The sequence below is a fragment of the Bradyrhizobium sp. 18BD genome, assembly GCF_054185225.1.
Map to the genome: position 1 here is coordinate 1 of NZ_JAVAYL010000011.1, position 55,156 is coordinate 55,156.

58 protein-coding genes, 1 tRNA gene and 2 riboswitches (1 of these 61 cut by a window edge) are annotated in these 55,156 nt (G+C 64.6%); of the genes, 22 read left to right on the forward strand and 37 right to left on the reverse strand.

What is annotated here, in order from left to right:
* Positions 1–251: 251 nt before the first annotated feature.
* From RAD16_RS20240 to RAD16_RS20275, 8 genes are all read right to left on the reverse strand, one after another.
* A complete protein-coding gene (locus RAD16_RS20240; RefSeq protein WP_458159666.1) occupies positions 252–1,010 on the reverse strand; it encodes an SDR family oxidoreductase in 759 nt (252 codons plus the stop codon).
* Positions 1,011–1,036: 26 nt separating this feature from the next.
* Positions 1,037–1,795, reverse strand: a complete 759-nt coding sequence (locus RAD16_RS20245; RefSeq protein WP_011088363.1) for a proteasome-type protease — start codon at positions 1,793–1,795, stop codon at positions 1,037–1,039.
* A gap of 235 nt (positions 1,796–2,030) precedes the next feature.
* Positions 2,031–2,438 carry a carboxymuconolactone decarboxylase family protein gene (locus tag RAD16_RS20250; RefSeq protein ID WP_458159667.1) on the reverse strand — a complete coding sequence of 136 codons (408 nt, stop codon included), beginning with the start codon at positions 2,436–2,438 and terminating at the stop codon, positions 2,031–2,033.
* A gap of 57 nt (positions 2,439–2,495) precedes the next feature.
* The gene (locus tag RAD16_RS20255) at positions 2,496–2,933 is read right to left on the reverse strand and encodes a hypothetical protein (RefSeq protein ID WP_458159668.1); all 438 of its coding nucleotides are present in this window, start codon (positions 2,931–2,933) and stop codon (positions 2,496–2,498) included.
* Positions 2,911–3,696, reverse strand: a complete 786-nt coding sequence (locus RAD16_RS20260; protein ID WP_458159669.1) for an acyl-CoA dehydrogenase family protein — start codon at positions 3,694–3,696, stop codon at positions 2,911–2,913. The genes RAD16_RS20255 and RAD16_RS20260 overlap by 23 nt, the downstream gene beginning before the upstream one ends.
* 125 nt (positions 3,697–3,821) lie before the next feature.
* Positions 3,822–4,670, reverse strand: coding sequence for a transglutaminase family protein (locus RAD16_RS20265; RefSeq protein ID WP_458159670.1), 849 nt, complete (start codon positions 4,668–4,670; stop codon positions 3,822–3,824).
* A gap of 60 nt (positions 4,671–4,730) precedes the next feature.
* A complete protein-coding gene (locus RAD16_RS20270; protein WP_326898998.1) occupies positions 4,731–5,675 on the reverse strand; it encodes an alpha-E domain-containing protein in 945 nt (314 codons plus the stop codon).
* Between the two features lie 4 nt (positions 5,676–5,679).
* On the reverse strand, positions 5,680–7,098 hold the full coding sequence (locus RAD16_RS20275; protein WP_458159671.1) for a circularly permuted type 2 ATP-grasp protein: 1,419 nt from the start codon (positions 7,096–7,098) through the stop codon (positions 5,680–5,682).
* 222 nt (positions 7,099–7,320) lie between these two features.
* Between RAD16_RS20275 and RAD16_RS20280 the strand changes: the two genes are divergently transcribed.
* From RAD16_RS20280 to RAD16_RS20290, 3 genes are all read left to right on the forward strand, one after another.
* Complete coding sequence (locus RAD16_RS20280) at positions 7,321–8,058, forward strand: competence/damage-inducible protein A (RefSeq protein WP_458159672.1); 738 nt, start codon at positions 7,321–7,323, stop codon at positions 8,056–8,058.
* Between the two features lie 36 nt (positions 8,059–8,094).
* The gene (gene gpt / locus RAD16_RS20285; protein WP_458159673.1) at positions 8,095–8,622 is read left to right on the forward strand and encodes a xanthine phosphoribosyltransferase; all 528 of its coding nucleotides are present in this window, start codon (positions 8,095–8,097) and stop codon (positions 8,620–8,622) included.
* Positions 8,623–8,778: 156 nt separating this feature from the next.
* On the forward strand, positions 8,779–9,423 hold the full coding sequence (locus RAD16_RS20290) for a hypothetical protein (protein WP_458159674.1): 645 nt from the start codon (positions 8,779–8,781) through the stop codon (positions 9,421–9,423).
* A gap of 12 nt (positions 9,424–9,435) precedes the next feature.
* Here the strand turns inward: RAD16_RS20290 and RAD16_RS20295 are convergent, their stop codons facing one another.
* Positions 9,436–9,666, reverse strand: a complete 231-nt coding sequence (locus tag RAD16_RS20295) for a hypothetical protein (protein WP_458159884.1) — start codon at positions 9,664–9,666, stop codon at positions 9,436–9,438.
* The gene (locus tag RAD16_RS20300; protein ID WP_458159675.1) at positions 9,666–10,688 is read right to left on the reverse strand and encodes a methionine synthase; all 1,023 of its coding nucleotides are present in this window, start codon (positions 10,686–10,688) and stop codon (positions 9,666–9,668) included. Before RAD16_RS20300 ends, RAD16_RS20295 begins: the two co-directional genes overlap by 1 nt.
* A gap of 144 nt (positions 10,689–10,832) precedes the next feature.
* On the opposite strand from RAD16_RS20300, the gene RAD16_RS20305 reads away from it, so the two are divergent.
* The 4 genes from RAD16_RS20305 to RAD16_RS20320 all read left to right on the forward strand — a co-directional run bounded on the left by RAD16_RS20305 (position 10,833) and on the right by RAD16_RS20320 (position 13,560).
* Positions 10,833–11,534, forward strand: coding sequence for a glutathione S-transferase N-terminal domain-containing protein (locus RAD16_RS20305; protein WP_458159676.1), 702 nt, complete (start codon positions 10,833–10,835; stop codon positions 11,532–11,534).
* A gap of 143 nt (positions 11,535–11,677) precedes the next feature.
* Positions 11,678–12,286: a DsbA family protein gene (locus RAD16_RS20310; protein ID WP_458159677.1), complete on the forward strand. Its 609-nt coding sequence runs from the start codon at positions 11,678–11,680 to the stop codon at positions 12,284–12,286.
* The gene (locus RAD16_RS20315; RefSeq protein WP_458159678.1) at positions 12,286–13,263 is read left to right on the forward strand and encodes an NADPH:quinone oxidoreductase family protein; all 978 of its coding nucleotides are present in this window, start codon (positions 12,286–12,288) and stop codon (positions 13,261–13,263) included. The genes RAD16_RS20310 and RAD16_RS20315 overlap by 1 nt, the downstream gene beginning before the upstream one ends.
* A gap of 81 nt (positions 13,264–13,344) precedes the next feature.
* Entirely contained in the window at positions 13,345–13,560 is a 216-nt protein-coding gene (locus RAD16_RS20320; protein WP_458159679.1) for a hypothetical protein, read from the forward strand.
* A 35-nt stretch (positions 13,561–13,595) separates the two neighbouring features.
* Here the strand turns inward: RAD16_RS20320 and RAD16_RS20325 are convergent, their stop codons facing one another.
* From RAD16_RS20325 to RAD16_RS20365, 9 genes are all read right to left on the reverse strand, one after another.
* A complete protein-coding gene (locus tag RAD16_RS20325; RefSeq protein WP_458159680.1) occupies positions 13,596–14,486 on the reverse strand; it encodes a crotonase/enoyl-CoA hydratase family protein in 891 nt (296 codons plus the stop codon).
* A gap of 161 nt (positions 14,487–14,647) precedes the next feature.
* A complete protein-coding gene (locus RAD16_RS20330; protein ID WP_458159681.1) occupies positions 14,648–16,069 on the reverse strand; it encodes an amidase in 1,422 nt (473 codons plus the stop codon).
* 2 nt (positions 16,070–16,071) lie between these two features.
* Entirely contained in the window at positions 16,072–17,235 is a 1,164-nt protein-coding gene (locus tag RAD16_RS20335) for a M20 aminoacylase family protein (protein ID WP_458159682.1), read from the reverse strand.
* Positions 17,236–17,248: 13 nt separating this feature from the next.
* Positions 17,249–18,754: a M81 family metallopeptidase gene (locus RAD16_RS20340; RefSeq protein ID WP_458159683.1), complete on the reverse strand. Its 1,506-nt coding sequence runs from the start codon at positions 18,752–18,754 to the stop codon at positions 17,249–17,251.
* 211 nt (positions 18,755–18,965) lie between these two features.
* A complete protein-coding gene (locus tag RAD16_RS20345; RefSeq protein WP_458159684.1) occupies positions 18,966–20,615 on the reverse strand; it encodes an ABC transporter ATP-binding protein in 1,650 nt (549 codons plus the stop codon).
* 161 nt (positions 20,616–20,776) lie between these two features.
* Positions 20,777–21,664: an ABC transporter permease gene (locus tag RAD16_RS20350; protein WP_458159685.1), complete on the reverse strand. Its 888-nt coding sequence runs from the start codon at positions 21,662–21,664 to the stop codon at positions 20,777–20,779.
* Between the two features lie 20 nt (positions 21,665–21,684).
* A complete protein-coding gene (locus RAD16_RS20355; RefSeq protein WP_326899015.1) occupies positions 21,685–22,626 on the reverse strand; it encodes an ABC transporter permease in 942 nt (313 codons plus the stop codon).
* Positions 22,627–22,807: 181 nt separating this feature from the next.
* A complete protein-coding gene (locus RAD16_RS20360; RefSeq protein WP_458159686.1) occupies positions 22,808–24,109 on the reverse strand; it encodes a D-amino acid dehydrogenase in 1,302 nt (433 codons plus the stop codon).
* A 67-nt stretch (positions 24,110–24,176) separates the two neighbouring features.
* A riboswitch (glycine riboswitch) is annotated at positions 24,177–24,290 on the reverse strand.
* Positions 24,291–24,293: 3 nt separating this feature from the next.
* Positions 24,294–24,397, reverse strand: a riboswitch (glycine riboswitch).
* Positions 24,398–24,491: 94 nt separating this feature from the next.
* Positions 24,492–25,622: a M20/M25/M40 family metallo-hydrolase gene (locus RAD16_RS20365; protein ID WP_458159687.1), complete on the reverse strand. Its 1,131-nt coding sequence runs from the start codon at positions 25,620–25,622 to the stop codon at positions 24,492–24,494.
* A 268-nt stretch (positions 25,623–25,890) separates the two neighbouring features.
* On the opposite strand from RAD16_RS20365, the gene RAD16_RS20370 reads away from it, so the two are divergent.
* From RAD16_RS20370 to RAD16_RS20380, 3 genes are all read left to right on the forward strand, one after another.
* On the forward strand, positions 25,891–27,498 hold the full coding sequence (locus tag RAD16_RS20370; RefSeq protein ID WP_458159688.1) for an ABC transporter substrate-binding protein: 1,608 nt from the start codon (positions 25,891–25,893) through the stop codon (positions 27,496–27,498).
* Between the two features lie 147 nt (positions 27,499–27,645).
* Positions 27,646–29,253 carry an ABC transporter substrate-binding protein gene (locus tag RAD16_RS20375; RefSeq protein ID WP_458159689.1) on the forward strand — a complete coding sequence of 536 codons (1,608 nt, stop codon included), beginning with the start codon at positions 27,646–27,648 and terminating at the stop codon, positions 29,251–29,253.
* Positions 29,254–29,460: 207 nt separating this feature from the next.
* Positions 29,461–31,083 (forward strand): glycosyltransferase family 39 protein, encoded by a 1,623-nt coding sequence (locus tag RAD16_RS20380; protein WP_458159690.1) that lies wholly within the window; start codon positions 29,461–29,463, stop codon positions 31,081–31,083.
* A 9-nt stretch (positions 31,084–31,092) separates the two neighbouring features.
* On the opposite strand, the gene RAD16_RS20385 is transcribed toward RAD16_RS20380, so the two are convergent.
* The 3 genes from RAD16_RS20385 to RAD16_RS20395 all read right to left on the reverse strand — a co-directional run bounded on the left by RAD16_RS20385 (position 31,093) and on the right by RAD16_RS20395 (position 33,267).
* Positions 31,093–31,233: a hypothetical protein gene (locus RAD16_RS20385; RefSeq protein WP_458159691.1), complete on the reverse strand. Its 141-nt coding sequence runs from the start codon at positions 31,231–31,233 to the stop codon at positions 31,093–31,095.
* Positions 31,234–31,286: 53 nt separating this feature from the next.
* Positions 31,287–32,489, reverse strand: a complete 1,203-nt coding sequence (locus tag RAD16_RS20390; protein ID WP_458159692.1) for a multidrug effflux MFS transporter — start codon at positions 32,487–32,489, stop codon at positions 31,287–31,289.
* 190 nt (positions 32,490–32,679) lie between these two features.
* The gene (locus tag RAD16_RS20395; protein ID WP_458159693.1) at positions 32,680–33,267 is read right to left on the reverse strand and encodes a TetR/AcrR family transcriptional regulator; all 588 of its coding nucleotides are present in this window, start codon (positions 33,265–33,267) and stop codon (positions 32,680–32,682) included.
* An 88-nt stretch (positions 33,268–33,355) separates the two neighbouring features.
* On the opposite strand from RAD16_RS20395, the gene RAD16_RS20400 reads away from it, so the two are divergent.
* From RAD16_RS20400 to RAD16_RS20410, 3 genes are all read left to right on the forward strand, one after another.
* On the forward strand, positions 33,356–34,135 hold the full coding sequence (locus tag RAD16_RS20400; protein WP_458159694.1) for a crotonase/enoyl-CoA hydratase family protein: 780 nt from the start codon (positions 33,356–33,358) through the stop codon (positions 34,133–34,135).
* A gap of 252 nt (positions 34,136–34,387) precedes the next feature.
* On the forward strand, positions 34,388–35,671 hold the full coding sequence (locus tag RAD16_RS20405; RefSeq protein WP_458159695.1) for a hypothetical protein: 1,284 nt from the start codon (positions 34,388–34,390) through the stop codon (positions 35,669–35,671).
* A 71-nt stretch (positions 35,672–35,742) separates the two neighbouring features.
* Complete coding sequence (locus RAD16_RS20410; RefSeq protein ID WP_458159696.1) at positions 35,743–36,984, forward strand: hypothetical protein; 1,242 nt, start codon at positions 35,743–35,745, stop codon at positions 36,982–36,984.
* Position 36,985: 1 nt separating this feature from the next.
* Here RAD16_RS20410 and RAD16_RS20415 read toward each other — a convergent pair whose 3' ends face one another.
* From RAD16_RS20415 to RAD16_RS20425, 3 genes are all read right to left on the reverse strand, one after another.
* Positions 36,986–38,491 (reverse strand): hypothetical protein, encoded by a 1,506-nt coding sequence (locus tag RAD16_RS20415; RefSeq protein WP_458159697.1) that lies wholly within the window; start codon positions 38,489–38,491, stop codon positions 36,986–36,988.
* A gap of 347 nt (positions 38,492–38,838) precedes the next feature.
* Positions 38,839–39,333: a hypothetical protein gene (locus RAD16_RS20420; protein WP_458159698.1), complete on the reverse strand. Its 495-nt coding sequence runs from the start codon at positions 39,331–39,333 to the stop codon at positions 38,839–38,841.
* A 302-nt stretch (positions 39,334–39,635) separates the two neighbouring features.
* Positions 39,636–39,724: transfer RNA gene (locus RAD16_RS20425), tRNA-Leu, on the reverse strand.
* Between the two features lie 173 nt (positions 39,725–39,897).
* Between RAD16_RS20425 and RAD16_RS20430 the strand changes: the two genes are divergently transcribed.
* Positions 39,898–40,305: a twin-arginine translocation pathway signal gene (locus tag RAD16_RS20430; protein WP_458159699.1), complete on the forward strand. Its 408-nt coding sequence runs from the start codon at positions 39,898–39,900 to the stop codon at positions 40,303–40,305.
* Positions 40,306–40,322: 17 nt separating this feature from the next.
* Here the strand turns inward: RAD16_RS20430 and RAD16_RS20435 are convergent, their stop codons facing one another.
* The gene (locus tag RAD16_RS20435) at positions 40,323–41,525 is read right to left on the reverse strand and encodes an FAD-dependent monooxygenase (RefSeq protein ID WP_458159700.1); all 1,203 of its coding nucleotides are present in this window, start codon (positions 41,523–41,525) and stop codon (positions 40,323–40,325) included.
* Between the two features lie 19 nt (positions 41,526–41,544).
* Positions 41,545–41,790, reverse strand: a complete 246-nt coding sequence (locus RAD16_RS20440) for a zinc-finger domain-containing protein (RefSeq protein ID WP_007602543.1) — start codon at positions 41,788–41,790, stop codon at positions 41,545–41,547.
* A gap of 304 nt (positions 41,791–42,094) precedes the next feature.
* On the opposite strand from RAD16_RS20440, the gene RAD16_RS20445 reads away from it, so the two are divergent.
* On the forward strand, positions 42,095–43,231 hold the full coding sequence (locus RAD16_RS20445; RefSeq protein WP_458159701.1) for a hypothetical protein: 1,137 nt from the start codon (positions 42,095–42,097) through the stop codon (positions 43,229–43,231).
* A 114-nt stretch (positions 43,232–43,345) separates the two neighbouring features.
* A complete protein-coding gene (locus RAD16_RS20450) occupies positions 43,346–44,101 on the forward strand; it encodes an alpha/beta fold hydrolase (protein WP_458159702.1) in 756 nt (251 codons plus the stop codon).
* On the opposite strand, the gene RAD16_RS20455 is transcribed toward RAD16_RS20450, so the two are convergent.
* Positions 44,087–45,463: a hypothetical protein gene (locus RAD16_RS20455; RefSeq protein WP_458159703.1), complete on the reverse strand. Its 1,377-nt coding sequence runs from the start codon at positions 45,461–45,463 to the stop codon at positions 44,087–44,089. The two genes, RAD16_RS20450 and RAD16_RS20455, sit on opposite strands and share 15 nt — an antisense overlap.
* Positions 45,464–45,739: 276 nt before the next feature.
* Here RAD16_RS20455 and cysE point away from each other — a divergent pair, with 276 nt between their 5' ends.
* Positions 45,740–46,564, forward strand: a complete 825-nt coding sequence (cysE, locus tag RAD16_RS20460; protein ID WP_018647046.1) for a serine O-acetyltransferase — start codon at positions 45,740–45,742, stop codon at positions 46,562–46,564.
* A 122-nt stretch (positions 46,565–46,686) separates the two neighbouring features.
* The gene (locus RAD16_RS20465) at positions 46,687–46,905 is read left to right on the forward strand and encodes a DUF3126 family protein (RefSeq protein WP_007602550.1); all 219 of its coding nucleotides are present in this window, start codon (positions 46,687–46,689) and stop codon (positions 46,903–46,905) included.
* Positions 46,906–47,031: 126 nt separating this feature from the next.
* On the opposite strand, the gene RAD16_RS20470 is transcribed toward RAD16_RS20465, so the two are convergent.
* Together RAD16_RS20470 and RAD16_RS20475 are read right to left on the reverse strand one after the other, a co-directional pair.
* Entirely contained in the window at positions 47,032–47,391 is a 360-nt protein-coding gene (locus RAD16_RS20470; protein ID WP_458159885.1) for a PaaI family thioesterase, read from the reverse strand.
* A 196-nt stretch (positions 47,392–47,587) separates the two neighbouring features.
* The gene (locus RAD16_RS20475) at positions 47,588–48,292 is read right to left on the reverse strand and encodes a hypothetical protein (protein ID WP_458159704.1); all 705 of its coding nucleotides are present in this window, start codon (positions 48,290–48,292) and stop codon (positions 47,588–47,590) included.
* A gap of 230 nt (positions 48,293–48,522) precedes the next feature.
* On the opposite strand from RAD16_RS20475, the gene RAD16_RS20480 reads away from it, so the two are divergent.
* Together RAD16_RS20480 and RAD16_RS20485 are read left to right on the forward strand one after the other, a co-directional pair.
* Positions 48,523–48,852 (forward strand): DUF6949 family protein, encoded by a 330-nt coding sequence (locus RAD16_RS20480; protein WP_458159705.1) that lies wholly within the window; start codon positions 48,523–48,525, stop codon positions 48,850–48,852.
* Between the two features lie 87 nt (positions 48,853–48,939).
* Positions 48,940–49,470 (forward strand): gamma carbonic anhydrase family protein, encoded by a 531-nt coding sequence (locus tag RAD16_RS20485; RefSeq protein WP_458159706.1) that lies wholly within the window; start codon positions 48,940–48,942, stop codon positions 49,468–49,470.
* Here RAD16_RS20485 and RAD16_RS20490 read toward each other — a convergent pair.
* Together RAD16_RS20490 and RAD16_RS20495 are read right to left on the reverse strand one after the other, a co-directional pair.
* Complete coding sequence (locus RAD16_RS20490; protein WP_458159707.1) at positions 49,467–49,631, reverse strand: hypothetical protein; 165 nt, start codon at positions 49,629–49,631, stop codon at positions 49,467–49,469. The two genes, RAD16_RS20485 and RAD16_RS20490, sit on opposite strands and share 4 nt — an antisense overlap.
* A complete protein-coding gene (locus RAD16_RS20495) occupies positions 49,628–49,858 on the reverse strand; it encodes a hypothetical protein (RefSeq protein ID WP_458159708.1) in 231 nt (76 codons plus the stop codon). The genes RAD16_RS20490 and RAD16_RS20495 overlap by 4 nt, the downstream gene beginning before the upstream one ends.
* Positions 49,859–49,954: 96 nt before the next feature.
* Here RAD16_RS20495 and RAD16_RS20500 point away from each other — a divergent pair, with 96 nt between their 5' ends.
* Together RAD16_RS20500 and RAD16_RS20505 are read left to right on the forward strand one after the other, a co-directional pair.
* Complete coding sequence (locus RAD16_RS20500) at positions 49,955–50,266, forward strand: hypothetical protein (RefSeq protein ID WP_458159709.1); 312 nt, start codon at positions 49,955–49,957, stop codon at positions 50,264–50,266.
* A 103-nt stretch (positions 50,267–50,369) separates the two neighbouring features.
* Positions 50,370–50,765 carry a hypothetical protein gene (locus RAD16_RS20505; RefSeq protein WP_458159710.1) on the forward strand — a complete coding sequence of 132 codons (396 nt, stop codon included), beginning with the start codon at positions 50,370–50,372 and terminating at the stop codon, positions 50,763–50,765.
* Positions 50,766–50,949: 184 nt separating this feature from the next.
* Here RAD16_RS20505 and RAD16_RS20510 read toward each other — a convergent pair whose 3' ends face one another.
* The 5 genes from RAD16_RS20510 to RAD16_RS20530 form a co-directional block, all read right to left on the reverse strand.
* A complete protein-coding gene (locus tag RAD16_RS20510) occupies positions 50,950–51,444 on the reverse strand; it encodes a hypothetical protein (protein ID WP_458159711.1) in 495 nt (164 codons plus the stop codon).
* Positions 51,445–51,613: 169 nt separating this feature from the next.
* The gene (locus RAD16_RS20515) at positions 51,614–52,345 is read right to left on the reverse strand and encodes an aspartate/glutamate racemase family protein (RefSeq protein WP_458159712.1); all 732 of its coding nucleotides are present in this window, start codon (positions 52,343–52,345) and stop codon (positions 51,614–51,616) included.
* A gap of 5 nt (positions 52,346–52,350) precedes the next feature.
* Positions 52,351–53,229: an ABC transporter permease gene (locus RAD16_RS20520; protein WP_458159713.1), complete on the reverse strand. Its 879-nt coding sequence runs from the start codon at positions 53,227–53,229 to the stop codon at positions 52,351–52,353.
* Between the two features lie 3 nt (positions 53,230–53,232).
* A complete protein-coding gene (locus RAD16_RS20525; RefSeq protein ID WP_458159886.1) occupies positions 53,233–54,192 on the reverse strand; it encodes an ABC transporter permease in 960 nt (319 codons plus the stop codon).
* 4 nt (positions 54,193–54,196) lie between these two features.
* A protein-coding gene (locus RAD16_RS20530; protein ID WP_326899109.1) for an ABC transporter substrate-binding protein crosses the window boundary here: on the reverse strand, positions 54,197–55,156 show its 3' portion. The gene runs 330 nt beyond the window's last position; 960 of the gene's 1,290 nt are visible here — the last part of the coding sequence; the start codon falls outside the window, past its right edge; the stop codon is at positions 54,197–54,199.

The window sequence follows — 55,156 nt, forward strand, 5'->3', positions numbered from 1 at the left end:
TGCGTGCGGATAGCGGCCGGTCCGTCGGAAAGATGATCGAACAACATCGTTGTCTCCAGGTTGAGTGCTTCAGCAACCTCAGTCTGGCCTCAGACCCGGTCGCTATCCACTCCCCATGGAATCTTCGCTGCGCTCGCAATGACGATTGTGGAGGCAGTGCGGGGACTTAACTCGCGTCACGCGCGCAGCCCCGCAGCAGCAGGCGCCTCTTGACGCCTACTGTGCATGGGGTTGTTTTCGCACTTTTTAGTTCAGCCCCGTCCGACGAACGGCATCTTGGTGGCCATGACGGTCATGGTCAGCACGTTGGCATCCAGCGGCAGGCCGGCCATGTAGGCGACGGCATCGCCGACCGCCTTGGCGTCCATGCGCGGCTCGTGCTTGGTGGTACCGTCGGGCTGCAGCACGCCGGGGCCGTTGACCATGCGGTCGGTCATCGGCGTGGCGGCATTGCCGATGTCGACCTGGCCGACCGCGATGTCGTACATGCGGCCGTCGAGGTTCGAGGCCTTGGTGAGGCCGGTGATGGCGTGCTTGGTCGAGGTGTAGGCCGCTGAGAACGGACGCGGAGCATGCGCCGAGATCGAGCCGTTGTTGATGATGCGGCCGCCGCGCGGGGTCTGGTCCTTCATGATGCGGAAGGCGTGCTGGGTGCACAGGAACGGGCCGGTGAGGTTGGTGTTCACCACCGCCTGCCACTGCTCGAGGCTGAGGTCCTCGAAGTTCACGGCGGGCGCGCCCATGCCGGCATTGTTGAACAGCACGTCGAGGCGGCCATAGGTCGCCTTCACCTTGTCGAACAGCGCGGCAATGGCGTCCGGCTTGGTCATGTCGGCGGTGACGCACAGGCTCTTGCCCGCGGGGCCGAGCTTGGCGGTCTCCTCGAGCATCTCCATACGGCGTCCGACCAGCACCACGGTGAAGCCGGTGTTCATCAGCGCCAAGGACGCGGCGCGCCCGACACCGGTGCCGGCGCCCGTCACCACTGCGATCTTTTTCGCTTCACTCATCGTTTCCTGCCTTTTCTCTCAAGCTGTCAGGTTTTGGGTTCTTTTTCGTTCTTGTAGGGCGGCCGCGGAATGTTCTGATGCGCCGCGCGCAAGGCCGCCGACCAGCGCGAGCGCAGATCGTGGAAATAGGGCTCGCCCGCCTCGATGCGGTGGTTGAGGTCGGCATCGCAGGCATCCGCGCGCACCACCAGCACGTCGATCGGCAGGCCGACGCCGAGATTGGAGCGCATGGTCGAGTCCATCGAGATCAGGCCGGTCTTCAGCGCCTCGTAGAGCTCGACGTCGTAATGCATGGCGCGGTCGAGCACCGGCTTGCCGTATTTGTGCTCGCCGATCTGCAGGTAGGGCGTGTCGGTGGTGCACTCGATGAAATTGCCGGCGGTGTAGACCATGAACAGGCGCATCCGCGCGCCCTTGATCTGGCCGCCGAACAGGAAGGAGACGTCGAAGGAGACATCCTCGGACTTCAGCGCCGGGCCTTCGGTGGCGTGCACCGCCCGGATCGCCCGGCCGATGCGCTGGGCCGCCTGGAACATGGTCGGCGCGTTCATCAGCGTCTCGATCTCGCCCGTATTGGGGTCTTCCAGACCCTCGGTCAGGGTCGAGAGCACCGACTGGCTGATGGCGAGGTTGCCGGCGCTGGCGATCGCCATGATGCGGTCGCCGGGCTTGGAGAAGATGTGCAGCTTGCGGAAGGTCGAGACATTGTCGAGGCCGGCATTGGTGCGGGTATCGGCGATCATCACCAGACCGTCCCGAACCAGGATTCCGCAACAATAGGTCATTTCCAGTCCCCGAACGCGTTTGCGCGAAATTACTAGCCAATTTCGCCGGCTACTCCAACCCCCGATTCCCGGGGGGCGAGGCTGTCATTCCGGGGCGCGCGTCAGCGCGAGCCCGGAATCCATTGGGCCGCAGAGTTGGTGGAGGAATGGATTCTCAGGTGCGCAAGTGCGCACCGTAGCTCGCGACTTCGTCGCGCCCCGGAATGACAGGTGAGCTCTGCGAACGCGATCGACCTTAGTCAGCCGTATCGGCCAGAAACGCTGCGTCGACGGGAACGCCGAGTGCGGTGACCAGCCGGTTCGTCGCCGCGGCCATGCCGACGATGGCGAGCAGCTCGGCATATTCAGCCTCGGTCATGCCCTTGGCCCGGGCGGCGGCCGTGTGGGAATGGATGCAGTAGCTGCAGCCATGCGCGATCGACACCGCGACATAGAGCATTTCCTTGACCTTGGGATCGAGCGTGCCCGGACCCATCACCTCCTTGAGGCTCTCCCAGGTCCGCCGCAGCGTCTTCGGATCATGCGCCAGCGCGCGCCAGAAATTGTTGATGAAGTCCGACTTCCGCACCTTGCGGATGTCGTCGAAAACGGCGCGCGCCTCGCTGGAGAGTTCACCGTCCGAAAGCAGCTTCACGGTCGCCATGATGGGGTTCCTCGCAGGGCCTGGTCTGACCCTGCGATTGTAGCACGGCCGATGCGGTCAGCCGGCATGGTCAGCCGAACGGCGCAAGGCCAGCTTGCCGACATCGACATATTGCCGCTGCTGCGCGTGGGCGTGCTGGGCGGCGACGTGAAGATCGCGCAGGCGCCGCTGCAGGGGCGAGCTGTCGTAGACCGCGCTGCTGCCGGCCAGCGCAAAGCAGGCATCCGCGATACCGACGCAGGTGGTGGCGAGCCAGGCCGCGGACCTCGCCCCCTCGATCATGAGGTCTTCATCGTTCAGCGTTCCCGCCAGCGCGTGACGCCAGTGGCTCGCGGCCTGCGCCTCTTGAAACGCCTGCGCGGCCGCAAGGTCGGCGGAAATCCGGCCGAGATCGTACTGGAAGGTCTCGGACTCCCGCATCGGCGTGGCCGCATATAATTGCTGCCGACCCGTGTGGGCCAGCGCGAGCAGCTCATCGACGGTGCCTTCGGCCATGCCCACCGCGAGTGCGCCGTGCACCAGGGGCAGCCATTGCCGCAGCGCTTGATAGAGCGGACCCGGCTGCTGCGGGGGGCGTATCGAGATCGAAGAAATCAGCCTCGGGAACCAGCCTCTCCTGCAGCGTGACGTGGTGGCTGCCGGTGCCCTTGAGACCGGCCGCGTGCCAGGTGTCCTCGATGTCACAGTCGTAGGCCGGCAGCGCCACGACGCGAACCAGCGGTTTGCCTTGCGCACCCGGGATCGGCTTGCCGTTTTCGGTGACGATGCAGAACCCGCCGATCCAGTCGGCATGTGTGCAACCGCTGGCGAAGGGCCAGCGGCCCTTGACGCGATAGCCGCCGGCGACGCGCTCCGCGGTGCCGCCCGGCTGGGATGAGCCGCAGATCGCCGTATCAGGCCCGTTCTTGTAAATGCGCTTGTACAATTCCGGGGGCGATGCGGCGACGAAGAGGCTGCTGGATCCGGCAACGCACGTGATCCAGCCGATCGAGCCGTCGAGACGGGCCAGTGCCTTGATGACCTCGAGACCGTGAGGAAAATCCAGTTCCAGTCCGCCATGGCTCCGCGGCACGAACATCCGGAAGATCCCGATCGACCGCAGCCGCTCCACGATGTCGCGCGGGACGCGACGCCCGACTTCGATCTCGGCGGCGCGTGCCGTGATCTCGGGTGCCAGATCCCGGATGCCTGCAAGCATCTCCCGGAGGGGATCGCGCAGTGGCACGGAATGCTTTTTGGTTTTCTCTTGAAGCCGCATCTGTCTCAACCTCTGTTGCGGAAACGGATCGCAACGGAAATTGGACGGCGCGTGCTACCGCGCGGTTTCAGCGCGGCGGCTGTCGATTACGGCTGTAACGATTGCGCCTCGAGATATCGACGGGACTAGCCCTGCCGCTGTGATTGCGACTGCGATTGCCCGCCGCGATTGGCCTGCTCGACCTTGACCGCGACCGTCAGCGTCTCGGCGCCGCCGCCGTAGCGGGTGCCGCGCACCGGGGCCGCGCCGAGATAGTCGAGCCCGATCGCGACGCGGACATGGGCGTCGGTGGTGCAGATGGAGTTGGCGGGATCGAAGCCGACCCAGCCGAGATCGGGAACATAGGCCTCCGCCCAGGCGTGGCCGGCATCCTGATGCACGGTGCCGTCCGAGCGCAGGAAATGGCCGGAGACGAAGCGCGCCGGCACGCCGCCGCTGCGCGCGCAGGCGATGAAGATATGCGCGTAGTCCTGGCACACGCCGCGCTTGAGCGTGAACGCCTCGGCCGCCGACGTGCCGCTGTTGGTCGGGTCCTCGTCGAAGGTCATGTGATCGCTGATCTCAGTCATCAGCGTGTGCAGGAAGCCGAGCGTGTCGCTCTCGGCCTCGCTGCGCAGCTGGCGCGCGACGGCCATCATGGCAGGGTTCACGGTGGTGAGGTCAGTGGGGCGCAAAAACATCTCGGCCGGAAAGCGCTCGTCGGCGCCGCGCAGCACGCCGCCGGTGTCGTGGGTCTCGATCAGGCCCTCGGCGGTGATCTTGATGTCGCCGACGGGTCCGCAGGAGAGCACATGGGTGACGTTGCCGAACGCGTCCTCATGGGTGTCGAGCTTGGTGTCCGTGGAGACGTCGATCTGCCACTCCGCCACATACTGCCCGTCATGGCTGCACGGCGTCATGCGCAGAATCTGGATCACGCTGGTCGCCGCCGGCTCGTAGCGATAGGTCGTGGTGTGCTGGATTCGCAGGCGCATGGTGTTTTGGTTCCGTCATTCCGGGTTCGCCCGTCGGGCATCCCGGAACGACCGCGTGTATCAGATCAAATACTGCTTCGTGATGATTTCGCCCAGCCTGGAATTGTCCGCGATGAATTCCTGAATGAATTCATGCACGCCATGCTGGAAGATGTCGTTCATATTGCTGTGTTCGAGCCGGTTGCGGATGCCGCGGGCGTGGCGCTGGGCCGGGCCCTGGCGGCCATAGGCGACGCCGATCTGGTCGAGATTGCGCACGAGATTGTCGTAGCAGCTGGCGAGCGAGCGCGGCAGCGTGCCGTTGAGGATGAGCAGATCCGCGACCAGCCACGGTTTCAGTGTCTCGCGATAGACCCAGTGATAGGCCGTCAACGCCGACACCGAGCGCAGGATCGAGCTCCACTGATAGAAGTCGAGCGGGCCGCCGACGTGCTCCTCTTCCGGCAGCAGCACGTGATACTTCACGTCGAGAATACGGGCGGTGTTGTCGGCGCGCTCCAGATGCAGGCCGAGTCGCGAGAACCAGTAGGCGTCGTTGCGCAGCATGGTCCGGTAGGCCGAGCCGTCGAAGCGCAGCGAGGTCTCCTGCACGAAGCGCAGGAACTTTGCCAAATCCTCGCGCGTCGAGGTGCCCTTGCTCCAGACCTCCTGCAACTCGATCCAGGCCGAGTTGATGGTGTCCCACATCTCGCTCGTCAGCGCGGTGCGCACCGAGCGCGAGTTCAGCCGCGCCGCCTCGATGCAGTTCCGGATCGAGGAGGGGTTGTCCGCGGAGAACGAGAGGTAGTCGACGACGTTGTGCTCGTTGGCTTCCTCATATTGTTGATAGAAGCTGGCGGCGACGCCGGCGGTGAGCAGCGCCGAGTCCCATTCGTTGGTCTTGCCGATATAGGCGGCGGGCAAGGCGGTGACGCGCAGCGTCGCATCGATGGTGCGCGCGAGATACTCGGCCCGTTCGACGTAGCGGGCGAGCCAGTAGAGGTTTTCGGCGGTACGCGACAGCATCTCTCTACTCGTCCAGGATCCAGGTGTCTTTGGTGCCGCCGCCCTGGCTCGAATTCACCACGAGCGAGCCTTCCTTCAGCGCGACGCGTGTCAGCCCGCCCGGCACGATGGTCGTGCTCTTGCTGCCGGTCAGCACGAACGGCCGCAGGTCGACGTGGCGCGGCGCGAGGCCGGACGCGGTGCAGGTCGGGCAGGTCGAGAGCGCCAGCGTCGGCTGCGCAATAAAACCTTCCGGCTCGCGCTTGAGCTTTTCGCGGAACGCCTCGATGGTCGCTTTCGTCGCGGCCGGGCCGATCAGCATGCCGTAGCCGCCGGAGCCGTGAACCTCCTTGACGACGAGATCGCCGAGATTGTCCAGCACGTAAGCCAGATCCTTCGGCTCGCGACAGCGCCAGGTCTGCACGTTCTTCAGGATCGGCTCCTCGCCGAGGTAGAACTTCACGATGTCAGGCATGTAGGAGTAGATCGCCTTGTCGTCGGCGATGCCGGTGCCGACCGCGTTGGCGAGCGTGATGTTGCCGGCCGCATAGGCCGACATCAGACCGGGCACGCCCAGCACGGAGTCGGGGCGAAAGGTGAGGGGATCGATGAAATCGTCGTCGACGCGGCGATAGATCACGTCGACCCGTTTCAGCCCCTCGGTCGTCCGCATGAACACTTCGTTGTTCTTGATGACGAGGTCGCGGCCTTCGACCAGCTCGATGCCGAGCTTGTCGGCGAGGAAGGAGTGCTCGTAATAGGCGGAGTTGTAGACGCCCGGCGTGAGCAGCGCGACCGTCGGCTCGCCGGACGCGCCGTGCGGCGCGACCGAGCGCAGCGCCGAAAGCAACTCGTCCGGATAGCGCTCGACCGGCGCCACCCTGTGGCGGGCGAACAGGTCCGGAAACAACCGCATCATGATCTCGCGGTTTTCCAGCATGTAGGACACGCCCGACGGCGTCCGCGCATTGTCCTCCAGCACGATGAAGTCCTCGGCATCGACCCGGACGATGTCGATGCCGGCGATGTGCACGTAGACGTCGTGCGGCACCTGCTGGCCGTTCATCTCGGGCCGGAACACCGGGTTCTGGAAGATCAGATCGTCAGGCACGATCTCGGCGCGGAGGATGTCGCGGCCGTGATAGATGTCGCGCAGGAACATGTTCAGCGCCTTCACGCGCTGCTTCAGCCCCTTTTCCAGCACCGCCCATTCCCTGCCGGACATGATCCGCGGGATCACGTCGAACGGGATCAGGCGTTCAGTGGAATCGGAGTCCCCATAGACCGCGAAGGTAATGCCGATGCGGCGGAAGAGGAGCTCAGCCTCCTGACGGCGATATTCGAGCGCCTCGGGAGGCGTCTCCTTGAGCCAGCGTGCCAGCTCCTGATAGGCGGGGCGAAGGTCCCCGCCGGGAATATTCATTTCATCAAACGCGACTGCCATAGATCCCGACTGTTCTCCGTGGCCATGCGGCAAGAGTGCATGACTTTGAGGAGGTAGCAAGGGCCGGGCCAGCGCGATAAGCATGGACTGGCACGATTTACCGGGGATGGCCGGTGGCGTGCCTGAAAAAATGGCTGAGGACTGCTTATTTCGGCAGCAAAACCGCGTGACTTCAACGCGTTACCTCGGCAAAGTCGGGCCGACAGGTGAGGGACTTAAGGTATGAGCGAGATCGTCACGGCGGGCATTCTGGTCATCGGGGATGAAATCCTGTCCGGCCGGACCAAGGACAAGAATATCGGCTTCATCGCCGAATACCTGACCAATATCGGCATCGACCTCAAGGAAGTCCGGGTGGTCTCCGACGACGAGGCCGACATCATCGCCGCGCTGGATGCACTGCGGAAACGCTACACCTACGTCTTCACCACCGGCGGCATCGGACCGACCCATGACGACATCACCGCCGACAGCGTCGCCAAGGCCTTCGGCGTCGGCATTGACCATCACCCCGAGGTGGTCGCCCGTTTCCGCGAGCGTTGGAGCGGGCAGGACCTCAACGAGGCCCGCCTGCGCATGGCCCGCATCCCCGATGGCGCCGAGCTGATCCAGAGCGCGACCATCCTCGCCCCCGGCTTCAAGATCGGCAACGTCATCGTGATGGCCGGCGTGCCCTCGATCATGCAGGCGATGATGGACATCGTCTCGCCCAAGCTGAAGTCGGGCGTGCGCATGCTGTCCGAATCGGTCCGCGCCAATGCGCGGGAGGGCGACATCGGCAGCCCCTTGCGGGCGATCGCCGAGGCTCATCCCGACACCATCATCGGCAGCTATCCCTTCATGGATGAGGACTCGAAGCCGAACACCAATCTGGTGGTGCGCTCTCGCGATGCGGATAAGCTGGCATCCGCGATGGCGGCGGTGAAGGAAATGCTGGCGGGATTGAACATCACCCGGTAGCAGAGGCTGCCGGAGGATGATTGGCAGGAGACGACAATGGCTGGTGAAGCACCGGAACTGAGCGCGCAGGAACGGGCGGGCAAGGCCTTCCCGGTCTCGTGGGACCAGTTCCACCGCGATTGCCGGGCGCTGACCTGGCGGCTCAACGAGGTCGGTCCGTTCCACGCGGTGATCGCGATCACCCGCGGCGGGCTTGTGCCGGCTGCGATCGTCGCCCGTGAGCTCGGGGTGCGCGTGATAGACACGGTCTGCATCGCCAGCTACGACCACAACAAGCAGGGCGAGCTTCAGGTGCTCAAGGGCATCTCGGAAGCCGCGATGAAGCTCGGCGGCGGCACCGGCAAGGGCCTGCTGATCGTCGACGACCTCGTCGACACCGGCAAGACCGGCAAGCTGGTGCGCGAGATGCTGCCCGACGCGCATTTCGCCACCGTCTATGCCAAGCCGCAGGGGCGCCCGCTGGTCAACACCTTCATCACGGAAGTCTCGCAGGACACCTGGATCTTCTTCCCCTGGGACACCGCGCTGTCGTACCACCCGCCGCTCCGCGACGGGGCGGCGTAGTTTTTCTTCGCCTCGCCCCGCGTGCGGGGAGAGGCCGCGCCGAAGGCGCGGGTGAGGGGGAGCTTCCGCGAGTCCGTCTCTCACCTTATTTGTGGAGGCAGCCCCTCACCCCAACCCTCTCCCCGTAAGAACGGGGAGAGGGAGTGGACCCGCACCATGCCCCTGCAAAACCGTGTCACGCCGACTGGCGAGATCATCGCCACCCCGCATCGGGGCATGTTCACCGGCAATCGCGGTATCATCCATGATCCCGCGACGAAGACGCTGCTGAGGAAGCGCTGGTCGTCGCCGGCCTGGCTCACCTGCACCTGCGAATTCCGTGGCCGCCGCCGCGAAGTGATGGCGCAGCAAAGCTGGACCGAGCTGTTCTTCCTCGACGAGGCCACCGCGCTCGCCGCTGGACATCGTCCCTGCTTCTACTGCCGGCGCGACGATGCCAATCGCTTCCGCGCCGCGTGGGAGAAGGGCAACCGCGTGCACGACGTCCGCATGCACGACATCGACACCGTGCTGCATCACGAGCGGCTCGATCACGGCAAGAAGCGGCTGCATGTCCTGCTGGTGCCGCTCGATCAACTCCCTGACGGCGCGATGGTGCAGCAGGGCGACGAGAGCTTTTTGGTGACGCAGGGCAGGGCGCTGCTGTGGTCGCCGGCGGGGTATGTCGGAGCGCGCGAGCTCGAAGCCGCGCAGTTGCTGACGCCGCCATCGACGCTGCGTACGATGAGTGCCGGCTATGAGATCACGCTCCATCCCAGCGCATACAGCGCTCCCTCCGCCGCAAGGGGGGAGGGAACATAGCGTCGCGTGTGGCTACTTCAGCGGCCGCCCTTGCTCATCCACCGTCGTGCGCGCATCGCGCAGGGCCCATTCGCGGATGATTTGGCGGCAGCGGGTCAGCTCAGCCTCGTTGGCGCTGCCGGCTTGCTTCTCGGCTCGCTCCACCATGGCCTTGCAGTTCAGCAGCACCGAGCGATCCTCGGCATGCGCAAAGGTGGTCGCCGCAAGTGTCGCGACGGCGAGTGCCGCCCGGATCGCCACCATCACCCCAGCTTCTCGCGCGCCAGCGCAGCGCCGGCGCCAAGCGCCATCAGCTTGGCTTCGGCGATCTCGCGCCGCATCGGCGCCATCCCGCAATTGGTGGTGGCGATGATGTTGCTCTTCGGCACGAACTTCGACACCGCATCGATCACCTGCACGACGTCCTCGGCTGTCTCCACCGTGTCGCTGGCGACGTCGATGACGCCGGCCTGCACGATCTTGTTCTTGAGCAGCGCGAGCAGGTCGAGCGGGACTTTCGAGTTGCGGCACTCGATCGCGACCTGCTGGATCGGGCTGGCATCGATCGCCGGGAAAATCTGCTCGTACTGCCGCCACTGCGCGCCGAGCGTTTCCTTCCAGTCGGTGTTGGCCTTGATGCCGTAGCCGTAGCAGATGTGGACGGCTGTGGTGCAGGTCAGCCCCTGTGCGGCGCGCTCCAGCGCCTTGATGCCCCAGTCGTTGACCTCGTCCATGTAAACGTTGAAGGCGGGCTCGTCGAACTGCACGAGATCGACGCCGTCGGCCTGCAACGCCCTGGCTTCCTCGTTGAGCAGCTCGGCGAAGGCGAACGCCATCTTGACGCGGTCGCCATAGTAACGGTCGGCGATGGTGTCGATGATGGTCATCGGGCCGGGCAGGGTGAATTTCAGCTTCTTCTTCGTGTGCGCGCGCGCCGCTTGCGCCTCAAAGGCATGGACGCGACCCCTAAGCCGGAGTGGCGCCACCACCTGCGGCACCATCGCCTTGTAGCGATCCTTGCGGATGCCCATCTCGACCTTATGGGCGAAATCGATGCCCTCGATCTTCTCCAGAAAACCGTGCACGAAATGCTGGCGCGCCTGCTCGCCCTCGGTGACGATGTCGATGCCGGCGTCTTCCTGGATCTTCAGCCAGATCAGCGTCGCGTCGCGCTTGGCGCGGAATAGCTCGTCACCTTGCGACTTCCAGGGCGCCCAGAGCATGTTGGGCTCGGCGAGCCATTCCGGCTTCGGCAAGGAGCCGGCGATCGTGGTTGGAAACAGCATGGCGGCCCTCCCGGCAGGTTGTGTTGCGCCTCTTCCTGCCATGTCTTAACGTCAAGGTACAGAACAACAAAAGTCGCTTTCTATTCCATCGGCGATGACAGGGAAGGCCCAAAGAAAGGGCCACGGAAAGGCCAGAGGAAGGGCATGATCGACCTCTATTACGCGCCGACGCCGAACGGCTGGAAAATCTCGATCATGCTGGAGGAACTCGGGCTTCCCTATACGGTGAAGCCCGTCAACATCCGCGCCGGCGAGCAGTTCACCCCTGAGTTTCTGGCGATCTCGCCTAACAACCGGATTCCCGCGATCGTCGATCATGAGCCCGCCGACGGCGGCGTACCGTTCTCGGCGTTCGAGACCGGCGCGATCCTGATCTATCTGGCGGAGAAGACCGGTCGCTTTCTGCCCGCTGATTTGCGCGGCCGCTCCACCACCATTCAATGGGTGATGTGGCAGATGGCGGGGCTTGGGCCGATGCTCGGCCAGCATGGCCATTTCGCGCTCTATGCGGCGGAAAAGATTCCCTACGCGATCGAGCGCTACCGTGACGAGGCGGCGCGGCTCTACGGCGTGCTCGACCGGCAGCTCGCCAGGACCGGCGCCTATGTCGCCGGCGACTATTCCATCGCCGACATCGCCTGCTTCCCCTGGACCATGACCCACAAGGCGCAGGGCTTCACGCTCGACGACTATCCGAACGTGAAACGCTGGTACGCCGCGATGCGCGCCCGGCCGCAGGTGCAGGCCGGGCTTGCGATCGGAAAATTCGTGAAAGAGCCGTTCGACGAGGAATCACGCAAGATCATGTTCGGCCAGAGGGCTAAGGAAGTTTTGGGAAAGACGTAGGCCTCCGCTCCCTCCCCGTCATTGCGAGCGAAGCGAAGCAATCCAGACTGCTTCCGTGGAAAGAGTCTGGATTGCTTCGTCGCTTCGCTCCTCGCAATGACGGAGGAGAGAGCGAGTCAGACAAGACAGACAAGGAAACCGCCATGATCGAGTTCTTCTTCGACTGCTCCAGCCCCTGGACCTATCTCGCCTTCCACAACATCCAGCCGCTCGCGAAAGAAGTGGGCGCTGAGATCGTCTGGCGGCCGATCCTGGTCGGCGGCATCTTCAACACCGTCAATCCCAGCGTTTACGCGCAACGTGAAAAACCGGTGCCGCTGAAGGCGCGCTACATGAAGAAGGATCTCGCCGACTGGGCGCGCTCGGCGGGCCTTGCGATCAAGATGCCGCCAACGGTGTTTCCGGTGAACAGCGTGAAGGTGATGCGCGGCTGCATCTGGCTCGGCAAGGAAATGGTGCCGTTCGCGACGGCCGTGTTCGAGGCCTATTGGGGCGGCGACAAGGACATCTCGCAGGATTCGGTGCTGGCCGAGATCTGCAAGAAAGTCGGTATCGACGAGCAGACGTTCTTCGCCGGCATTTCCGAGCAGGCGATCAAGGATCAGCTCAAGGCCAACACGGAGGAGGTCGTTGCCCGCGGTGGGTTCGGCTCGCCGACCATTTTCGTCAATAAGACCGACATGTATTTCGGCAATGACCGACTGCCGCTGATCCGCGAGGCGCTGCTGCGCAGCAAGGCGAGCGCGGCCTGATGGTGCGCGCTGTCGTCTGCCGCGCGCTCGGCGCGCCCGAAAGCTTGCTGCTGGAAGAATTTCCGTCGCGCGCCCTGAAGCCGGGCGAGGTGCGCGTTGCGATCCGCGCCGCCGGCCTCAATTTTCCCGATGTGCTGATGGCGGCCGGCGAATATCAGCTCAAGCCCGAGCTGCCGTTCACGCCCGGCATGGAGGCTGCCGGCGACGTCACCGAGGTTGGCGCCGAGGCGAGGGGCGTTGCCGTCGGCGACAAGGTTATCGTCAAGATGCGCCATGGCGCCTTTACCGACGAGGCCGTGGTGACTCCGTCGCAGCTCACGCCGATGCCGTCCACCTTCGACTATGCGGAGGCTGCGACCTATCTCGCCGGCCACGGCACGGCCTATCACGCACTGATTGACCGCGGCCGGGTCGAGCCCGGCGAAGTGCTGCTGGTGCATGGCGCCGGCGGCGGCGTCGGCCTTGCCGCGGTGGAGATCGGCAAGATGCTCGGCGCGACGGTGATTGCGACAGCGTCCAGCGACGAGAAGCTGGCGATCGCGAAATCGCGTGGTGCTGACCATCTCGTGCGCTACGATCGCGAGCCGTTTCGCGATGCCGTCAAGCGCATCACCGACGGCCGCGGCGCCGACGTCGTGTTCGATCCGGTCGGCGGCGAGGTGTTCGAGAACTCGATGCGCTGCATCGCCTGGGGCGCACGCCTGCTGGTGATCGGCTTCACGGGCGGCATCGGCTCGGCCAAGACCAATCTCCTGCTGATCAAGGGCGCCAGCGTGCTCGGCGTGCGTGCGGGCGAGGCGGTGCGAAAAAATCCTGCGCTGGGCGAGGTCAGGCTGAAAGCGCTGCTGCAATGGGCGGAGGAAGGCAGGCTGCGCCCGAACATCTCGCATCGCCTGCCGCTGGAGGAGTTTGCGAAGGCGATGCGGCTGTTGCTCGACCGCAAGGCGATCGGGCGCGTTGCGCTGGTGATGGAGTGATGCAAAAGGTGATATCAATCAGGCGTTGAAACCGGCCTGTATCGACTGAATAATGGCAAATTATCGGTCCGGAGATCGACTATGTCTCAGAAGCCTGACGCTGAAGCGATTGAAGAGGCCTATCGAGCAAAGCTGAATTGCCTGTTTGATACGTTCGTTAGAACGATGATGGACTGGTCCGGCGAAGCAAATGGCGAGAAGAGGTCCCTGGACCAATTCACCAGAGGATTGAAATTTGCACGGCGGGCAAGAGAACTTGCGCTCGTTGCCGTCGGAACGCAGGGCGATATCGCGTAGGAAGCTGGGGCGGGGATCCCGCCCCAGTCGCCGCGTCACCTATACTCCCGCTCCGTCCACCACGGGAAATAGTCCGGCATATCGCTCGACACCTTGTTCTTGAACTGCGCCGGACGCTTCTCCAGGAATGACACCACGCCTTCCTTGACGTCGTCGGAGCGGCCGCGGGCATAGATGCCGCGGCTGTCGACCTTGTGGGCTTCCATCGGATCGTCGGCGCCCATCATCCGCCACATCATCTGGCGGATCAGCGCCACCGACACCGGCGCGGTCTTGGCGGCAAATTCCTTGGCGAGCGCGCGGGCGCTCGGCAGCAGATCATCGGGGGCGACGACCTTGCTGACGAGGCGGCCGGCGAGGGCTTCCTGGGCCGGGAAGACGCGGCCCGAATAGCACCATTCCAGCGCCTGCGAGATGCCGACGATGCGCGGCAGGAACCAGCTCGAGGCCGCCTCCGGCACGATGCCGCGCTGGGAGAACACGAAGCCGAAACGCGCGGCGTCCGACGCAATGCGGATGTCCATCGCGAGCTGCATCGTGACGCCGATGCCGACCGCGGGACCGTTCACCGCAGCGATGACAGGCTTCAGGCACTTGAAGATGCGCAAGGTGACCTGGCCGCCGCCGTCACGCACCTGCGGATCGCTGTAGTCGACCTTGCCGTCGGCAAAGCGTTTTACCGGCCCGCGCCGGGCGTCGCGATCAAACGTGTCGGCGCCGGAGGAGAGATCGGCGCCCGCGCAAAAACCCCGGCCGGCGCCGGTGACGATGATGGCGCGGACATTGTCGTCCTTGTCGGCGGCGTCGAACGCGTCGATCAGCTCGGCTTGCATCTGCGCGTTGAAGGCGTTGAGCTTGTCGGGCCGGTTCAGCGTGATGGTGAGGATCTGCTCGGCGACCTCGTATTTGATCGTCTCATACGCCATGGGTGGTTTCCTTCCTTCTTGAACGCAGTCTCATAAAGACGTCATGCATGCGGGCCAATGTCCGTCTTGCGCGGACTGGGCATGCTGTCTCTCCCTCAGTATCCAGACGACAATGGCCGGGGCAAGCCCGGCCATGTCGCAGTCTGACAGTCCCGAAGCGTTCAGTGCGCCGGCGGTCGCGGCCAGGGCTTCTGCGCGCCGCGCAGGCCTTCAAACGCCTTGGCCATGCCGAGCACGCCGATATCGTCGAAGCGGCGGCCGACGATCTGCACGCCGATCGGAAAACCCTTGGCGTCGAAGCCGCCGTTGATGGAGACGGCCGGGTTCTCCGACATATTCCACGGCACGGTATAGGCGATGTGCTCGAACGGCTTCATCGGATCGTTGGTGGGCGAGGCCCAGTCGGCGGGATAGCTGACGTTCGGTGCGGTCGGCGAGATCACGTAGTCGAGCTCGCAGAACAGCTTTGATGCGGCCGCGCGGATCGCCATGGTCTGGTTGAAGCCGCGGATCACCTCCACGCCCGAGAGCTTCGCACCGGACTCGCCCCATCTAAAGATATAGGGCAGCACCTTTGCCTGGTCGGCCGGCGTCAGCTTCGACAGATCGTCCCACATCCGCGCGCGCCAGAAATTGTCGAGGCCGTCGAGCATCTCGCGGGTGAGGATGCCGTCGACCCCGGTGACGATGGCGCCTGCGGACTCAAATGCTTTCGCGGCCTTCACCGCGACCTCGCGCACCGGCTTCTCCAGCGCCAGGCCGCAGCCGGGATCGAGCATCAGCCCGATGCGCAGTTTGCGCGGGGACTTCTCCAAACCCTTCCAGTTGAGCGGCTCGGCGGGCAGGCTCATGCCGTCGCGCCGGTCGGGCTTTGCGATTGCGCTCATCATCAGCGCGCAGTCGTCGACGGTGCGGGTCATGGGGCCGGCGACGCGGCCGACATAGGTGGGGTCGATCGGCACGCGGCCAAAGCTCGGCTTCAGGCCGACAAGGCCGCACCAGCCCGCGGGCAGCCGCACTGAGCCGCCGATGTCGGTGCCGAGATGCAAGGGGCCGTAGCCGGCCGCCGCAGCAGCCCCGGCGCCCGCACTGGAGCCGCCGGGGTTCTTCGAGAGGTCCCAGGGATTGCGCGCCAGCGCATGGAAAGAGGAGAGCCCGGACGACAGCATGCCGTAATCGGGCATGGTGGTTTTTGCGAAGATGACCGCGCCGGCCTCGCGCAGCCGCGCGGCGGGCGGCGCATCCTTCTCGGCCGGCACCAATTTGACGCTCGCCGCGCCCAGCGGCACCGGCACGCCCTTGGTCGCGATGTTGTCCTTCACCGTGACAGGCACGCCGTCCAGCGCGCCTGACGGTTCACCTCCGGACCAGCGCGCGGTCGAGGCTTTTGCGGCCTCGCGCGCGCTGTCGGGATCGAATGCATAGAGCGCCCTAAGGTGCGGTTCCCACGCAGCGACATGCGCAAGCACGTCCTCCAGCACCTCGCTCGGCGAGAATTGCTTGGCGCGATAGCCCGCGATCAGATCGACCGCGGACAGATCGTGCAGCGAGGTGACCGCCTCTTCGACGCTCTTTTTATGCATCGCTAACCCACCGGCATGCGCGTTTCGATGATCCGGGCGAACATGCTGGCGCCGATCGGCAGGATCTTGTCGTCGAGCACGAAGCCGGGATTGTGCACGGGCACCGAGCCGTCGTGGCCGACCCAGAAATAGGCGCCGGGAATGGTCTCCAGCATGTCGGCGAAGTCTTCGCTGCCCATCTTCGGCTGGGCGCGGGTGATCACCTTGGCGGGGTCGACGATGGTGCGCGCGACGTCCTCGACCACCTTGGACTGCTCGACCTGGTTGACCAGCACGTTGAAGGTGTCGCGGATGTCGACGTCGATCGCACACTGATAAGCGCTTGCGATGCCGGCGCAGATGGTGCGGATGCGTTCGGCGACCAGGGTGCGGACTTCCTTCGAGAAGGTGCGGATGGTGCCGCAAAGATGCGCATCGCCGGGAATGACGTTGTAGGCGGAGCCCGCATGGATCTGGGTGATCGACACGACGGCAGCCTGCAGCGGCTCGACGTTGCGGCTGACGATGGTCTGGATCGCCTGAGCCAGCGTGGTCGCGATGATCACCGCGTCCTTGGAGCGCTCGGGCATCGCGCCATGGGCGCCATAGCCGGTGATGCGGAGGTCGAAGAAGTCGGCGCTGGCCATGGCTGGGCCGGGCAGGATCGCGATCTCGCCGTGGTTGAGGTCGGGCGCGTTGTGCAGGCCGTAGAGCTCGTCGCAGGGAAACTTCTCGAACAGGCCGTCCTTGATCATCGCGCGGGCGCCGCCGAGGCCTTCCTCGGCCGGCTGGAAGATCAAATGCACGGTGCCGTCGAAGTTCTTGGTTTCGGCGAGGTAGCGCGCGGTGCCGAGCAGCATGGTGGTGTGGCCGTCATGCCCGCAGCCGTGGAAGCGGCCGGGGATCTTCGAGCTCCACTTCAGATTGGTGTTCTCTTCCATCGGCAGCGCGTCCATGTCGGCGCGCAGGCCGATGCGCTTGCCGCCCGAACCCTTGCCCTTGATGACGCCGATCACGCCGGTGCCGCCGAGACCGCGATGCACCTCGATGCCCCAGCTCTTCAGCTTGTCGGCGACGATGCCGGAGGTGCGCACTTCCTCGAAGCCGATCTCGGGATGGGCGTGCAGGTCGCGGCGGATGGCGGTGAGTTCGTCGGCGTAGCCGTCGATGCGGTCGATGGTGGGCATAGGTCCTGTCCGGTTAGCGTGAAGGGGGATTGAAAACGGGGCCGTTCGGCTTGATGCGGATGCCCGGACGCAGGCGCGTCCAGGGCAGCGAGGCAGTGTCCGCCGGCATTGCGCCGGGCGCGGCGCAGATCATCAGCTTTTCCGCAATCGGCTCGAAATCGGCACGGAAGTGCACCGAGCTCTTGTTGACCAGAATCTTTTCTTGCGTCGGCTCGATGCCGACATAGCGGTACATCGCCTGGTCGGCGAGCTGCGCCTTGTGCGAGGAGACGACGACGCGGACGTTGCCGATGCGCAAGGCTGCGGATGGCCCCATCTCCATCTCGCGGCCGCCGTAATAGGGGCCGGGCGCGATGAAGCGGCCGTCGGAGAGTTTTTCGACGACGAAGGTCTCGGTATAGGGCTCGTCGCCGGGAATCCCGGACTTGCCGCCGAGCGAGAGGGTGACCGTGGCGCCGACGCCGGCCGCATGCGCGGCCTTGGCCGATTCCGGATCGTAGATCGCGCCGGTTGCGGCACTCGCCTTGTTGCGCACCAGCGCACGCAGCATGCCTGTGGTGTCGGAATCGCCGCCGGCGCCGGGATTGTCCTGGGTGTCGGCGATGATGATCGGCCTGCTCGCGGTCTTCGAGAGTTCCATGGCGTGGCGCACGCCGTCATCGGGCGTCCAGATCTTGCCGTCGAAATCGTCCTCGTGGCTTTCGATCAGTTTGACGATCGCATCCGCCGCGCGGTCGGCGTCCTCTTGCGTCTTTCCATAGGCGAACACGCTCGGCCCGCAATCGCGGAAGTCGGCGGCAGGGAAGCCGGGCGCGAAGGACAGCGTCGGCACCGCATCGCTCTCCAGCGCTGCCAGCTTTTCGTAGATGCCCTTGGTGGGGAAGTCGTTGGTGCATTGCCAGCTGATCGCGATCAGGAACGGCAATTGGCGGAACGACTTTGCAAAGCGCTGCTTCGTGTTCAGGAGCAAGGCAAGATGCTTCGCCGAGGCGCGGCCGGTCTCGGCCATGTCGACATGCGGATAGGTGCGGTAGGCGATCAGCGCGTCCGCGTGTTCCATCATCTCGGGCGTGACGTTGGCGTGGAGGTCGAGGCTCGCGACCAGCGGAATGTCCTTGCCGATGATGCGGCGCACGCGCGCCAGGATTTCGCCTTCGCCGTCGTCGAGATGCTCGGTCACCATCGCGCCGTGCAGGTCGAGATAAACAGCGTCGATCGGGCCGGCGGCGGCGATGCCGTCGACCATCACCTTCACGATACGCTCGAAGGCGTCCTTGGTGACATGCGCCGAGGGGCTTGCACCGCACGCAATGGTCGGAACGAGTTCCCAGCCATTGGCCTCAGCGCTGTCGACGAAACCGGCGAGGCCGACATTGATGCGCCGCATCACTTTCAATACGTCGGCACCTTCAGTCATCGCCGGCCAGCCGCCGCCATGCTGGAAGTCCGCGAATGTCGCCTTCGTTGGGGCGAAGGTGTTGGTCTCGTGCAGGAAGCCGCCGACGGCGATACGTGTCATCAATTCAGGTCCGGTTAAATGATGCGGCGACGTTACCCGCCTTTGCAGCAAGAGCAAGCAAGCTAGACAGTCGTGCCGCGCATGGCCTCAAGCTGTTTTGGGAATGCTTGCCGCGATCACCGTCATTGCGAGCGGAGCGAAGCAATCCAGACTGTCTCCGCGGAGGGACTCTGGATTGCTTCGCTGCGCTCGCAATGACGAGTGGACAGACCTAGGCCGTCGCCGCCACGCCTTCCGACACCGGCCGGAAGTTCGCAAAGTCCCAGTTGCGTCCCGGTGCCGCATCCAGCAGCGCCTTGGTGTAGGCTTCCTGCGGATGCGTCAGCACTTCGGCGGCCGGGCCCTGTTCGACGACACGGCCGTGCTGCATCACCACGACCTCGTCGCAGATTTGCGCTGCGACGCGCAAATCGTGGGTGATGAACAGGATGGCGATGCCGAGCCGCCGCTGAATCTCGTCGAGCAGTTCCAGTACCTGCGCCTGCACGGAGACGTCGAGCGCGGAGACCGCTTCGTCCGCGACCAGCACGTCGGGATCGAGCGCGAGCGCGCGCGCGATGGCGATGCGCTGGCGCTGGCCGCCGGAGAACTGGTGCGGATAGCGCGACACGGCATCGGCGGGCAGGCCGACCAGCTCGAGCAGCTCGCGCGCGCGCTTCATCGCAGCGGCGTGCGAGGTGCCGTAATTGATCGGGCCTTCCGCGATGCTCTCGCCGACGGTGATGCGCGGGTTGAGCGAGCGGTAGGGGTCCTGGAACACGATCTGGATCTTCTGCCGGTGCGGCTGCAGCAGGCGGCGCGAGATGTCCGAGATCTCGCGGCCCGCAAGGCGCACGCCGCCGGAGGTCGGGTCGATCAGCCGCACGATGCAGCGCGCCACCGTCGACTTGCCCGAGCCGCTTTCGCCGACGATGCCGAGCGTGCGGCCCTTGCGCAGCGTCAGCGTCACCTTGTCGGCGGCAACGACCTCGCGGCCTTTGCCGAAGAACGCGCGCTCCTTGTAGACCTTGCTGAGTTCGTTGGCCTCGAGCACGACGGGCTCGCGGCTCTCCTCGCGCGGTGGCCGCGGGACCAGGCTCGGCACCGAGGCCAGCAGGTTGCGGGTGTATTCCATGGTCGGATTGCGCAGCACGGTCTCGAGCGGACCGGTTTCGACGAGACGGCCCTGACGCATCACCGCGACGCGGTCGGCGATCTCCGCCACCACGCCCATGTCGTGGGTGATGAACAGCACCGCGGTGCCGTGGTCGCGCTGGAGCTCGCGGATCAGGGACAGGATCTGCTTCTGGGTGGTGACGTCGAGCGCGGTGGTCGGCTCGTCCGCAATCAGCAGCTTCGGCTCCAGCACCAGTGCCATCGCGATCATGATGCGTTGGCGCTGACCGCCCGAGAGGCGGTGCGGGTAGGAGGCGAAGATGCGCTCGACCTGGGGCAGGTGGACCTGCTCCATCATGTCGAGGATGCGCTTCCTGCGTGCCTTGCCATCAAGGTCGGTGTGAGCGCGCAGCACCTCGTCGATCTGGCGGCCGACCGGCACGACCGGATTGAGCGCGGTCATCGGCTCCTGGAAGATCATCGCCATCCTGGTCGCGCGCAACTGGCGCAGGCGGCGATCGGTCGCGGTGAGGATCTCCTCGCCGACGAGCTTTACGCTGCCGCTGGTCGGAACCAGCGTGCCCTTCGGCAGCAGGCCCATCGTGGTGAGCGAGGTGACCGACTTGCCCGAGCCGCTTTCGCCGACCAGGCACAGCGTCTCGCCTTCGTGGACCTGGATCGAGATGCCGTCGATGATGTTTGCGCCCTTCGGCTTCTTGCCGACGGAGACGACGAGGTTGTTGATGTCGAGAACGATATTGGTCATCAGGTCACTCCGTCGTCATTGCGAGGAAGCTCGCGACAAAATTGCAAAGCAATTTTGCGCTGTAGCGACGAAGCAATCCAGAAATCTTTCCGCGGATGCGGGCTGGATTGCTTCGCTTCGCTCGCAATGACGGAACATGGGGGACGGCCGGCGAGACAAAATCACTTCCCCTCCCGCTGCTTCATGCGGGGATCGAGTGCGTCGCGGGCGGCGTCGCCGATCAGATTGATGCTAAGGATGGCGATCGAGAGCAGCAGGCCCGGCCAGAAGATCAGTGTCGGCTTGAGCTGAAAATACTGGCGGCCCTCGGCCATGATGTTGCCCCAGGTCGGCGTCTCCGGCGAGATGCCGGCGCCGAGGAAGGACAGGATCGCCTCGGTGAGGATCGCGGAGGCGCAAACGTATGTGCCCTGGACAATCAGCGGCGCGATAGTGTTCGGCATCAGGTGCCGCCACATGATCTTCGGCAGACTGGAGCCAACCGAGATCGCGGCCTCGACATAGGGCTCCTCGCGCGCCGACAGCACGACCGAGCGGACCAGGCGCGCCACGCGCGGAATTTCCGGGATGGTGATCGCGACCATCACGGTCCAGATGCTGGCGCCGGACAAGGACACCACCGCGATGGCGAGCAGGATGCTCGGCATCGCCATCAGGCCGTCCATGACGCGCATCAGGATGGAATCGACCAGCTTGAAGAAGCCGGAGACGAGGCCGATCGCAAGTCCGATCGCGACCGCGAGGATCGCCGAACCGATGCCGATCAGCAGCGAGATGCGGCCGCCATAGATCACGCGCGACAGCAGGTCGCGACCATAGGCGTCGGTGCCGAGCAGGAACTGCGCCGAGGCGGGCTTGAGCCGCTGCGACGGCGCAAGCTGGATCGGATCATGCGGCGCGATCAGCGGCGCCAGGATCGAGATCAGCACGATCAGCACCAGCAGGATCGTGGCTGCCGCGATGATCGGCGTCGAGGTGAGGAAGCCGAAACGCGGCCGCAGCGGCGCCGTGATCGGGATGGATGACTGGGGGAGGCTATCGACCGTCATTGTTGTTCTTATCCTTGGTCCTAGTACCGGATCCGGGGATCGAGCAGCGTGTAGGCGACGTCGATCAGGAGGTTGACGACGACGTAGATCAGCGAGGTCAGCAGGATCATCGCCTGGATCACCGGATAGTCGCGCGCCAGCACCGCATCCACGGTGAGGCGGCCGATGCCGGGAATGTTGAACACGCTCTCGGTGACGACGACGCCGGAGATCAGCAGTGCAAAGCCGGTGCCGATCACGGTGATCACGGGCACGGCGGCGTTGCGCAGCGCGTGCCGCATCATCACCGCGACCTCGTTGATGCCCTTGGCGCGCGCCGTGCGCACATAGTCTTCGCCGAGCACGTCGAGCATCGCCGCGCGCGTCATGCGGGCGATCAGTGCGATATAGATGAAGGACAGCGCACAGGTCGGCAGGATGATGCGCTCGAAGAACGGTCCGAAGCCGTTGAAGATGCTGCGGAAGCCCTGCACCGGCACCCAGCGCAGGTCGATCGCGAAAATCTCGATCAGGATGTAGCCGACCACGAACACCGGCACCGAGAAGCCGAGCACCGAGAGACCCATCACGAAACGGTCGATCCAGGTGCCGTGCTTCCACGCCGCGATGACCCCCAAGGGCACGGCGACGATGACGGCGAGGATGATGGTCGAGAGTGCGATCGAGATCGACGGCTCGACGCGCTGGCCGATCATCTTGATGACCGGCAGGTTGGAGATCAGCGACGTGCCGAGATCGCCGTGCAGGAGCTTGTTCACCCAGGTGATGAACTGCACGATCAGCGGCTCGTTGAGACCGAGCGATTCCCGGATGCGCTCGAGCCGTTCCGGCGTCGCGTTGTCGCCGGCGAGGATCGCGGCGGGATCGCCCGGCGTCAGCCGCAGCAACAGGAACACGAACAGCGCGACGACGCCCATCACGGGCACCGCAGCCAGAACGCGGCGAATGAGATAACCCAGCATGCACCTATCTCCGGCTGCGGAATGTGTGGGGCCTCGAGGCGCCCATGGAATCTGTCGTGTCTATCATGCGCGCCTGCCATTCGGACGGGAAGGGTGGCCGGAGAAGCCGTTCTTGCGGGGCAAATTGTGTGCCAAGGGCAGGGCGGTCGCAAGGGGCCGCCCCGCCCTGGATCGAGACCACTCAGGATGCATGACGCAGCTCGCGCTCAACCCCAAGTGAAGGCACGGTGGGCGGCGCATTGAGCCCGCGCCAGCCGTCGATGGTTCCGGCGATCATCTGCGCGGTCGCGGCCGACAGGGTCCAGCCGAGATGGCCGTGGCCGGTGTTGAAGAACACGCCCGGCATCCGGCCTGCACGCACCACCGGCATCATGTTCGGCATCATCGGCCGCAAGCCGGCCCAGGGCACGACGCGCGACGTCTCGACGGACGGGAAGTTGCTGCGCACCCAGTCGACCAGCGGCTGCACGCGATCGGCGCGGATGTCGCGGTTGAAGTCGTTGAATTCGGCCGTGCCGGCGACACGGAAGCGATCGGCGCCGAGCCGGCTGGTGACGATCTTGGCGGCTTCGTCGAGCAGGCTGACGGTCGGCGTCGCGTTGCGGCTCTCGGCGCTGTCGAGCTGCACGGTGATCGAATAGCCCTTCACCGGATAGACGTTGATGCGGTCGTCGAGGAGTGCTGCGAAGTGACGGCTGGCCACGCCGGCGCAGACCACCACGCCGTCCGCTTTCAGCATGCCGCGCGCGGATGGGGCAGCATCGCTTGCCGAAAGATCGGCCCAGCCGATGACAAAGCCGCCGCCGGCCTGCGCGATGGAGTCGATGTTGGCCTCGTGGATGAAGGTCGCGCCGCGGCGCTTGCAGGCCTCTGCGAGCCTGCGGGTAAACTTGTGGATATCGCCGGTCGCATCCGAGGGCGTATAGAAGCCGCCAAAGTAATCCTTGCGCAGCGCCGGCTCGATGGTGCGGATTTCCTCCGGCGTTACCGGGCGGCGGTCGAGGCCGCCTTCCTGCAACAGCGCGTTGACGCGCAGGCCGGATTCAAAGCCCTTCTTGTCGTGATAGATGTGGAGAATGCCGCGGCGTTCGAGATCGAAATCGATGCTTTCACGTTCCGCGATCTCGAACAGATATTTGCGGGCTTCGATCGCAAGCCGCGTGGTCTCGACCGTGTTGGCGCGGTAGTTGCCGATGTTGGCGACGAACTCGCTCATCCACGAATATTTGTGCCAGCTCGGCCGCGGGTTCATCAGCAGCGGCGCATCGCGCCGGAACATCCAGCGCAAGCCCTTCAGGATCGTCGCGGTGCTGTTCCACACTTCGGCATTGCTGGCGGAGAGCTGTCCGCCATTGGCGAAGGAGGTCTCCATCGCGGCGTAGCGGTGCTTGTCGAGCACCGTCACCTCAAAGCCGCGTTCGAGCAGGGCATAGGCGGTCGTCACGCCGGTGATGCCGGCGCCGATGATGGCGATATGGGTCATGGCAGGTTCGGGGCTCCCGTGAATTAGAGACGGCTAACCGCCGGCCAAAGGCCGTTGGCGGCGCCCCATCTGTCACGGTTACCTGAGAGCTTGATCCGGCGCAGACCTCGGCGAGGTCAGCTTCGGACTATCCCCTTCGGTGGACGTCACGACGTCTAAATCGTGCCGTCTCTCTCCAGATCGTCCTGACAATACAGTCCTTTTGCCTGAGAGTTTCCGGGGCGGTTGCTCCGTCGGCGCCGCAAAGAGGGCCGAAACCCTCGTTGCGATCTCTCCCGCATCGTCGCGTGGACCATCGAGCAGTACGATGCGCCTCATTTTTAGACAAGGCTAAATTTCAACCGCTACTGCCAACGCATTGTGCAGTGCGAAGTTGATTCAATTACTCAAGCGTCGCCAGCAATCCCGCCATCAGGCGCCCGCGCTCGACGAGGCTGTCCACCTCGATGAACTCTTCCAGCGTGTGGCCATTGCCGCCGCGCACGCCGAGGCCGTCGAGTGTCGGAATGCCCATCGCGCCGGTGAAGTTGCCATCGGAGCCGCCGCCGGAGCTCGCATGCGGCAATTCCGCGCCGAGCGATTTGGCGATGCCGCGCGCCTTTTCATACAGCGCCATCGTGCCGGCATCCGGCTCCCACACCGGACGCGTCACGCCGCGCGTCACCTTGAAGGTGACGTCATTCGCCGTGCCCGACAGGGCCAGCATGCGTTCGACGCCGCGGTCGAGATCGGCCTGGCGCTTGGCCATGGACAGCGCTTCGCCGGTCGCAGTCGTGGCAACGCAATTGACCCATTGTCCGCCATGCACGACGCCGACCGAGAAGGTGCAGTCTTCCGTCGTCATTGCGTCGATCGCAAGGATCTGCCGCGCCATCTCGCGGATCGCCGAGCGTCCCGCCGACAGTGTGGCGCCGGCGTGGCTCGGCCGGCCCGTCGCTTCCAGATTGAAGCGCGCGATGGCGTAACGTCCGGTGGTGACTCCGTTGTCGGCGCGGCCGGGTTCGGGCACCAGCACATATTTGTTGCGCGCGGCCTCGGCCTCGATGATGTCGCGCGTCGAGGGCGTGCCGACTTCCTCGTCCGGCGTGAACAGGATGGTGACCGGCAGCGGTGTGGTGAACGAGGCGCGCGCGAGCTGCCGGATCGCTTCCAGCGAGAGGTAGTTGCCGCCCTTCATGTCGTAGATGCCGGGGCCGTAGCACTTGTTGCCCTCGCGGCGCCATTTCAGTTTCTCGATGGTACCGACCGGGTGGACGGTATCCATGTGCCCGGCGATCAGGATGCCCGGCTCGCCCTGCTTGGGATGGGGAAAGCGCGCGCGGATGACGCCGCCGAAGCCCTGACGGCCGGCGATGCGTTCGATCGTCGCACCCATAATCGCCATATCCCGCGCTGCGATATCGAGCATGCGGTTCACCGCGCTCGCGTCCCAGGTTGGACTTTCGCATTCCACCCAGGTGCGCAGGCCCTCGAGCATGGCCTCGGAATCGAAGGGAAGATTGGCTGGATTCATCTTAATGTCTCTCAAGCTGCGAAAGGTGGAACGCGCATTGCATTGGCGCGGGGCAGGACAAGCGGAGAGAGTTGTAGAACTAAACCGATCTTTGTGGAGCCCGTACGTGCGACGCCATGGGCTGCACCGAAACCGGATTGACGCGCTCAAGACTGTCTGCAAGTCTCGAAAGATAAAGGCATTGCATGAGGTTAGGTCGCCCAAGAAACGCACCGAATGCTCACCCAATAATCTGCCTTTGAACAGTTTCACGTCAGGAGAAACTTTTATGTTGAACTTGATGCGCCGGGGGCGTCGCGCGTTCGCCTCCACACTTGCGCTGTCGGTCGTCGCGCTATCCACGGCGATGGCATCGCCGGTATTTGCGGCCGGCAAGACCATCACCGCGGTGATGCATTCGGATCTGCGGATCATCGACCCGATCTTCACCACCGCCTACATCACGCGTGACCATGGTTACATGGTGTACGACACGCTGATCACGACGGATTCGAACTTCAAGATCCAACCGCAGATGGCGGACTGGAAGATCTCCGACGACAAGCTGACCTACACCTTCACGCTGCGCGACGGCCTCAAATGGCATGACGGCACGCCGGTGACGGCGGAGGACTGCGTCGCTTCGCTGAAGCGCTGGGCCGCCGTCGACGGCATGGGCCAGCAGATGATGACCTTCACGGCCAGCATCGAGGCGACCGATGCCAAGACCATCACGCTGAAGCTGAAGGAGCCCTACGGCCTCGTTCTCGAATCGATCGGCAAGCCGTCCTCGCGCGTGCCCTTCATGATGCCGAAGCGCCTCGCCGAGACGCCGCCGGACAAGCAGATCCCCGAGCAGGTCGGCTCCGGCCCGTTCAAGTTCGTGCAGGGCGAATTCCAGCCCGGCGTGAAGGCGGTCTACGTCAAGAACACCGACTACGTGCCGCGCAAGGAAGCCCCGAGCTGGACGGCCGGCGGCAAGGTCGTGAAGGTCGACCGCGTCGAATGGATCACCATGCCGGACGCGCAGACCGCGGTGAACGCGCTGCAGTCGGGCGACATCGACTTCATGGAAGTGCCGCCGTGGGACATGCTGCCCGTGCTTGAGGGCAATTCGGACCTCAAGGTCGAGACGCTGAACAAGTTCGGCTATCAGACCCTCGGGCGCATGAACTTCCTCTATCCGCCCTTCGACAATCCGAAGATCCGACGCGCCGCGCTTCTGGCGATGAACCAGAAGGACGTGCTCGACGCGCTCGTCGGCAATCCCAAATACTACAAGATCTGCGGCGCGTTCTTCATCTGCGACACGCCGTTTGCGACCGATGTCGGCTCCGAGACGCTGGTCAAGGGCAACGGCATGGCGGAAGCCAAGAAGGCGCTCGCCGAGTCCGGCTATGACGGCACGCCCGTCGTGGTCATGGTGCCCGGCGACGTCGTCACGCTGAAGGCGCAGCCGACGGTGGCGGTGCAGCTGCTCCGCGAGGCCGGCTTCAAGGTCGACGCGCAGGCGACCGACTGGCAAACGGTGGTGAGCCGCCGTGCCAGCCAGAAGCCTCCGAAGGAAGGCGGCTGGAACATGTTCTTCACCAACTGGGTCAGCGCCGACGTCTCCAACCCGATCGCCAATCTCTCGATCGGCGGCCAGGGCAAGAAGGGCTGGTTCGGTTGGGCGGAGAACGCCAAGATCGAGAAGCTCAAGGACGACTTCGTCCGCGCTGCCTCGCTCGACGATCAGAAGAAGATCGCGACCGAGATCCAGAAGGAAGCCTATGACCAGGTGATCTACGTGCCGCTCGGCCAGTATTTGGCACCGAGCGCCTGGCGCAAGTCGCTCACCGGCGTGCTCGATGGCCCGGCCACCCCGGTGTTCTGGAACATCGACAAGTCGGAGTAGGGCCAGGTCGGAGCAAGGCCAAGTCGGAGTAAGGGGCGAAGGCGCGTTACCACGCCTTCCAGATCGTCACGCGGCGCCGCCGTCATCGGCGGCGCCGCTCGTCAGGAGAATTTCCAACTTCCAAGAAAACTTTCCAGGAGAACGTCAGTGTTCCAACTCATGCGCCGGTGGTGTCGGGCGTTCGCCTCCACACTTTCGATTTCAGTCGTGGCGCTTTCGGCACTGGCCTCGCCAGTTCTTGCCGCAGGCAAGACCATCACCGCCGTGATGCATTCGGATCTGCGCATCCTCGATCCGATTTTCACCAGCGCCTATATCTCGCGTAATCATGGCTACATGATCTACGACACGCTGATCGCGACGGATTCGAACTTCAAGATTCAGCCGCAGATGGCGGACTGGAAGATCTCCGACGACAAGCTGACCTACACCTTCACGCTTCGCGATGGCCTGAAGTGGCATGACGGCACGCCGGTCACCGCGGAAGATTGCGTTGCCTCCCTGAAGCGCTGGGCGCTTGTCGATGGCATGGGGCAGCAGATGATGCTGTTCACCGCGAGCATCGAGGCGACCGATCCCAAGACCATCACGCTGAAGCTGAAGGAGCCGTACGCGCTCGTGCTGGAATCGATCGGCAAGCCGTCCTCGCGGGTGGCTTTCATGATGCCGAAACGTCTCGCCGAGACGCCGGTGGACAAGCAGGTCCCCGAGCAGATCGGCTCCGGCCCATTCAAATTCGTGCAGGCTGAATTCCAGCCGGGGGTGAAGTCGGTCTACGTCAAGAACACCGATTACGTGCCGCGCAAGGAAGCGCCGAGCTGGACCGCCGGCGGCAAGGTGGCGAAGGTCGACCGCGTCGAATGGATCACGATGCCCGACGCGCAGACCGCGTTGAACGCGCTTCAATCGGGCGACATCGATTTCATGGAAATTCCTGCCATCGAAATGTTGCCCACCATCGAAGCCGACAAGGAGCTCAAGCTCGAGATCCTGAACAAGTTCGGCTACCAGACGGGCGCCCGGATGAATTTCCTTCATCCGCCATTCGACAACGTCAAGGTCCGCCGCGCAGCACTCATGGCGGTCAACCAGAAGGACGTGCTCGATGCGCTGATCGGCAATCCCAAATACTACAAGACCTGCGCCGCGGTCTTCATCTGCGACACGCCGTTCGCGACAGAGATTGGTGGTGAGATCCTCGCGAAGGGCGGCGACATTGCTGCGGCAAAGAAGGCGCTCGCCGAGTCCGGCTACGATGGGACGCCCGTCGTGCTGATGGCACCGGGCGACGTGCTGACACTGAAAGCCCAACCGATCGTGGTGGCCCAGCAACTGCGCGAAGCCGGCTTCAAGGTCGACTTGCAGGCCACCGACTGGCAGACGGTGGTGAGCCGGCGCGCCAGCCAGAAGCCCCCGAAGGAGGGCGGCTGGAACATGTTCATCACGAACTGGGTCAGCGCCGACGTGGTCAATCCGATCTCCAACGTCGCCGTCGGCGGGCAGGGCAAGAAGGGCGGCTGGTTCGGCTGGGCGGAGGATGCCAAGGTCGAGCAGCTCAAGGACGCCTTCGTTCGCGCGGCGTCATTCGACGACCAGAAGAAGGTCGCGACCGAGATCCAGAAGGAGACCTATGACCAGGTGCTCTACGTCCCGCTCGGCCAGTATCAGGCGCCGAGTGCGTGGCGGAAGTCGATCTCCGGCGTGATCGACGGCCCGGCAACGCCGGTGTTCTGGAATATGAGCAAGGCCGACTAGGATAAATCCTGCCGCGCGGAGGGTGCATCTCGCACCTTCCGTTCCCAACGTTACGCGGCGTCGCAGTCAGCAGCGGCGCCGTTGTCGTTTGTCAGCTTAGAGAACGTGGGCTTTTAACTCTTCCAGTTTCCGATCATTGCTATTTGTTTCTGTTCTGAAATAGATGTGCGCAGTTCGCACATCACTTCCTTCCTGCATTCGACTCCAGTGCCGATTGATTTTGCATCCCAGGGGCTGGCCGAGCGGTCCGATCGCGCGCCGGCGCGGTGGCGCAGGCCGTTTCTGCGCTGGCTCGACGGCATCGAGGCGGGCTGGGCGGTGCCGCTTCTCATTGCGTGCTTCGTTGCGATCTGGACGCTCTATCTCGTCATCGCCTATGCCGGCGGTGGTCTGCATCCCGATACGCTCGAGGCGTGGGCGCTGGGGCGGAATTTCGCCTTCGGCTACCACAAGCATCCGCCCCTGATGGGCTGGGTCGCCGCGAGCTGGACCTCGGTCTTTCCGCTGAGCGACTGGTCGCTGCAATTGATGGCAATGGTCAATGCCGGGCTCGCGCTGTTCTTCGTCGATCTGGTCGCCCGTCAATTCGTCACCGGGCACAAGCGCATCCTGGTGCTGCTGCTGTTGATGCTGACGCCGGCCTATCAATTCCATGCCCAGCGCTTCAACGCCAATGCGGTGCTGCTGGCGACCTGGCCGCTGGCGACCTGGTGCTTCCTGCGCGCGTTCGAGACGCGTGCTCCGCTGTGGGCGGTTGCGGCGGGATGCACGACGGCGCTGGCGATGGTCGGCAAATATTACTCGATCTTCCTCGTCGCGAGCTTTGCCTTCGCCGCGCTGGCGCATCCGGCGCGACGGGCCTATTTCAGCTCCGCTTCGCCCTGGATTTTGGTGGTTACCGGCTTTGCGGTGCTGTCACCGCACATCTGGTGGCTGGCGACGACGGGGGCTTCGACCTTCACCTATGCGATGAACCACGCCAATGGCAGTGCCGTGAGCTCGCTCGGTGAAGTCAGGAATTTCCTGCTGGGGCTGGCAGCGGCCATGGGCGTGTCGGCCGTGCTCTGGGTGTTGATCGCGGGGACACGGCTCAAGCAGTTTCCGGCCGACTTCGCGGCCATGAGTCCGGGCCTGCGGCTTCTCTTCTATATTGCGATCGGCACGATCGTGCTGCCGGTGCTGACGTCGCCCGCGATGGGAACGGACCTGCCGTCGCTATGGGCGCTGCAGGGATTGTTCCTGTTCGTCGTGCTCGTCGTGTGCGGCGCGCGCTATCCGATCGAGCGCTTCTACACCGTCAATGTCACGGTGATCGTGGCCGGCGTTGCGCTTGCCGCGGCCCTGGTCGCCGCGCCGATCCACGCCGTCTATCGCAACCAGCATGGCTACGAAGAAGGCCGGAATTTCTATGTGCAGGCGGCGAACGAATTGACGCGCGAGTGGCGCGAGCTCACGGGGGAGCCGCTGAGTGCCGTCAGCGGCGACGATTCGCTGGCCTTCGCGACGGCGTTCTACAGCCCCGACCATCCGCGTTATGCCCGGCCGTTCGCGTACCAATATGATTGGGGCTTGCCGCGCAAGACGACGCTCGACAGCGGCTGGGCCGCGGTCTGCTTCCGAGGCCAGGAATATTGCGGCCGGTGGATGGAGGGGGTGTCCGCGCGCGCCGAGCATTTCGTCACGCGCGAGTTCACCGTGCAGGCAACGCTCTGGGGCAAGCCCGGCCTGACACGGGAGGTGGTGGTGCTGATGGTTCCGCCGCGCGGAGGAAGCACGGCCCCGCAGGGCGATGCCGAAGATTTCAGCGCCAGCAAACGGGCCGCGGAGTAGGGCGCGGGCTCAGCAATGGCTGTCGCGCACGCGCTCGAGGCCTTCGCTGGCGAACGGTGCGGTGAACGCAGCCTGCTCCGCATTTGGCTCGGAACGCTTGGTTTCCGCCGGTTCCGGGGCGTGACGGTCTTTGCGGACTTCCAGTTCCATGGCGTGGCCTTTCGAATTGCTGCAGTACAACATCAAGGCCGGCGGGAAGTTCCTCAGCTGATCGGGCGATGATGCGGCTTGAACAGCCGTCCCTTTTCCACCACCAGCACGATGGCAAGTGCGGCGAGCGTCGACAGGAAGAACCCGACCGAGAACGGCAGCAGCGTGCCGTCGAAGCTCTGCCCGATCGCCATGCCGACCACGATGCCGATCAGCGTCGTGATCGAGCCGTAGAGCGAGGAGGCGGTGCCGGCGATATGGCCCTGCGGCTCCATGGCGAGCGCTGTGAAATTGGCGACCATCATGCCGAACGAGAACATCATCAGCGCCGAGAGCACCATGAACAGGGGCAGCGGCAGGATGCCGAGAATTTCCGTCAGCAGCATCACGCCGGCGACCACGGTGTAGAGCGTCAGCGCGCCGTGCGAGATCACGCGCATGCCGAGCCGTCCGACCAGCTGCGAATTGAGGAAGCCGGCGACGGCCGTGCCGGCCGCGATCGCGGCGAAGGCGACCGGAAAATAATGGCCGAGATGATAGATGCCGGTGAACACCTGCTGGGCGCAGAACACGTAGGCGAACAGCGCGCCGATGACCATGCCGGCGGCCGTCGCATAGCCAATGGTCTGGCGATTGGTCACGGTTTGCCGGAAGGCCGATAGCACGTCGGCGGGCGCGAGCGACCTGCGCTCCGACTCGGGGAGAGTTTCAGGCAGCCGCAGCACGCACCAAGCGAGCGCGAGCAGCCCGTAGAGCATCAGCACGACGAAGATGCCGCGCCACGCCGTCACCAGCAGCACCGCCTGTCCGAATGAGGGCGCGATCACGGGCACCGCGATGAACACCATCATGGCCAGCGACATCACGCTCGCCATGCGGCGGCCGACATAGCAGTCGCGCACGATCGAGGTCGCGATCACGCGGGTTGCCGAGGTGCCGAGTCCTTGCAGCGCGCGCGCCAGTAGCAGCGTCTCGAACGAGGGCGCGGCAACAGCCAGCACGCTCGCCACCGCATAGACCGCCATGCCGCCGAGCAGCACCGGACGCCGGCCGAAGCGGTCCGACAACGGGCCCATGACGAACTGGCCGGCGCCGAAGCCGATCAGGAAGGTCGAGAGCACGAGCTGGAGATGGTTGGCGACGGGGATATTGAAGGCTGCCCCGATATTGGGCAGCGCCGGCAGCATCATGTCCATCGCAAGCGGATTCAGCGCCATGATGGACGCGATCACGATGACGAATTCGGGAAAACCCATAGGACGGTGTCCCGAGGACACCCAACTGTCGGCATTGACGTCGGACAAGAAGCTCACCCCTGAAATGCAGGTTCCTATCTAGCGTCGATGCTGCGTTGCACAACCCATGTTTCGGGATGGCTGTCAGGCGGGGACGGCCACGGTGAGGGAGCCGCCACGCCGACGGCCGCGTCGAGGCATTAAAGGCGGCTTAGGCGCGACCTGACTTTTGCGCCGCCTCGACCAGGCCGAGCGCCAATTGTCCTGCGGTCTCCACATAGTCGAGATCGCGATGGATCAGCATCACCGTCGTCGCGCCGTCGAGCAGGATCACGAGCTGGCGTGCGAGCGGGGCCGCACCGGCGATGCCCTGGCCACGCAATTCGGCTTCGAGCCAGGCTTCAAAACGCTTCTTGTGCGCGGCGCCGGCCTTGACGGCCGGATGCGCCGGCGTGTTTGCGAGCTCGGCGATGGTGCGGAGGAATCCGCAGCCACGCCAGCGCGGCGTATTCACGGAGCGTCCGAGTTTCGTGAACAGGCCGCGGACCTTGTCGCCCACGCTGCCGTCGGTCTCGGCGAACCAGCGCATATAGAGCTCCAGTGTCGGCTGGTCCCTCGCTGCGATGGTTTCGGCGACGAGCTCGTCCTTGCTGGTGAAGTGGTAGTAGAGCGTCTTCTTGGTGACGCCCGCCTTCTCGGCGACCGCGTCCATGCTCACCGACCTGATGCCTTCGCCATAGAACAGGCGGGTTGCCGCAACGACGATCTGCTCGCGGGTGGTGTCGCCCCTTTCTGACATCGCTCCAATGTATACCGCCTAGTGAGTATACACAACAATGCCGGTGTGGCTGACTTTCAGGCCTGCTCGATCTGGAAGGAATCCTCGCTTGTCTGACCTGATACTCGCCGAAACGCGCGGCACCGTCGCGCTGCTGACCCTGAACCGGCCCAACAAGCTCAATGCGCTGAACTACGCGCTGATCGACCGCCTGTTGGCGATCCTCGATCGCATCGAGGACGACGCAAATATTCGCGCCGTCGTGCTGACCGGGGCGGGCGAGCGCGCCTTCTCCGCCGGTGCCGACATCGCCGAATTCTCCGAGAGCGTGAAGCGCGGGCCGGATGCGGCAGTGAAGGCCTTCGTGCGGCGCGGGCAGGGGATGACGGCGCGCATGGAAGCGTTTCCGAAGCCGATCATCGCCGCCGTCAACGGTCTTGCCTACGGCGGCGGCTGCGAGATCACGGAGGCTGTGCATCTGGCCGTCGCGAGCGAGCAGGCGAGCTTCGCCAAGCCAGAGATCGCCATCGGCATCACGCCGACCTTCGGCGGCACGCAGCGCCTGCCGCGGCTGGCAGGCCGCAAGCGCGGGCTCGAATACCTTTTGACCGGCGATTTATTCTCACCGCAGCGAGCCCTCGAGATGGGATTGGTCAACCGCATCGTGCCGCACGCGCAGCTTCTCGACGCAGCCTTCGCGCTGGCCAATCGCATCACGCGGCATTCGCCCCTGGCGGTCGCGCGGGTCATCACGGCGGCTACGCGGGGCCTCAATGTCTCGATCTCCGAAGGTCTCGCCATCGAGAGCGAGCAGTTCGCGCGCATGGCGGCGACGCAGGATACGCGCGAGGCGCTCGATGCCTGGCTGGCGGCCCGCGCGCCGCGCTAGGTGCCGCCTGGCTGTTTGGGGCCATGACGGCGGGGGACCGGTTCCCCGCCGTCCTTGTCTCGAGGCCGGCAACCAGCTGTTCACCATAAGACGGGGCACGCCGCATCGGAGACATGAATCCGCAACCCATCCTGTCCATTGTGGCCTGATCGGACGCCGCGTGGGGCGCGCCGAGGGAACCCAGAACGACAAGGTATTTTCGCGGTGTCCGACGTCACCGGTACAGCACGATGGTTCGGACCTTCGGCCGGCATGGCTGCGCGTCGCAACGCCTGGCTTGTCGGCCTGATCGCGCTGACCGCGCTGCTGGTGCTCGGCAATCTCGTCAACGACGCCAGGCTCGACGTGAAATACGGCTGGGACGTTCGCGTCAATTGCGCTGCGGTCGATGCGCATGCCGAGGGGCTCGATCCCTACTTCGTCAAAAACCTGAAGGGCACGCGGCTGTCCTATCCCTATCTGCCGGTGACGCTCGACGTGTTTCGCCCGGTATGTGCGGGCGGCTTCATCGTCGATCATTACAGGGGCATCTATCTCGTCCTGGCCGTGCTGTGCGGCCTGCTGCTGCCCGGTCTCAGCCGAACCCGTGCGAGCGCGAATGATGTTGCGCTGAGGGTGCTTTGCGCGCTCGGTGCGTTCGTCGGATTCGAATGGGTTGCGGCATCGGGGAATTTTGCGATCTTCAGCGGCGTGCTGACCGCGATCGCGCTCAGTCTTCTGCTGCGTCCGCCCATGCCTGATGCATGGAACGACGAGAGCTTTCCCTTGCGCGTCGTCGGCGCCGTGCTGCTCGGCCTCGTGACCTCGTTCAAGCTGGTGTTCTGTCCCGTGCTGGCGGGGCTCTATTTCCTGCCGCTGCCGCGCGCGCGGAAGCTGGCGCTGATCGCGGTTGCGGCCTTCGGCTTCGTGTTGCCGGTCGTGATGTCGAGACTGCTGTATCCCGATCTGTTCGCGAGCTGGCTGCTTGCCGTTGCCGGGCAGATCCCGAACCAGCATTCCGTCGACATCGTCGAGATCAATCCCTCGCTGCTGCTACTGGCGCACAGCCTCATGGAGCATGCCGGGCTCGGCGCCAGCAAGGCGGCGATGTTCGCGACCTATGCGCTCGCAGCCCTCGCGCTCGTGCTCGTGCCCTTCGCGCTGTCCGTGCTGCGCGCGGCCGGGAACGGACCTGTGCGAGCAGGGGGCTCGCTGCTGGCGCGGCTGGATCGCTGGCTGATCGATCATCCCCACACCGCGGCGCGCGTCACGGTGCTGGCCATGTTCGCGCTCTATCTCTCTTCGCCGCGTCTCAAGGAATATGCCTTCTTCGAGCTCGCGCTCTATGCCGCGATCCTCGTCGTCGATCTTCCCGCCCTGGCGCTCGCCACGCTTCTTGTCGTCGGTCTTCTTGCGCCTGCGGTGATCTCGATGATGGGCCATACGATCGAAGGCAGTTTCACCCTCCTCATCGTCGCACTGACATGCTTCTGGATCCTGCTGCTCGATTTTCGGGCCGAGCCCAGACGCCTCGATCCGGAAAGCGCGCATCCATGACAAGTCTCGCCTCGTCCGTCGTTTCCGGACAACAGCGCCCCGTCGCTGCGGCGGCGTCAGGGAGGACCTGGTTGACCCGCTTCATCCTGGCCGTGGCCGTGCTGCTCGCAACGTCCGTCGCCATCGATCTCGGCGCGGACGAGACGTTCGGCTGGGATGCGCGGGTGAACTGCGCGGCGGTCGATGCGCATGTCGCGGGGCTCGATCCCTATTACGTCAAGAATCTCAAGGACACCAAGCTGTCCTATCCCTATTTGCCCGTGACGCTCGACGCGTTTCGACCGCTCTGCGCCGGCGGCTTTCTCGTTGCGCACTACAAGCCGATCTTTCTCGTCCTCGCGCTGATCTGCGCGCTGCTGTTGCCCGGCATCGGCAAGAGGAGAGGCGGTATGCAGGATGTCACGCTGCGGATCGTGTTCGCGCTGGGTGGTTTCCTCGGCTTCGAATGGATCATCGCGACCGGCAATTTTGCGATCCTCAGCGGCCTCTTCACGGCGGCATCGCTGGCCCTGTTGCTGCGCCCCGCACAGTCCGATGGCGGCAGCGCGGGCATTTGGCCGCAATTGGCGGGCGCTGCGCTGCTCGGCCTCGTCACCTCGTTCAAGCTGGTGTTCTTTCCGGTCCTCGCCGCGCTCTATTTCCTGCCGCTGCCCAGGGCCCGCAAATTCCTCCTGATCGCGGTGGCGGCCGGCATGTTCGCGCTGCCGATCCTGGCGTCGCTGGCGATCTATCCCGACCTGTTCAAGAGCTGGCTGAGCGCGATCTTCGGCCAGATCCCCGGCCAGCATGCGCCGGGCAACGAGGTCAATCCGTCGCTGCTGTTCATGTCGTTGACGCTTGCTGACCGCGTGGGGCTCGCCGGCAGCAAGCCGGTCGTTGCCGTGCTCTATGGTCTCATCGCGGCCGCGCTCGTGCTCGCGCCGCTCGCCATCTCCGTGTGGCGCATGGTGAGCGCGCAAGGCTTCGCCGCCAAGACCTCGCTGCTTCGGGCGTTCGACGACTGGCTGATGAGAAACCCTGAAGCCGCGATGCGCATCACCGTGCTCGCGATGTATGCGCTCTATCTCTGTGCGCCCAGGTTGAAGGAATATGCCTTCTTCGAGGTGGCGCTCTATGCAGCCATTCTCGTCACTACTCTGCCCGCAACGATGATGGCGGCCGTGCTCGCGATTGCGGTTGCCATTCCGACCCTGGCGTCGGTCTCGGGCATCGCCTTCATGGGCGGCTTCGGCCAGCTTGCGATCGCGCTGATCTGCTTCTGGCTGCTGCTTCCGCGCGAGCCGTCAGGCGAGCCGGCTCCGCAGGCGACGTGATCTATCGCGCGGTGGCCGGCTGCGCGGTGTAGAGGCTCATATAGGCGCCGGTATATTCCTCTTTCCAGCCCCGCTGGCCGACGAGGAATTGCCTCAGCTGCGCGTGCCCTCTGACCCAGAGCACCGCATCCACCTTGTACGTCCTGATCACATTGTCCCAGGCCGCCTCGTCGATCTCCCACCGCACCAGCTTGAGATAGTCGCGCAGCAGCTCGTCCGGATAGGCGGTCGCCGCCCTGCCGTCGACGAACATGGGCACCGATCCGTGCGTCCGGAAGATCAGCAGTCCGCCGGAATTCCAGTGGTTGAGCACGCGCGAATGCGTGGAATGGGCGAGCAGATAGTCGGCATCCTGCTGTGACAGCATCTCCGGCAGCGCCAGCGCCGGCCGCACCTGGATAAAGGCGAGCGGCATCACAAGGACGCCCACGACACCCGCCGCCAGCATCGCGCGGCGGATGTCGAACCTCGCAAGGCTCTTCGGCAACAGCCGGTGGATGTGAAGCGCCATCGGGACTGTCGAGAAGATGAAGAAGAACGCGGCGTACCTGAACTGGTAGAGGCCGAGCGCCAGAAACAGCCATGCCAGCAGGCGCGGCTCCAGCGGAACGGGCCTCGAGTTGCGAAATGTCAGCTCGAGCGCAACGAACGCCAAAGCATAGGCGATGCCGGGAATGCTTCCGGGGATCTCCATGTTGTGGAGATAGGGACGCCATTCGCCGATATTGGCCTGAATGAAGTGGCCCAGCGTCGCCATCACGCCGTCGTAGATGTGCCATCCCAGCGGATTGACGAAGATCGCGGCGACACACCCGATGCCCGCGAGACAGTAGTTCCTGAAGTTCACCCAATCCCGCCGCAGCAGGGCGACGCCGGCGAAGACGCCGATGATGGGAAAGGCGAGCATGAAGCCGCCATGCAGATTGACCCACAGCACCATCATCACGGGCAGCAGATACCATCCGCGCCGCCGCAGGCATTCGCCGTAGAAGACGACCGCGAACAGCATGGTCGCGATGTTCGGTGAGGCCGCGAGATACGTGTTGGGCGCCGCCTCATAGCAGGGATAGAGCAGGCAAGAGGCGAACACGGTGATGCCGACCGCCGCGGCCGATGCGCCGCTGCGCAAGGCCGCAAATGTCAGATATCCGACGATGACCGCGCCGCAGGCGACGACGAGCAGGACGATCCCGGCAAAACCGGCGTGCTGATACAGCACGCTCGCGATCACGTCCCAGAGCCACGACAGATTGTACCAGCGTTTGTCACTGAGCGTGAACGCCCACGGGTCCTGATAAGGAATCGCGCCGCGCTCCCGGATCAGGTCGCCGGCGGCGATGTGCCAGCCGAGGTCGTAATGGCTGAGCTGGATCGGCCCGTTCGAAAGATAGAAGACGGACAGGAACGCAATCAGGAAAAGGTAGACCTCGCGCCCGTGCAGATAGCGCCCGAACGCCGTGGGCGCTCCGCCAATCCGGTCTTGCGACCAATTCCCGCGCGCGTCCATGAGAGCTCTCACCATCGAAGCCGGTCGCCCCAGGCTCCGCGTTTCCCTGCGATCCGCAGCGACGGGCGCAGACCTCATCCGCTTTAGGGGAAGACGATCTAAAGTCGAGTAAAGGCTGGTCGCGTCGCGCGGGTTCCGGCGGCGGAAGGGCGTGTTGGTAAACGAATGATTGCGCGAGTGGGAGGCCGCGGCTGGATCCAGCCGCGGTGGCGGCCTGCGCCGTCAGCTGAGGTGGTGCGGGCAGCCGGGTCGAACCGGCTTAGCATTTGCGTGCCGAGCAGCCTCACATCGGGGCCGCTCTCGTGCATCTTCAGCCAGCCGCGGCGTTGCGGTCTCGCACCAGCGCTTCAAGAGTCCGACAGATCTCCGACGACGACGCAGCTTGCGGTGACGTAGGGAGTGACCCCTCCGGAGCTATATGTCGAGATACCGATCGACGGATAACGGCCCGGGCCAATCTTGAAATAGACCTTGTCTGTTACAACCGACCAGCTATTGGCGCTGGCCACGACCTGTGGAGAGACGTTTCCTCGGAGGGGATAGGACCGGCCAAGATCGGAATTGCCCGCGGTCGATCCGGTGTTCAAATCGACACGATCCAGAACTTGGCTGGTTTGCGTGGCGATTGTGCAAGCGACGTGAGTGATATTGAGAAACTTGTTTGCCGGCGCTTGTGTAAGTGTCAGAATGAGCGAGTTCGTGTTGCCATTTGCCGTAGCGCGATCCTCGTACCATGTGCCTGAGATGATTTGCTTGTTGCTCTGCGCGTGCGCCGGGGCGGCCAAAGCGACGGCAAACAGCAGCGCGGTGGCTCCGGATTTAGCGAATTCAGCAAAGCGCATGCGAGTCTCCATTTGAAATTGATGCGTCAGTTGAAAATGCAAAAGCCGCCCGGGAGCGGCCTCTGTTCATCCGGCTCTCCGATCGGCGAGGAATGTCTCGTCGGGGTCACCTAATAGTTGGCGGAACTATTAGGTGTGATCGCGCCTCTGCGTCAACGGCGCGATCAGGCAAACTCTTGTCGCGAGAATCCGGGCGCGTGGCGTCGATGGGAGAAGCGTCATGCGAGGGGGCCGGCGCTCCTGTCACAGGATTGTGCGGCCGACCAGCCGATGCGCATAGCGGGCGGGCCTTGTTGCCGGAGTGGTGCGGGCAGCCGGGGTCGAACCGGCACAGCGCTTGCGCACCGAGGGATTTTAAGTCCCTTGCGTCTACCAATTCCGCCATGCCCGCTTGATCCAACGAGATCAAACACTTAAGTCCACGTCCGGCCGTCTGGAATTGGTGCTTCGCGGGCCGGGTGGGTGGTTCTTCCTTAAGCGAGCCGGCCGCACAAGGCAAAGCCTCAATCCGGACATCTGTTGCTGCTTTAGGCATTCTCAATCCACGGGGACTATTCATCCGGCATGGTTGCTTCGTTTTCCTCTCCGCTGCGCTGTTGCGGCGCGCTTGTTGTGCTGCTTGCGGGCGCCGCGCTGTCCGGCTGCGCCGGCATGAGCGAGACGGTCGCGCCGGCCTTTGCCGATCCCGGCAAATACGAATTGTACGACTGCAAGCAGCTCGAGCCTGAGCGCAAGGCGCTCGCGGCCCGCACCGCCGAATTACAGAGGCTGATGGACAAGGCGGAGACGGGGACCGGTGGGGCCGTCGTGGCTGAACTCGCCTATCGCAACGACTACGTCGCGGTGCGCGGCCAGGCGCAGCTCGCCGAAGATGCCTGGCGCCGCAATCGGTGCCGGGAGACCCCGCCGAATGCACCCCCCGCGGCTTCAGTCCCGCAGCGGCCGGACATCAAGCCCGCGCCGAAGCGCTAGGCTGCTCTGTCGACCCATCAGGGACGCCAGCGGTAGATCCAGTCCTGCCGCGCCAGCATGCGGTCCGGGCCGAGCGCGCGGATCGCAACATCGCGTGCGAGCGCAAGCGGTCCGCCGAGATGATAGATGCGGCCCTGTTGCCGCGCGGTCCGCTGCACCTGCCGCACCCGCGCCTGGCGCGCGCGGCCATATTGCTTCAGCGCAGCCGAGATGCCGGCTGTGCTCTCGGCAATTTCAGGGCTCAAGAGCTGCGCGAGCACGGCGGCATCCTCGATCGCCATGCCGGCGCCTTGCGCGGCAAAGGGCAGCATCGCATGCACGGCATCGCCGAGCAGCGCGACCGGGCCGTTGCTCCAGGGGCAGCCGTCGGGAACGCCGAACAGTGCCCATTTCCGCCAGCTATCGACCGTGGACAGCATCATCCGCGCCGCCGGCGGCCAGCGCGGCGCGGCGAAGGCCTCCATCACCTCCAGCGGATCGCCCGGCGTGCTCCAGCCCGGCCTGTTCCAGGTGCCCGGCAGCACCGCGACCACGTTGATCTGGCGGCCGCCCGAGATCGGATAGGCGACGAGATGGGCGTTCGCGCCCATCCAGAGCTGCACCCGCCGCGCGGTAAAATCCTTCGGCAGTTGCGTGGCGTCCAGCGTGCCGCGCCAGGCGATCAGCCCGGAGAAGCACGGTTGCACCTCGGGAAACAGATGCTGGCGTACCGTCGACCAGATACCGTCGGCGCCGATCAGCGCGCTGGCGAGATCGCTGCGGCGGATCGTGCCGCTGCGATGGACGACGGTCAGCCCCTTGGCGTGCGGCGCGACGTCCTCGAAGCTCGCGCCCAGCTTCAGGTCGATATCGGGATGCTCGGCGACGGCGCCGGCGAGGGCGGATTGCAGGTCGGCGCGGTGCACCACCCAATAGGGGGCGCCGGCGCGCGCGGAGGCGGCTTCACCCAGCGGCATGCGCAGCAGTTCGCCGCCGGCCCGCGCGCTCATGATCGAGACCGCCTCGGGGACGACGGCGCGCAGCTTCAGGCGTTCGGCAAGGCCGAGCTCGACCAGCACGCGGCTGGCATTGGGGGAGAGTTGCAGGCCGGCGCCGACTTCCTCGAGCCGCTCGGCCTTTTCCAGCACGACGATGCGGAAGCCGCGGGCCACGAGTGCGAGGGCGGCCGTCAGTCCACCGATGCCGGCACCGGCGATGACAATCGTTCGGGAGAGCGCCACCCCTGACCGATGGATGCGGTCAGGCCACCTTGTCCTTCAGGACGCATTCCGGCGGACGGGCCTCGCCGGCCTTCAGGTCCGCCGCGAAGCGGTACAGCGTCGAGCAGTACGGGCAGATGATCTCGTTGTCGTTGCCGAGGTCGAGGAAGACGTGCGGATGGTCGAACGGAGGGTTGGCGCCCACGCACATGAACTCTTGCGAGCCGATCTCGATGACGGGAACACCGGCATCGTTATGGAAGTGCGGGACGACATGGTCGGACATCGTAACTCATCCTGGAGTGGCAGTGGCAGCAGATACAATCAAAGCTGACGCGGTATCTTTTGAAACGCGGCGGACCATACTGGGGGGTACGGATGATTGCTAGTCCAGCGGAACCGAAAGGTTGCAACTGCCCCATGCTCATTTGCTCATGCAAATTCGACACAATCTTGTCGCCCCAGAGAAGCCCTTCTTTCGTCGGGGACGTTGTGTCGCAATTTTGGCATACTATGTCTGTGGGCGCGCGCATTTGCGACGAAAGACGAATCATCGGGCGCATGATCTCAGGACCGTCCAGGTTTCCCACATGAAATGGCTGCGAATCAGCACCGCGTTGACCGGTATCTTCGCGTGCGGCTTCCTGCTCGCGCAGGTGGCGCCGCACGCCCGTGACGCCGGCGCGATCTTGGCTGCCCAGGACGATCCGGCTGCGCTGTCCGAGCTCAAGCTCGATGCGCTGCTGCGGCAGAACGACCATCTGGTCCAGGACAATATCGAGGCCGCGCTCGCCGCGGGCGATGCCGATCTCGCGGACAGCTTTGTCGCGCTGGCGCGTGACCGCAACATCGCGCTGCCCGACGACCTGCTCAATCGCGTCGGCGACGCGGTCAAGGACGAGAACTCGACCTCGCATTTCGCCAAGCGCTTTGCCACCGGCCTCGTCACCGGCACCGCCGACGATGTTGCGAGTCTGTCGGGAACGATGGCCGGCGATCTCTTCGTGATCGGCGACGTCAGGGACGTCGTCCGGGAAGGCAAGCACCTCGCGGTGGGCGAGGACACTGACCGCCTCGTGCTTGGTCTTGCGACGGCCGGCCTCGCAGTGACGGCGGTGACCTATGTCTCCGTCGGCGGTGCTGCGCCCGTTCGCGCCGGGCTGACACTGGTCAAGGACGCGCGCAAGGTGGGACGGCTCGGCGAGGGGCTTGCGGCATGGGCCGCCCGCTCCGCGCGCGAAGTGGTCGACGCGCCGATGCTCCAGAATGCGGTCGCCAAGGGTTCGGTGTTCCGCCCGGGCGAGACCGTGAGCGCGATCAAGGCGGCGTTCCGTGCCGAGAAGGCCGGTGCGCTGGTCCGGCTCGGCAAGGACGTGACGCGCGTTGCCGAAAAGACCGGCACGCGCGGGGCGATGGATACGCTGCGCATCGCCGAAGGCCCGAAGGACGTCACGCGCGCGGTGCGGCTTGCGGAAGCGCAGGGCAGCAAGACCCGCGCGATCATGAAGCTGCTCGGCCGCGGCGCGCTGCTGCTCATGAGCGGCGCGTTCGATCTGGCGCTCTGGCTGCTCAGTGCGGCCCTGACGCTGTTCGGCCTGTTGTCCTCGATCAAGGCAACCACCGAGCGGCTGACCCAGGCCTGGTGCGATCGCAGACGGGCGCGGCGGCTCCGCCGGGCCCGGATCGCAGCCGAAGCTGCTCTGGCGAATTCGGCCGCGACGGCCTGAAGCGCAACGCTCCAGGTTATTGTTTGGGCATGATGTTGCCGGAAAATCGCTGCACACTTTTCCGGATCGTGCTTTAAGATCGATCCATCCCCCTCAAGACCTGCGGAACTGATGATGCCGAGCTTTCACAACGGCGCCGTTGAAATTGCCTATCTCGACGAAGGCGAGGGCGAGCCGATCATCCTGGTGCACGGCTTTGCCTCCAGCAAGAACGTGAACTGGGTCTATCCGACCTGGGTCTCGGAGCTGCGCAAGAACGGCCGTCGCGTCATTGCGCTCGACAATCGCGGCCATGGCGACAGCGCAAAGCTCTACGAGCCCGCGCAGTACTCGATCCCGACCATGGCCGGCGACGTGCTCGCGCTGATGGACCATCTCGCCATCCCGCAGGCCGACATCATGGGCTATTCGATGGGCGGGCGGATGACGGCCTGGCTCGGGCTCAACGAGCCGCAGCGGCTGCGCTCGGCGATCCTCGGCGGCATCGGCATCGGCGGCCTGATCGAGGGCACCGGGCCCGGCGAGAACGTCGCCAAGGCGCTGGAAGCGCCTGAGCTCGACGACGTCACCGATCCCGTTGGACGCACGTTTCGCGCATTCGCAGACCAAACCCGCTCCGATCGCAAGGCGCTCGCCGCTTGTCTCCGCGGCACGCGCGAGCTGATGACGAAGGCAGAAGCCGCGCGCATCGAAGTGCCCGTGCTGATCGCGGTCGGCTCGACCGACGACGTCGCGGGATCCGCGAGCGCGCTCGGCGCCATCATTCCGGGTTCTGAAGTGCTCGACATTCCGGGGCGGGACCACATGCGCGCGGTCGGTGACAAGGTCTACAAATCAGGCGTGCTCGACTTCCTCTCACGCCGCGGCTGACATCTCGTCTTCCGGCTCATCGTCACTGAGCGCGCGCGCCAGCGCCATCAGCACGGTGAAGGTCGCAACCCACACCATCCGCGCGCCGTAGCGGTCGTGCGGGCCGGAGATGACGGCGCAGATGAAGGCGTTGCCGAGCAGCGCCAGCGTTACGGTCGCCGCCAGCAGCGTCAGATCGTCCAGCCGTCGCGTTGCCAGCGCCTGCGCGAGCAGCGCGACCAGCGCCAGCATCGAGACCAGCGCGACCGGCACGTGCAGCCAGTTGACGTAGCCGAAATCGAGGCTCCAGTTCTGCTGGCGCGCGGCGCGCATCGGCGCGATCTGGGCGGGGATGTAGCGCTCGATGATGCCGTAGGTGTGCGGGATCCAGCCATTGGTGCCTTCGCCGGTGGCCACATGCAGCAATTGCTGCCCCATCGCGCGCAAGGCGGCGCCGGCTTGCCAGGCCGGATAGTCGGCGAGCGAATGCACGACGACGTAGCTCATCTCGTCGTTCATGCCTTCGAAGCGGCCGAGCGTGTTGAACATGCTCTTGCCCCACAGGAACTCGTCGGCGGTCGCCGGCAATTGGTTGCGGTAGGGGCAGAGCTTGAAGTTTTCGCGCGGGCAATGGTCGTTGAGGAAGCGCGCGACGATGCCGTCCTGCATCATGCGGCCGAAGGCAACGCCGTAGCCGCCCGGCGTCCAGGCCCATTTGCCCGACAGCGCATGGTTCGCCGACACCAGCATCAGCCCGCCCACGACAATTGTCAGGCTCGCCTGCGCCAGTCCAGCCATCGGCAGACGGCGCCCGACCAGCGGCCGCACCATCCAGCCGGCGATGCAAAGTCCCAGCAGCACGCCGAGCGTGGCGCTGTGGGTCGCGGCGGCAAAGGCGGTGAAGACGAACAGCGAGATCTTTTCGAGCGTTGAAACCCGCTGCCCGCCGACGACCAGCAGGAACAGCGACAGGATCGAGAGCCCCGCAAAAATGTCGGTGAGCAGCATGCTCGCAAGCCAGGGCAGCGCGGTCGACAGGATCAGCACCAGGCTGATCGCGACGAAGCGGGAGGTCTGCATCAGGCCGAGCACGCGCAAAGTGAGCTGCAGCAGCCACAACGTCGCCAGCGACTGCAGGGCGAGGTTGATCCAGAAGCCGAACCCCTCGCCATAGTGCAGGTAGAGGCCGAACACGGTGGAGCGGCTGGGGACCAGATAGCCCTCATACCAGCGCGCCAGATACCCGCCGGTATCCCATTGCAACAGCGGATAGCCGTTCCAGAATGCCGGGGCGATCAGCAGGAGGGGCAGGGCGAGAGCGGCGAGCCGCAGCCAAAATGAGCCCGCGGCGCGCGCGCGCAATTGTTCGGTGGTGATGCTCAAATCCGCTCCGTCCTCGTCCGGACCATGCCCGCAATAAGGCTCGGGGGAGAATTCACCAATAGTTTGACGCCGCCCGACTTGAATTTGCCAAAAGCCTGACCATTTTGAGCCAACCTTGCCGCTTGGGGGCGTCTGAAGAAATCGTTGTGTTTCAACGCGTTGGCATGCGTTCGCGGGGCAAGGTGCTGTTCACTCTCAGGCAAGCCCGTCAGGACTTTGTCGCCTAGACTGTGCTATAGAGCCCGCCAAACGAGCCAATTCGAAAGAGCAGATCCCATGGCAGTGCATCAGGTCAATCCGGGAGGAAAGCTCGCATCGCTCGATCCGATCTGGGACCGGATTCGCGGCGAAGCGGAGGACATCGTCCACCGCGAGCCCGAGCTTGCGACTTTCATCTATTCGACGGTGCTGCATCACAGCCGCCTCGAGGATTCGGTGATCCACCGTCTCGCCGACCGGCTCGATCACTCCGCCCTGTCGGGCGATCTGGTGCGCCAGACCTATGACGAGGCGCTGCGCGACGATCCCGATCTCGGCAACGCCTTCCGCGCCGATCTCGTCGCCGTCTACGACCGCGATCCCGCGACCTCGCGCTTCATCGATCCCTTGCTCTACTTCAAGGGCTTTCACGCGATCCAGACCCATCGCCTCGCGCACTGGCTCTGGCTGAAGGGCCGCAAGGACTTTGCGTATTACCTTCAGAGCCGCGCCTCCGCGGTGTTCCAGACCGACATCAATCCCGCCGCGCGCATCGGCCGCGGCATCTTCCTCGACCACGCCACCGGCTTCGTCTGCGGCGAGACCGCTGTCATCGAGGACGACGTCTCGATCCTGCACGGCGTCACGCTCGGCGGCACCGGCAAGGAGAACGAGGATCGTCATCCGAAGATTCGCCATGGTGTGCTGATCGGCGCCGGCGCAAAGATCCTCGGCAACATCGAGATCGGCCATTGCGCGCGCATCGCCGCGGGCTCGGTCGTGGTGAAGCCCGTGCCGCACAACGTCACGGTCGCCGGCGTGCCCGCCAAGATCGTCGGCGAAGCCGGCTGCGCCGAGCCGTCGCGCACCATGGATCAGATGATCAACGCGATGGGGCTTTGAGCTCGCGTGTAAGGGCCGGATTCTCCGGCCCTTTTCGTCCCCAAATTCTTTGGCAATTCATGCTGGCGGTTCGTCGCGTCTCGTCCTAAAACCCGCCGACCAATTTCGATCGGAGACTTGCCGTGGACGTCAAAGAAGTCAGAAAGCTCGACGCGTATTTGAAGCGCGTATTCGGCAATCCCAAGATCCGCGTCGTGCCGCGGCCGAAGAAGGATGATTCCGCCGAGGTCTATATCGGCGAGGAGTTCATCGGCGTGCTCTTCGTCGACGACGAGGACGATGATCGCTCGTTCCAGTTCCAGATGGCGATCCTCGAGGACGATCTCGTCGATCAGGAATAGTCTCTCTCCGTCATTGCGAGGAGCTCTTGCGACGAAGCAATCCAGGCTGTCTCCGCGAATGCGGTCTGGATGGCTCGCTTCGCTCGCAATGACGGATGCTTTTCCAGCGGTCCGCGCCGCGGTCTCCTAACTCTCCTTTCTTGCAAGAATGCGTAGCCGCGCCGTGGCATCGGCGACGATGATGCCCTCGGCATCGATGAGGTCGGCCTGCACGACCATGTCACGCTCGGTTTGCTCCATCACCCGCGCCCGCGCCGTGATGACTCCCACCGCCGCAGGTTTCAGGAAGCGCGTATCGAGGCTCTTCGTCACCGTCAGATCCGGCGAGAGCGCCGCCAGTGCGCAAATGCCGGTGGCAGAGTCCAGCATCGCCGCCAGAAATCCGCCCTGGATCGTCCCGTGCCTGTTGGTGAAGGCCTGCTGAGCCTGGAAGCGGATCAGCGCATGCCCGCTCTCGTCGAAGCCGAGCCATTCGCGTCCGAGCAGCTCGGCACCGGATGTGTTGCCCCATCATTCAAGCTGATCGTCCCATGATGTCATCATACCCCTGTTTTGCCCGACGGGTCAACTGGAGTTCGAAAAAACCGAAGATGCGACGGGCGCTTGGCTACTGTGCATGGGGTTGTTTTCGAACTTTTGCCGGGAGGCTCCACGTTCGTCCTCTGCAGGCCGGTCTCGCGGCTCAGCCCTTCGGCCCACGCAACTGCGCCGTCAGCCGCTCCATCGCCTCCGCCACGTCGCGCCATTGCGACAGCCAGCTGCGCGGAAAGCGGAAGGTGAGGTCGGCGCCGCCGACGCGACGCTCGGAGAGGCACATGCCGGGCGTCGACGCATCGCGGGTGCAGCGCGCGGTCAGCGCGGGGCTCGTCGCGGAATAGAAATCCTCGCTGCCGTAGGGCGTCTCGGCACGGAACATCCGCATCGTCAGCCCGTCCTCGGGCCTGGTCGCAGCCTGGTCGAGATAGCGCGGATAGATCGTGGCGGTTCGCTGCTCTGGCGCGAGCGCATCGTGATGGGCCGCGATCGACAGGAAGATGCGGTCGATCGGCTGCATCGTCGTCTCTACCGCATCGGCGGTGACGTGCTTCGGTGCGCCCGGCGGCTCCAGCGAGGGATAGAGGAAGTCGAGATCGATCCGCTCCTGCGGCCCGGAGTGCCGCTGGATCTTCATCCGGATCGCGGCCGCGGGCAGGTTGAACAGCGTGCCGCCGACGCTCACCGGCAGCTTGTCCGGAGCGCTCGCGCCGCCCGTTCCCCAGGTCGGCCACAAGAGATAGGCGACCAGCGCCACCGCGCCCACCGCCGCCGCGCCGCCGAGCACGATCGGCACGACGTGCGCCCAAGTGCGGCGGGGAGAGCGAGGGGAGGCTACCGAAAACACCGTCATGATGCGCGCATAAACCCAGGTCGGAGATCCAGCTCGGCCGATGGCCGACGAATCAGCGGCGAATATGCCATGCGGCGGCGAATTCGCGCAGCGTTCCCGGTGACCGGGAGCGGGGAGGGCCCTGCGCAGACCGGGCGACGGCGTTAACCTTCCCTTAAGGATAATGTAGCGTTAACCAGCACTATTTGTCACAGGAAGCCTCCGGCGTTGCGTAAGGGCGGACCGTTCCGATGACACCTGAGGCTTTCAATTCTCTCTTCTCGATTCTCATCGGTTTCGCGCTCGCGGGCGCGCTCGTGAGCGGATACCAGGCGGCCACGCAGCGGCCCGCCGGCTTCAGCCTGTTGCAGGACGGCGTGGCGCCGAAGACGTTTGCGGCGGTGCCGTTCCTGGTGTTCGCGGCGCCCTTCATCATCATGCGCAACACGCTGCGCGGCATGCGGCTGGAAAGCCGCCGCCTCGAATTCGTGATGATGGCGACCATCATCGCCGGCTTCTGGAGCATGATGAGCGGCACCTTCTTCCTGATGACGCTGCGCGCGACCGGCGTGCTGAGCTGACGCCTTGCAGGGCTGCGTGGCGCGGCGGCCCTTTGCCTCCGCGCCGCCGTTTCGCTATGCCTGAGGTCGATGTGACAGGAGACCTCCATGGCGATCTATGAGCTCGACGGGCAGGCGCCCGATCTTCCCTCGGACGGAAATTACTTCATCGCGGAGACCGCCACCGTGATCGGCCGCGTGCGGCTGAAGCCCGGCGCGAGCGTGTGGTTCGGTGCGGTGCTGCGCGGCGACAATGAGTGGATCGAGATCGGCGAGGGTGCCAACATTCAGGACGGCTCGACCTGCCACACCGACCTCGGCTTTCCCATGGTGATCGGCAAGAACTGCACCGTCGGTCACAACGTCATCCTGCACGGCTGCACCATCGAAGAAGGCGCGCTGATCGGCATGGGCTCGATCGTGATGAACGGCGCGAAGATCGGCCGCAACAGCATCGTCGGCGCCGGCTCGGTCATCACCGAGGGCAAGGAGTTTCCCGAGCGCTCGCTGATCATCGGCTCGCCCGCGCGCGTGATCCGCACGCTCGATGACGCCCAGGTGCAGAAGATGGGGAGCGCGGCGCGGTTCTATGTCGCCAACGGCCCGCGCTTCAAGAACGGCCTGAAGCGGATCGGCTAGCTACCTTCGGACTCGCGGGCTTCGACGGCGCCCGCGAACTTCTCGTGTCCCGCCGACCACAACGCATGCTCGTCGCTGCCGTCCGAGTAGGGATTGGCTTCCGCCGGGATGTTCTCGCGCGCGGCGCGTTCGCCTTCCGCAAAGGGATCGCGATCGGTCATCGTGACTTTGCCTTTCTTGATTTGGGACGCGCGGCTGGTTCGTCCGCTTCTCCGCCGAGCCTCGCGCTCTTGCGCAGCGCGTCCCTGAGATCGATGGGAATGCCGTGCTTCTTCAGGAGATCGGCAAAGGCTTCGTCCGCAAGCTCCTGAAACGTCGCCATCCTGTCGCGCCCCAATTGCTTCAGCTTGTCGAACGTGTCCTCGTCGAACGCGATCAGTTTGCGCATGATCGTGACTGCCTCCCTGTTTCAAGCTGATGTGACGGCATTTGTTCCGGAACGGCTCCTGGTCAGGATCGTTGACGGCCAAAGGGAGAATTTCCGATGGCTGCATCATCTGCAACCGCTTCGATGAAAACCTTGATCGTGATCTTCAGTCTCGCTGCGATGCCGGCCGTCGCGTTCGCGCAAGCGACCGGCGGTGCCGCGGGCACCAGTGGATCGACAGGCGGCGTTGCCAACTCACCGGCACCTCCGCCCGGCACCAACAGCCTCGGCACGGCGCAATCATCCGGCGTCAACGCGGCGCCTGGCGTCACCACCGGCACCGGCGCAGGCGCGTCGGCCGATGAAACCGTCAGCAACGAAAGCCGGATGCTCGACAAGAAGCTCAAAAGCATCTGCCGCGGCTGCTGATGCTCGCGCGGAAGTGAGGCAGGAAGGCTGTCAGGAATGCCTGTGTGACGTTAGCTTGGTTCCGCTTTGAAGCGTGGAGCGTGTCCACGCGGAGGATCGAGTAATGTTACGCAAGATGATGTTGACGGTGCTGGCCGTCGCGGCGGTCGGGCTGTCGGTGCCGCAGGCGGCACAGGCGGGTGGTCACGGCGGTTTCGGCCATGGTGGCGGCGGCTGGCATGGCGGTGGCGGTTGGCATGGTGGTGGTGGCTGGCACGGTGGCGGAGGCTGGCACGGTGGAGGCTGGCGTGGCCGCGGCTTCTGGCCGGGGCTCGCGATCGGGGCGGGTATCGCCGGCGCCGGCTACTACGGGTACGGCTATGGATACCCCTATTACGGCGATCCCTATTACTATGGTACCGGCTACGACGATGGTGGTTATGGCGGCTGCTACGTCGTGCGCAAGCGCGTGATGACGCCGTCGGGATGGCGATACCGTCGCGTCGACGTCTGCGAGTGAGGCGGGACGGGTAGATCAGCCGGACCCACTAAAAAACAAGGCCGTTGACGCAGTATACCGTCAACGACCTTGCCAGCCCCGGATATTGAAATCGGCTCACGCCATCCGGTACCGGCGAGCATGGCGCGGAATCATACGGGCGAATGTGATCCAGTTCACAAGTAGAAAAATTTAAAGGCGCAAGTTATCCGCGAGAGCGCTTGCGCGCGCTGGCATGAACGCGGTGCCGGGCCGGTTTCCCGCGGGTAACCGACGGCGTCTCGGCCTCGGTGGCCCGGGCGCTGGCGAAGGACTGGCGCAAATTGTCGATCGACTCGTTCAGGGTCGCCACCTGCTCCGACAGGCGCTTGGTATCGGCCTGTTGCGCCGTGATCAGCCGCTTCATGGTCTGGAGCTGGTCCTGCACGACCTGGAGCTGGTCGATCGATTCCTGCTGGGTCGCCTCCAACCCCTTGGTCTTCTCGACGAGCTGCTCGGAGGCCTGCGCGGTGCGGGCTTGGAGCTGTCGCGACGCCACCACCCGGTCGGCCTCCGGCGCGGTGCCCGTATAGGCGCGCCAGATCGCGATCGAGGCAACGCCGGCGATCAGCAGGAGAAGCGCGGCAGCGGTCAGCGCGATCGGCTGGCCTCCGAGACGAAACAGGGGGTTGGACGGTCTGTCCTCTGCGAGATCGATCATCGCTGACAAGGCCCAAATTGGAAACTTGGTGAGTGGCGAAGACCGGCAGCCTGGAAGCGGCAGCCGGGATGTCCCGAAAGTGTTACTGTTCGGCAACAATTGGGACCAAAAAGAGGCTGAAGCCCAAAAAAGCGGGCTCGGCCCCTTGCATTCCATCAAATGACACGATTTAGGGCTGAAACGACGAAAACGGCCCGGAATAGATCTTCGAACGCGGCGCCGCGTACGGCCCGAGCCGGGACGTCGTCAGCCCCAACCGCACCACTGATTCTGCCAGCGTCACCGCGGCGGCGACGCCGTCGACCACGGGCAGGCCGTGCGTGGCGGCGAGCTCAGTGGCGAGATCGGCCATGCCGGCGCAGCCGAGCACGATCGCTTCCGCGCGGTCGTCGCGGATCGCGGCCGTGATCTCCGCGGAGATCTTGCCGAAGGCATCGGCATTGCGCTCCTCGAGCGCGAGGACCGGGACCTCGGCGGCGCGGACGCGGGCGCAGCGCTCGGCGAGGCCGTATTTTCGTAAGTTATGCTCGATCGGCACGATGGAGACACCGAGCGTTGTCACCACAGCAAAGCGCGCCGCGACCAGGCTCGCCATGTGGAAGCCGGCCTCACCAATGCCGATCACCGGCGCCTTCGCAACGGCGCGCGCGGCATCGAGGCCGGTGTCGTCGAAGCAGGCGATGATGTGTGCATCGGCTCCGTCGCGGTCGGCCTCGCGGATGCAGCCGAGCATGCCGGGGACCGCGAAGGCCTCGTCGTAAAAGCCCTCGATCGAGACCGGGCCCATCGTCGGCTGGCGCGCGTCGATGACCGTGTCGGGGAGGGCGATCGCGCGCGCGGCGGCAGCGATCTTCGCCGTCATCGACGCCGTGGTGTTGGGATTGACGACGTGCAGTCGCATCGCGATCAGACAAGTCCTTTGCCGGCGTCCGAGCCCTTGGCCGCCTGCCGCTTGTTGAGCACGTGGATGGTGCCGAGCGCAAGCGTGATCACCGTGAACGAGACCGCGGAGATCACGGTGCCGAGCGCATAGATGTCGGGGTTCGTCACCGTGGTGGTGAGGCCCTGAAGATCGAGCGGCAACGTGTTCACCGCGCCGATCGCCTGGCTGGAGCGGGCAAGCTCGTCCCAGGACAGTGTGAAGCCGAACAGGCCGATACCGATTACGGAGGGCAGGATGATCGGCAGCACGACATGGCGGAATGTCTGCCACGGCGTCGCGCCGAGATCGCGCGCGGCCTCCTCGAGGCGCGGATCGAAGCGGTTGAAGATCGCGAACATGATGAGCAGGCCGAACGGCAGCGTCCAGGTGAGGTGTGCACCCAGGCCCGACGTGAGCAGGCCCATCGAGGTCTCGAAATTCTCGTTCCAATGCGCCTTGATCAGATCGTCGATGATGCGAAACTCAAGCGAGATACCGAGCGAGGTGATGATCGAGGGCACGATCAGGCTCGCGATCGCCGAATAGAACAGGATGCTCTGCGCTTTGAACTTGCGGCGGAACGCCATGCCGGCGGCAACCGACAGCACGACGGTGACGATCATCACGATGATGCCGAGCAGCAGCGAGCGGCGGAACGCCGCGCCGAGATCGACGATGCCGGTGCCCTGGAACAGCTTTGCGATCCAGAAGGTCGACACGCCGTTCATCGGGAAGGTGAGGCCGCCTTGCGGCCCCTGGAACGACAGCACGTAGATCGCGATCATCGGGCCGTACAGGAACAGCACATAGGCCGCGAAGAAGATCGCGAGCACGTAGAACGAGCGCGGGCGTCCTTCCTTCATGCTCTAGAGCTCCTTCTTGATGTCGACGATGCGCGACATCATGGTGATGATCAGGAAGGTGATCACGAGCAGGATCACGGCATTCGCCGCTGCCGCCGGGAATTGCAGCGCGTTGACCCGCGTCTCGATGATCTTGCCGGCGGCCGCGATCTGCTGGCCGCCCATCACGCCGATGGTGATGAAATCGCCCATCACGATGGTGATGACGAAGATCGACCCGATCACGATGCCGGGCTTTGACAAGGGAATGATGACGTTGACCAGCGTCTGGAAGCCGGTGGCGCCGGCATCATAGGCGGCCTCGATCAGCGATTTGTCGATGCGCACCATCGAATTGAAGATCGGTACCACCATGAAGAAGGTGAAGAGGTGCACCAGCGCCAGCACCACGGAGAATTCGGAGAACAGCAGCCATTCCACGGGATGGTTGATCAGCCCCGTCTTGATCATGCCGGAGTTCACGAGGCCGTTGCGGCCAAGCAGCGGGATCCAGGCGATCATGCGGATGACGTTGGAGGTCCAGAACGGGATCGTGCAGAGCAGCGACAGTCCCATCTGCCAGGTCTTGGACTTGACGTGGAAGGCGAGGAAGTAGGCCACCCAGAACCCGATGAAGAGGGTGAGCGCCCAGACCATGAAGCAGAGCTTGAGCGTCTTCAGATAGGTCTTGCCGATCGTGCAGAGATCGGGGAGCTGCGCGATACAGCCTTCGAACGTGTCGCTGTAGCCGCGGCCGGAGAAGGCCGGCAGCAACTGGTATTCGTTGTAGTCCCAGAAGGAGACGATGACGACGAAGACCAGCGGGATCAGGAAGAAGGCGAGAAACACCAGCATCATCGGCCCGGCCTGAAGCCAGGAGATGAAGGACGGCGACAGCCGCGCCGCCTTGGCGGCGCGCGCGGTGTCGGATCCCCGGACCATGTCCGGGGATGCCTGTTGCAGGATGTCGCCCGAAGTGTCCATCACATCAGGCCGCGATGAACTCGTTCCACTTGCGGACCATGTAGTCGTTCTCGTCCATCACCGCGTTCCAACACGCCACGCCGCCCATGCGCTCCTCATAGGAGCCGCCGTCGCGCACCGCACCGGCCTTCTCCAGCAGCGAGCCGTCGGGCGCCTTGATGTCCTTCTCGGCCGGCTTGCCTTCCATCCAGTACGCCCACTCGTAGGGCTCCATATGCGCCTTCGCGGTGGAGAGCACGGCGGAGTAGTAGCCCTGGCGGTTGAGATAGGCGCCGGCATAGCCGGACAGGAACCAGTTGACGAACTCATAGGCCCATTCGAGCTTCGGACCCGACACGCCCTTGGAGACGCAGAAGCCCGAGGCCCACGAGCGATAGCCTTCCTTCAACGGCTGGAAGGTGCAGGGGATGCCCATCGAGCGCACCTTCGTCACCGCCGGCGACCACATCGACTGGATCACGGTTTCGCCCGAGGCCATCAGGTTGACGCTCTCGTTGAAATCCTTCCAGAACGCACGGAACTGGCCGGCCTTCTTCGCTTCGGTCATCACCTTCATGGTGAGATCGATCTCTTCCTTGGTCATGTTGCCCTTGTCGGCATATTTGTACTTGCCGGTGGCTTCCACGACCATCGCGGCATCCATGATGCCGATCGAGGGGATGTTGAGGATCGAGGCCTTGCCCTTGAACTCGGGGTTGAGCAGCTCGGCCCAGGAGCTGATCGGGCGCTTGATGATGTCGGGGCGGATGCCGAGCGTGTCGGCGTTGTAGACGGTCGGGATCAGCGTGACGAACTCGGTCGCCGACGTCGCGAACTTCTTGGAGTCCTTGCCTTCGAGATAGAGCACCTTCCAGGGCGCGGTGCCCTGGTTGCCGATCTTCTTGCCGCCGGGCGTCTCGCCCTTGGTGAAGACGGGCGTGATGTTGTCGAATTCCTTGATCTTCTTGGCGTCGAGGGCAAGGAT

Coding starts and splice junctions, on each gene's coding strand:
- RAD16_RS20240 (WP_458159666.1), bottom strand. CDS start 1,010: ATGAGTGAAGCGAAAAAGATCGCAGTGGTGACGGGCGCCGGCACCGGT.
- RAD16_RS20245 (WP_011088363.1), bottom strand. CDS start 1,795: ATGACCTATTGTTGCGGAATCCTGGTTCGGGACGGTCTGGTGATGATC.
- RAD16_RS20250 (WP_458159667.1), bottom strand. CDS start 2,438: ATGGCGACCGTGAAGCTGCTTTCGGACGGTGAACTCTCCAGCGAGGCG.
- RAD16_RS20255 (WP_458159668.1), bottom strand. CDS start 2,933: ATGGCCGAAGGCACCGTCGATGAGCTGCTCGCGCTGGCCCACACGGGT.
- RAD16_RS20260 (WP_458159669.1), bottom strand. CDS start 3,696: ATGCGGCTTCAAGAGAAAACCAAAAAGCATTCCGTGCCACTGCGCGAT.
- RAD16_RS20265 (WP_458159670.1), bottom strand. CDS start 4,670: ATGCGCCTGCGAATCCAGCACACCACGACCTATCGCTACGAGCCGGCG.
- RAD16_RS20270 (WP_326898998.1), bottom strand. CDS start 5,675: ATGCTGTCGCGTACCGCCGAAAACCTCTACTGGCTCGCCCGCTACGTC.
- RAD16_RS20275 (WP_458159671.1), bottom strand. CDS start 7,098: ATGGCAGTCGCGTTTGATGAAATGAATATTCCCGGCGGGGACCTTCGC.
- RAD16_RS20280 (WP_458159672.1), top strand. CDS start 7,321: ATGAGCGAGATCGTCACGGCGGGCATTCTGGTCATCGGGGATGAAATC.
- gpt (WP_458159673.1), top strand. CDS start 8,095: ATGGCTGGTGAAGCACCGGAACTGAGCGCGCAGGAACGGGCGGGCAAG.
- RAD16_RS20290 (WP_458159674.1), top strand. CDS start 8,779: ATGCCCCTGCAAAACCGTGTCACGCCGACTGGCGAGATCATCGCCACC.
- RAD16_RS20295 (WP_458159884.1), bottom strand. CDS start 9,666: ATGGTGGCGATCCGGGCGGCACTCGCCGTCGCGACACTTGCGGCGACC.
- RAD16_RS20300 (WP_458159675.1), bottom strand. CDS start 10,688: ATGCTGTTTCCAACCACGATCGCCGGCTCCTTGCCGAAGCCGGAATGG.
- RAD16_RS20305 (WP_458159676.1), top strand. CDS start 10,833: ATGATCGACCTCTATTACGCGCCGACGCCGAACGGCTGGAAAATCTCG.
- RAD16_RS20310 (WP_458159677.1), top strand. CDS start 11,678: ATGATCGAGTTCTTCTTCGACTGCTCCAGCCCCTGGACCTATCTCGCC.
- RAD16_RS20315 (WP_458159678.1), top strand. CDS start 12,286: ATGGTGCGCGCTGTCGTCTGCCGCGCGCTCGGCGCGCCCGAAAGCTTG.
- RAD16_RS20320 (WP_458159679.1), top strand. CDS start 13,345: ATGTCTCAGAAGCCTGACGCTGAAGCGATTGAAGAGGCCTATCGAGCA.
- RAD16_RS20325 (WP_458159680.1), bottom strand. CDS start 14,486: ATGGCGTATGAGACGATCAAATACGAGGTCGCCGAGCAGATCCTCACC.
- RAD16_RS20330 (WP_458159681.1), bottom strand. CDS start 16,069: ATGCATAAAAAGAGCGTCGAAGAGGCGGTCACCTCGCTGCACGATCTG.
- RAD16_RS20335 (WP_458159682.1), bottom strand. CDS start 17,235: ATGCCCACCATCGACCGCATCGACGGCTACGCCGACGAACTCACCGCC.
- RAD16_RS20340 (WP_458159683.1), bottom strand. CDS start 18,754: ATGACACGTATCGCCGTCGGCGGCTTCCTGCACGAGACCAACACCTTC.
- RAD16_RS20345 (WP_458159684.1), bottom strand. CDS start 20,615: ATGACCAATATCGTTCTCGACATCAACAACCTCGTCGTCTCCGTCGGC.
- RAD16_RS20350 (WP_458159685.1), bottom strand. CDS start 21,664: ATGACGGTCGATAGCCTCCCCCAGTCATCCATCCCGATCACGGCGCCG.
- RAD16_RS20355 (WP_326899015.1), bottom strand. CDS start 22,626: ATGCTGGGTTATCTCATTCGCCGCGTTCTGGCTGCGGTGCCCGTGATG.
- RAD16_RS20360 (WP_458159686.1), bottom strand. CDS start 24,109: ATGACCCATATCGCCATCATCGGCGCCGGCATCACCGGCGTGACGACC.
- RAD16_RS20365 (WP_458159687.1), bottom strand. CDS start 25,622: ATGAATCCAGCCAATCTTCCCTTCGATTCCGAGGCCATGCTCGAGGGC.
- RAD16_RS20370 (WP_458159688.1), top strand. CDS start 25,891: ATGTTGAACTTGATGCGCCGGGGGCGTCGCGCGTTCGCCTCCACACTT.
- RAD16_RS20385 (WP_458159691.1), bottom strand. CDS start 31,233: ATGGAACTGGAAGTCCGCAAAGACCGTCACGCCCCGGAACCGGCGGAA.
- RAD16_RS20390 (WP_458159692.1), bottom strand. CDS start 32,489: ATGGGTTTTCCCGAATTCGTCATCGTGATCGCGTCCATCATGGCGCTG.
- RAD16_RS20395 (WP_458159693.1), bottom strand. CDS start 33,267: ATGTCAGAAAGGGGCGACACCACCCGCGAGCAGATCGTCGTTGCGGCA.
- RAD16_RS20405 (WP_458159695.1), top strand. CDS start 34,388: ATGGCTGCGCGTCGCAACGCCTGGCTTGTCGGCCTGATCGCGCTGACC.
- RAD16_RS20415 (WP_458159697.1), bottom strand. CDS start 38,491: ATGGACGCGCGCGGGAATTGGTCGCAAGACCGGATTGGCGGAGCGCCC.
- RAD16_RS20420 (WP_458159698.1), bottom strand. CDS start 39,333: ATGCGCTTTGCTGAATTCGCTAAATCCGGAGCCACCGCGCTGCTGTTT.
- RAD16_RS20430 (WP_458159699.1), top strand. CDS start 39,898: ATGGTTGCTTCGTTTTCCTCTCCGCTGCGCTGTTGCGGCGCGCTTGTT.
- RAD16_RS20440 (WP_007602543.1), bottom strand. CDS start 41,790: ATGTCCGACCATGTCGTCCCGCACTTCCATAACGATGCCGGTGTTCCC.
- RAD16_RS20445 (WP_458159701.1), top strand. CDS start 42,095: ATGAAATGGCTGCGAATCAGCACCGCGTTGACCGGTATCTTCGCGTGC.
- RAD16_RS20450 (WP_458159702.1), top strand. CDS start 43,346: ATGCCGAGCTTTCACAACGGCGCCGTTGAAATTGCCTATCTCGACGAA.
- cysE (WP_018647046.1), top strand. CDS start 45,740: ATGGCAGTGCATCAGGTCAATCCGGGAGGAAAGCTCGCATCGCTCGAT.
- RAD16_RS20475 (WP_458159704.1), bottom strand. CDS start 48,292: ATGACGGTGTTTTCGGTAGCCTCCCCTCGCTCTCCCCGCCGCACTTGG.
- RAD16_RS20480 (WP_458159705.1), top strand. CDS start 48,523: ATGACACCTGAGGCTTTCAATTCTCTCTTCTCGATTCTCATCGGTTTC.
- RAD16_RS20485 (WP_458159706.1), top strand. CDS start 48,940: ATGGCGATCTATGAGCTCGACGGGCAGGCGCCCGATCTTCCCTCGGAC.
- RAD16_RS20490 (WP_458159707.1), bottom strand. CDS start 49,631: ATGACCGATCGCGATCCCTTTGCGGAAGGCGAACGCGCCGCGCGCGAG.
- RAD16_RS20495 (WP_458159708.1), bottom strand. CDS start 49,858: ATGCGCAAACTGATCGCGTTCGACGAGGACACGTTCGACAAGCTGAAG.
- RAD16_RS20500 (WP_458159709.1), top strand. CDS start 49,955: ATGGCTGCATCATCTGCAACCGCTTCGATGAAAACCTTGATCGTGATC.
- RAD16_RS20505 (WP_458159710.1), top strand. CDS start 50,370: ATGTTACGCAAGATGATGTTGACGGTGCTGGCCGTCGCGGCGGTCGGG.
- RAD16_RS20510 (WP_458159711.1), bottom strand. CDS start 51,444: ATGATCGATCTCGCAGAGGACAGACCGTCCAACCCCCTGTTTCGTCTC.
- RAD16_RS20515 (WP_458159712.1), bottom strand. CDS start 52,345: ATGCGACTGCACGTCGTCAATCCCAACACCACGGCGTCGATGACGGCG.
- RAD16_RS20520 (WP_458159713.1), bottom strand. CDS start 53,229: ATGAAGGAAGGACGCCCGCGCTCGTTCTACGTGCTCGCGATCTTCTTC.
- RAD16_RS20525 (WP_458159886.1), bottom strand. CDS start 54,192: ATGGACACTTCGGGCGACATCCTGCAACAGGCATCCCCGGACATGGTC.